The 57,671-nt window shown below is 57.0% G+C and carries 48 protein-coding genes (1 of these 48 running past the window's edge); 41 read left to right on the forward strand and 7 right to left on the reverse strand.

What is annotated here, in order from left to right:
• The first annotated feature begins 300 nt into the window (after positions 1-300).
• The 11 genes from M8010_RS10910 to M8010_RS10960 all read left to right on the forward strand — a co-directional run bounded on the left by M8010_RS10910 (position 301) and on the right by M8010_RS10960 (position 10,180).
• On the forward strand, positions 301-912 hold the full coding sequence (locus M8010_RS10910; protein ID WP_250091175.1) for a PEP-CTERM sorting domain-containing protein: 612 nt from the start codon (positions 301-303) through the stop codon (positions 910-912).
• Between the two features lie 317 nt (positions 913-1,229).
• On the forward strand, positions 1,230-2,963 hold the full coding sequence (gene dnaX / locus M8010_RS10915) for a DNA polymerase III subunit gamma/tau (protein WP_250091177.1): 1,734 nt from the start codon (positions 1,230-1,232) through the stop codon (positions 2,961-2,963).
• A 33-nt stretch (positions 2,964-2,996) separates the two neighbouring features.
• Positions 2,997-3,320, forward strand: a complete 324-nt coding sequence (locus M8010_RS10920; protein ID WP_250091179.1) for a YbaB/EbfC family nucleoid-associated protein — start codon at positions 2,997-2,999, stop codon at positions 3,318-3,320.
• A 12-nt stretch (positions 3,321-3,332) separates the two neighbouring features.
• On the forward strand, positions 3,333-3,935 hold the full coding sequence (recR, locus tag M8010_RS10925) for a recombination mediator RecR (RefSeq protein ID WP_250091181.1): 603 nt from the start codon (positions 3,333-3,335) through the stop codon (positions 3,933-3,935).
• Between the two features lie 19 nt (positions 3,936-3,954).
• A complete protein-coding gene (locus M8010_RS10930; RefSeq protein WP_250091183.1) occupies positions 3,955-5,103 on the forward strand; it encodes a ribonuclease D in 1,149 nt (382 codons plus the stop codon).
• Positions 5,100-5,393: a YcgL domain-containing protein gene (locus M8010_RS10935; protein WP_250091185.1), complete on the forward strand. Its 294-nt coding sequence runs from the start codon at positions 5,100-5,102 to the stop codon at positions 5,391-5,393. The genes M8010_RS10930 and M8010_RS10935 overlap by 4 nt, the downstream gene beginning before the upstream one ends.
• On the forward strand, positions 5,390-5,836 hold the full coding sequence (locus tag M8010_RS10940) for a YcgN family cysteine cluster protein (RefSeq protein WP_250091187.1): 447 nt from the start codon (positions 5,390-5,392) through the stop codon (positions 5,834-5,836). Before M8010_RS10935 ends, M8010_RS10940 begins: the two co-directional genes overlap by 4 nt.
• Entirely contained in the window at positions 5,836-6,180 is a 345-nt protein-coding gene (locus tag M8010_RS10945) for a hypothetical protein (RefSeq protein ID WP_250091189.1), read from the forward strand. Before M8010_RS10940 ends, M8010_RS10945 begins: the two co-directional genes overlap by 1 nt.
• A complete protein-coding gene (locus M8010_RS10950) occupies positions 6,180-8,045 on the forward strand; it encodes a vWA domain-containing protein (RefSeq protein ID WP_250091191.1) in 1,866 nt (621 codons plus the stop codon). The genes M8010_RS10945 and M8010_RS10950 overlap by 1 nt, the downstream gene beginning before the upstream one ends.
• A 91-nt stretch (positions 8,046-8,136) precedes the next feature.
• Positions 8,137-8,979 (forward strand): AAA family ATPase, encoded by an 843-nt coding sequence (locus tag M8010_RS10955; protein WP_250091193.1) that lies wholly within the window; start codon positions 8,137-8,139, stop codon positions 8,977-8,979.
• A gap of 22 nt (positions 8,980-9,001) precedes the next feature.
• The gene (locus tag M8010_RS10960; protein WP_250091194.1) at positions 9,002-10,180 is read left to right on the forward strand and encodes a vWA domain-containing protein; all 1,179 of its coding nucleotides are present in this window, start codon (positions 9,002-9,004) and stop codon (positions 10,178-10,180) included.
• A 320-nt stretch (positions 10,181-10,500) separates the two neighbouring features.
• Here M8010_RS10960 and M8010_RS10965 read toward each other — a convergent pair whose 3' ends face one another.
• Positions 10,501-10,986: a MaoC/PaaZ C-terminal domain-containing protein gene (locus M8010_RS10965; protein ID WP_250091196.1), complete on the reverse strand. Its 486-nt coding sequence runs from the start codon at positions 10,984-10,986 to the stop codon at positions 10,501-10,503.
• Positions 10,987-11,194: 208 nt separating this feature from the next.
• Here M8010_RS10965 and M8010_RS10970 point away from each other — a divergent pair, with 208 nt between their 5' ends.
• The 3 genes from M8010_RS10970 to M8010_RS10980 all read left to right on the forward strand — a co-directional run bounded on the left by M8010_RS10970 (position 11,195) and on the right by M8010_RS10980 (position 17,896).
• Positions 11,195-12,871: an AMP-binding protein gene (locus M8010_RS10970; RefSeq protein ID WP_250091197.1), complete on the forward strand. Its 1,677-nt coding sequence runs from the start codon at positions 11,195-11,197 to the stop codon at positions 12,869-12,871.
• A gap of 8 nt (positions 12,872-12,879) precedes the next feature.
• Positions 12,880-16,656 (forward strand): ATP-dependent RNA helicase HrpA, encoded by a 3,777-nt coding sequence (gene hrpA / locus M8010_RS10975; RefSeq protein WP_250091199.1) that lies wholly within the window; start codon positions 12,880-12,882, stop codon positions 16,654-16,656.
• Between the two features lie 118 nt (positions 16,657-16,774).
• Entirely contained in the window at positions 16,775-17,896 is a 1,122-nt protein-coding gene (locus M8010_RS10980) for a beta-ketoacyl-ACP synthase III (RefSeq protein ID WP_250091200.1), read from the forward strand.
• Between the two features lies 1 nt (position 17,897).
• On the opposite strand, the gene M8010_RS10985 is transcribed toward M8010_RS10980, so the two are convergent.
• Entirely contained in the window at positions 17,898-18,305 is a 408-nt protein-coding gene (locus M8010_RS10985) for an acyl-CoA thioesterase (protein ID WP_250091202.1), read from the reverse strand.
• 91 nt (positions 18,306-18,396) lie between these two features.
• Here M8010_RS10985 and M8010_RS10990 point away from each other — a divergent pair, with 91 nt between their 5' ends.
• The 5 genes from M8010_RS10990 (at position 18,397) to dinG (ending at position 25,347) form a co-directional block, all read left to right on the forward strand.
• On the forward strand, positions 18,397-19,191 hold the full coding sequence (locus M8010_RS10990) for an MlaA family lipoprotein (protein ID WP_250091203.1): 795 nt from the start codon (positions 18,397-18,399) through the stop codon (positions 19,189-19,191).
• A 10-nt stretch (positions 19,192-19,201) separates the two neighbouring features.
• Complete coding sequence (locus M8010_RS10995) at positions 19,202-20,689, forward strand: DUF3336 domain-containing protein (protein ID WP_250091204.1); 1,488 nt, start codon at positions 19,202-19,204, stop codon at positions 20,687-20,689.
• A gap of 98 nt (positions 20,690-20,787) precedes the next feature.
• The gene (locus M8010_RS11000) at positions 20,788-22,449 is read left to right on the forward strand and encodes an ExeA family protein (protein WP_250091820.1); all 1,662 of its coding nucleotides are present in this window, start codon (positions 20,788-20,790) and stop codon (positions 22,447-22,449) included.
• Position 22,450: 1 nt separating this feature from the next.
• On the forward strand, positions 22,451-23,158 hold the full coding sequence (locus M8010_RS11005; RefSeq protein ID WP_250091206.1) for a general secretion pathway protein GspB: 708 nt from the start codon (positions 22,451-22,453) through the stop codon (positions 23,156-23,158).
• Positions 23,158-25,347 carry an ATP-dependent DNA helicase DinG gene (gene dinG / locus M8010_RS11010; protein WP_250091208.1) on the forward strand — a complete coding sequence of 730 codons (2,190 nt, stop codon included), beginning with the start codon at positions 23,158-23,160 and terminating at the stop codon, positions 25,345-25,347. Before M8010_RS11005 ends, dinG begins: the two co-directional genes overlap by 1 nt.
• A gap of 235 nt (positions 25,348-25,582) precedes the next feature.
• Here dinG and M8010_RS11015 read toward each other — a convergent pair whose 3' ends face one another.
• Complete coding sequence (locus M8010_RS11015) at positions 25,583-28,273, reverse strand: winged helix-turn-helix domain-containing protein (RefSeq protein WP_250091210.1); 2,691 nt, start codon at positions 28,271-28,273, stop codon at positions 25,583-25,585.
• 291 nt (positions 28,274-28,564) lie between these two features.
• Between M8010_RS11015 and cysB the strand changes: the two genes are divergently transcribed.
• A complete protein-coding gene (gene cysB, locus M8010_RS11020) occupies positions 28,565-29,542 on the forward strand; it encodes an HTH-type transcriptional regulator CysB (RefSeq protein WP_250091212.1) in 978 nt (325 codons plus the stop codon).
• An 11-nt stretch (positions 29,543-29,553) separates the two neighbouring features.
• Here the strand turns inward: cysB and M8010_RS11025 are convergent, their stop codons facing one another.
• Positions 29,554-30,276 (reverse strand): phosphoadenylyl-sulfate reductase, encoded by a 723-nt coding sequence (locus M8010_RS11025; protein ID WP_250091214.1) that lies wholly within the window; start codon positions 30,274-30,276, stop codon positions 29,554-29,556.
• A 200-nt stretch (positions 30,277-30,476) separates the two neighbouring features.
• On the opposite strand from M8010_RS11025, the gene thrH reads away from it, so the two are divergent.
• Positions 30,477-31,088: a bifunctional phosphoserine phosphatase/homoserine phosphotransferase ThrH gene (thrH, locus tag M8010_RS11030; protein ID WP_250091215.1), complete on the forward strand. Its 612-nt coding sequence runs from the start codon at positions 30,477-30,479 to the stop codon at positions 31,086-31,088.
• 45 nt (positions 31,089-31,133) lie between these two features.
• On the opposite strand, the gene M8010_RS11035 is transcribed toward thrH, so the two are convergent.
• A complete protein-coding gene (locus tag M8010_RS11035) occupies positions 31,134-32,435 on the reverse strand; it encodes an anthranilate synthase component I family protein (protein WP_250091217.1) in 1,302 nt (433 codons plus the stop codon).
• A gap of 126 nt (positions 32,436-32,561) precedes the next feature.
• Between M8010_RS11035 and M8010_RS11040 the strand changes: the two genes are divergently transcribed.
• Positions 32,562-33,164, forward strand: a complete 603-nt coding sequence (locus M8010_RS11040) for a hypothetical protein (RefSeq protein ID WP_250091219.1) — start codon at positions 32,562-32,564, stop codon at positions 33,162-33,164.
• A gap of 174 nt (positions 33,165-33,338) precedes the next feature.
• Complete coding sequence (locus tag M8010_RS11045) at positions 33,339-34,274, forward strand: DUF6160 family protein (protein WP_250091221.1); 936 nt, start codon at positions 33,339-33,341, stop codon at positions 34,272-34,274.
• 143 nt (positions 34,275-34,417) lie between these two features.
• Here M8010_RS11045 and M8010_RS11050 read toward each other — a convergent pair whose 3' ends face one another.
• Complete coding sequence (locus M8010_RS11050) at positions 34,418-35,050, reverse strand: hypothetical protein (protein WP_250091223.1); 633 nt, start codon at positions 35,048-35,050, stop codon at positions 34,418-34,420.
• A gap of 223 nt (positions 35,051-35,273) precedes the next feature.
• Between M8010_RS11050 and M8010_RS11055 the strand changes: the two genes are divergently transcribed.
• The 10 genes from M8010_RS11055 (at position 35,274) to M8010_RS11100 (ending at position 46,342) form a co-directional block, all read left to right on the forward strand.
• Positions 35,274-36,311, forward strand: a complete 1,038-nt coding sequence (locus M8010_RS11055; protein WP_250091224.1) for a DUF58 domain-containing protein — start codon at positions 35,274-35,276, stop codon at positions 36,309-36,311.
• Positions 36,308-38,377 (forward strand): transglutaminase TgpA family protein, encoded by a 2,070-nt coding sequence (locus M8010_RS11060; protein WP_250091225.1) that lies wholly within the window; start codon positions 36,308-36,310, stop codon positions 38,375-38,377. Before M8010_RS11055 ends, M8010_RS11060 begins: the two co-directional genes overlap by 4 nt.
• Before the next feature lie 21 nt (positions 38,378-38,398).
• A complete protein-coding gene (gene holB / locus M8010_RS11065; protein WP_250091822.1) occupies positions 38,399-39,403 on the forward strand; it encodes a DNA polymerase III subunit delta' in 1,005 nt (334 codons plus the stop codon).
• A gap of 115 nt (positions 39,404-39,518) precedes the next feature.
• On the forward strand, positions 39,519-39,869 hold the full coding sequence (locus tag M8010_RS11070) for a PilZ domain-containing protein (RefSeq protein ID WP_008171779.1): 351 nt from the start codon (positions 39,519-39,521) through the stop codon (positions 39,867-39,869).
• 8 nt (positions 39,870-39,877) lie between these two features.
• Positions 39,878-40,795, forward strand: a complete 918-nt coding sequence (locus M8010_RS11075; RefSeq protein WP_250091227.1) for an alpha/beta fold hydrolase — start codon at positions 39,878-39,880, stop codon at positions 40,793-40,795.
• Entirely contained in the window at positions 40,785-41,687 is a 903-nt protein-coding gene (locus tag M8010_RS11080; RefSeq protein ID WP_250091228.1) for a DUF4892 domain-containing protein, read from the forward strand. Before M8010_RS11075 ends, M8010_RS11080 begins: the two co-directional genes overlap by 11 nt.
• 5 nt (positions 41,688-41,692) lie before the next feature.
• On the forward strand, positions 41,693-42,913 hold the full coding sequence (locus M8010_RS11085; RefSeq protein ID WP_250091230.1) for a patatin-like phospholipase family protein: 1,221 nt from the start codon (positions 41,693-41,695) through the stop codon (positions 42,911-42,913).
• 60 nt (positions 42,914-42,973) lie between these two features.
• Positions 42,974-43,858, forward strand: coding sequence for a 50S ribosomal protein L3 N(5)-glutamine methyltransferase (gene prmB, locus M8010_RS11090; RefSeq protein ID WP_250091231.1), 885 nt, complete (start codon positions 42,974-42,976; stop codon positions 43,856-43,858).
• 24 nt (positions 43,859-43,882) lie between these two features.
• Positions 43,883-44,977 (forward strand): chorismate synthase, encoded by a 1,095-nt coding sequence (gene aroC / locus M8010_RS11095; protein WP_250091233.1) that lies wholly within the window; start codon positions 43,883-43,885, stop codon positions 44,975-44,977.
• A 225-nt stretch (positions 44,978-45,202) separates the two neighbouring features.
• A complete protein-coding gene (locus M8010_RS11100) occupies positions 45,203-46,342 on the forward strand; it encodes an MFS transporter (RefSeq protein WP_349666109.1) in 1,140 nt (379 codons plus the stop codon).
• A 5-nt stretch (positions 46,343-46,347) separates the two neighbouring features.
• On the opposite strand, the gene M8010_RS11105 is transcribed toward M8010_RS11100, so the two are convergent.
• Positions 46,348-47,214, reverse strand: a complete 867-nt coding sequence (locus M8010_RS11105; protein WP_250091234.1) for a LysR family transcriptional regulator — start codon at positions 47,212-47,214, stop codon at positions 46,348-46,350.
• A gap of 475 nt (positions 47,215-47,689) precedes the next feature.
• On the opposite strand from M8010_RS11105, the gene leuC reads away from it, so the two are divergent.
• From leuC to trpB, 8 genes are all read left to right on the forward strand, one after another.
• Positions 47,690-49,108 (forward strand): 3-isopropylmalate dehydratase large subunit, encoded by a 1,419-nt coding sequence (gene leuC / locus M8010_RS11110; RefSeq protein ID WP_250091236.1) that lies wholly within the window; start codon positions 47,690-47,692, stop codon positions 49,106-49,108.
• Between the two features lie 17 nt (positions 49,109-49,125).
• The gene (leuD, locus tag M8010_RS11115) at positions 49,126-49,773 is read left to right on the forward strand and encodes a 3-isopropylmalate dehydratase small subunit (RefSeq protein WP_250091237.1); all 648 of its coding nucleotides are present in this window, start codon (positions 49,126-49,128) and stop codon (positions 49,771-49,773) included.
• Positions 49,774-49,837: 64 nt separating this feature from the next.
• Positions 49,838-50,911 carry a 3-isopropylmalate dehydrogenase gene (gene leuB / locus M8010_RS11120; RefSeq protein ID WP_250091239.1) on the forward strand — a complete coding sequence of 358 codons (1,074 nt, stop codon included), beginning with the start codon at positions 49,838-49,840 and terminating at the stop codon, positions 50,909-50,911.
• 118 nt (positions 50,912-51,029) lie between these two features.
• Positions 51,030-52,145, forward strand: coding sequence for an aspartate-semialdehyde dehydrogenase (gene asd, locus M8010_RS11125; protein WP_250091241.1), 1,116 nt, complete (start codon positions 51,030-51,032; stop codon positions 52,143-52,145).
• Between the two features lie 383 nt (positions 52,146-52,528).
• Entirely contained in the window at positions 52,529-55,606 is a 3,078-nt protein-coding gene (locus tag M8010_RS11130; protein WP_250091243.1) for a FimV/HubP family polar landmark protein, read from the forward strand.
• Between the two features lie 106 nt (positions 55,607-55,712).
• Positions 55,713-56,609 (forward strand): tRNA pseudouridine(38-40) synthase TruA, encoded by an 897-nt coding sequence (gene truA / locus M8010_RS11135; RefSeq protein ID WP_250091245.1) that lies wholly within the window; start codon positions 55,713-55,715, stop codon positions 56,607-56,609.
• Between the two features lie 7 nt (positions 56,610-56,616).
• The gene (locus tag M8010_RS11140; RefSeq protein WP_250091247.1) at positions 56,617-57,246 is read left to right on the forward strand and encodes a phosphoribosylanthranilate isomerase; all 630 of its coding nucleotides are present in this window, start codon (positions 56,617-56,619) and stop codon (positions 57,244-57,246) included.
• Positions 57,239-57,671, forward strand: partial view of a tryptophan synthase subunit beta gene (gene trpB / locus M8010_RS11145; RefSeq protein ID WP_250091827.1) — the beginning only. 776 nt of this gene lie beyond the right edge of the window; the window shows 433 of its 1,209 coding nt (coding positions 1-433); the start codon lies at positions 57,239-57,241; its stop codon lies beyond the right edge, outside the window. Before M8010_RS11140 ends, trpB begins: the two co-directional genes overlap by 8 nt.

Below are 57,671 nucleotides of genomic sequence, written 5' to 3' on the forward strand. Positions count from 1 at the left end.
TCCTCTTGGGTTGGTGGTTTTGGTTCGCGCTTAAAACATACCAGATCCAAGAGGATTTTTTTATGCCTGATCAATAATATTAACCAGAAATCAATGAATTATGAGTTTCTGGATGGGCACTAGTTAGAAGTTGGCCAATGCTGCTTAACACAGTGCCAGCAGGCAACTAAATAATGTCCATTTTCTTTACGCATTATATATCTGCCTATATAAAAATCCCTATTTTTCATATTGATAAAAATATGGCACATTAAATGCTTTATAAGAAAGTACCGATCAAATCTTGCAAGGATCAAGGATATGAAAATGAAGTACTTTGCAGCGCTAATCGCCAGTTCCCTGCTGACAGCCGGAGCTCACGCTACTCCAATTTTCGAAGATGATTTCGATTCTGAGGGCACTGCTGGCCAATCAGCCCTGAACTACAACGAGTTCACCAACTGGACGGTTTCTGACGGCACCGTTGACCTGATCTATAACACCAACCATTGGGGCATCAGCTGTCTTGGCGGAACAGGAAAGTGTGTGGATCTTGATGGTAGCACCGGCAATGCTGGTACTCTCACCAGCACCATGTTTACGCTGGCAGCAGGCAACTATTCGTTGGTCTTTGACATTTCCGGCAACCAGCGTAACGGCAGCAATGACATGATGCAGGTAATTCTAAACGGCATCCTGGGTGGTGAAACTTTTGATCTGGCTGGAAGCGCCCCCTGGCAAACTGTCACCCGTAACTTCACTGTGACGGAACTAACCAATAGTTACGTTAGCTTCGCCCACGATGGCGGAGACAACATCGGCATTATGCTCGATAACGTTGCGGTGAAAGCTGTACCAGAGCCAGGCACCTTGGCTCTACTGAGCTTGGGTCTTCTTGGTCTTGGAGCAGCTTACCGTCGCCGGTCTGTCTGAAAAAATACTTCAGATAGATTTTTTGAAGCCAGCCTTCGGGCTGGCTTTTCTGTTTTCTTTATATAAATTTCCGCTTGCCTTCTTCTATAATCTTGCCGCCTTTCACGCTGTTTTCGAGCGCCACGCTCGAATCCCAAAGTGATTTTAGGTATGTCGAAAATTTTTACACCTGATACTTTGAATCGTATCGGCATTGAGACACCTATCTAGCCAGGGTGAAGCCGAAGATTTCCCCTCTCTGATCAATCCGTATCGGCTTCTTCTCACACCATGACCGTGCTAAGGTTAAACCCATTTTTAACGGCAGTTGGCAGAACATGAGCTACCAGGTACTTGCCCGCAAGTGGCGCCCCCGTACATTCGAAGATATGGTCGGCCAGGAGCATGTGCTCCAGGCATTGATTCATGCCCTGGACAACCAGCGGCTGCATCATGCCTATCTGTTCACCGGCACCCGTGGCGTGGGCAAGACCACCATCGGGCGACTGCTTGCCCGCTGCCTGAATTGCGAAACCGGCGTTACCGCCACGCCTTGTGGTACCTGCTCCAGCTGTCAGGAAATCCAGGAAGGGCGTTTTGTCGATCTGATTGAAATCGACGCCGCCTCCCGTACTGGTGTGGATGATATGCGGGAGCTGACCGACAACGTTCAGTACTCGCCCTCCCGCGGGCGTTTCAAGGTGTACCTCATCGACGAGGTGCACATGCTGACCAACCAGTCGTTCAACGCATTCCTGAAAACCCTGGAAGAGCCGCCGGAACACGTCAAGTTCCTGCTGGCGACTACAGACCCTCAGAAACTCCCAGTCACCGTTCTGTCCCGCTGCCTGCAGTTCAACCTCAAACGGATGACACCAGAGCACATTGCCGGGCACTTGCGGTACGTGCTCACACAGGAAGGCATCCCTTTTGAAGAGCCGGCCCTGTGGCTGCTGGCCCGCGCCGCCGATGGCAGTATGCGGGATGCGCTGAGCCTGACCGACCAGGCCATTGCCTTTGGTAACCAGAAGCTTTCTGGCAGTGATGTCAGCAATATGCTGGGTACCATCGACCAGAGGGATATCGAAAAGCTGGTCAACGCACTGGTTGAGAATGACGGGCCGGCGCTGCTCTCTGAAATTGGCCGTGTTTCCGATTTCGCGCCGGATTACAGCGTGATCCTGGCGGACCTGCTGTCACTCTTCCATCGCGTGACCATGGAGCAGGTGGTCCCCGGCAGTGTCGACAATTCGTTGGGTGATGCTGCCCAGGTGGAATCCCTGGCGCGACGGCTGAGTGCGGAAGACGCGCAGCTGTTTTACCAGGCTGCTCTGATGGGCCGCAAAGACCTGTCAGTAACGCCGGATGCCCGCATGGGGTTCGAGATGACGCTGCTGCGCATGCTGGCCTTCCGGCCAGGCGCGGATCGCCGGGAGCCGCCGGCGGTTGCTTCCGGTGGTTCGTCGTCCGGTCAGGAGTCACGGGAGGACCCCGAGCCTGGCCCTGTGGCGCCGACAGCTCCGCCGGTGGAAGCCGTACCGGAGCCTGAGCCCGAATCAGGACCAGAACCGGAAGTAGAACCAGAGCCGGAAGTAGAGACAGAGCCACAGCTACAGCCAGAGCCAGAGCCAGAGCAGGTGGCTGAAGCCCCGCAGGCAGAACCGGTGGCGGAGCCTCCAGAAGAGCTACCGGACAATGGTGAATTTGTCTGGGAGCAGGATTTTCGCAGCCTTGGCATAGCCGGTATGCCGGGCAACCTGGCCAGCAACGCGGCCATGAGCCGTAATGGCGATGAAATCGTACTGACTATCGACGAAGGCCATGCCCGGTTACTGAACGCCCGCCACGAAGAAAAGATCGTTGAGGCATTGAGGAATCGGTTTGGTGACACCATAACCCTGCGTATAGAGCAGGGCGATGCTGGCGGAAAGACTCCGGCAGCCTGGGAAGAGCGCCGGCGCCTTGCGCGCCAGAAAGCGGCGGAAGAGGCTATTCGCAATGACCCGGCGGTGCAGTCCATCGTTGAACGATTCGAGGCGCGGGTAGTCGAAGACAGTATCCGCCCTGTTTGAGGCACTCTTGAGCCAATTCTGAAGAAGGTGAGCATGATGAATAATATGGGCGACCTGATGAAAAAGGCCCAGCAGATGCAGGAAGAGATGAAGAAGGCCCAGGAAGAGGCTGCCAAGGCCGAAATTACCGGCGAGTCTGGTGCCGGCCTTGTGAAGGTGACCATGAATGGTCGCCATGATGTACGGAAAGTCGACATTGATCCTTCCCTGCTGAGCGAAGAAAAAGAGGTTCTGGAGGATCTGCTGGCGGCGGCTATCAATGATGCCGTTCGCCGTGTGGAGGAAAACCAAAAAGACAAAATGTCCGGCATGATGTCTGGTATGGGTATGCCCCCTGGCTTCAAAATGCCGTTCTGATGAGGATTGTTGATGGCTTTTAGTCCGTTGGTGGACGAGCTGGTGGAGTCCCTCCGCTGTCTGCCTGGTGTCGGTCAGAAAACGGCCCAGCGAATGGCATTTCACCTGTTGGAACGGGGGCGCTCTGGCGGCTCCCGGCTTTCAGATGCGTTGGAAAGGGCGATGACGGGCGTGCGCCGCTGTGAAAGCTGCCAGAACTTTGCGGACACTCCCACCTGTAATATCTGTGACAACACGGAACGCCGCAACGGTACACTCTGCGTGGTGGAAAGTCCGTCGGATCTGCTGGCCATCGAGCAGGCGGGTGATTACCGTGGCAGCTATTTTGTGCTGATGGGGCATCTGTCACCGATTGATGGCGTTGGCCCCGAAGAGATCGGTATCGAGCGCCTGCTGCGGCGCATTCAGGATGAAGGCGTGACCGAACTGATCCTGGCCACCAACCCGACGGTAGAAGGTGAGGCCACGGCCCACTACATCGCTGACAGGCTGGATGGCAGCAATATCCTCATCACTCGCCTTGCCCATGGCATTCCGGTGGGCGGAGAACTGGGATACGTGGATGGATTCACCCTCACCCACGCCTTCCGTGGCCGCAAACCCCTGACTGAATAAACCTGACCTGGCTTTTACTATGGACGCTACCAACCCGGCCGCACTTGTTCCCGCGGCTCCCGAGACTGTTTCCTGGGTTCGGGAACCGGGCGAACTGGACCGCTGGATTGCCGAAGGCGGAAGTGAGCCGCTGGCACTGGATACCGAATTCGAGCGGGTGAATACCTTCTACCCGATTCCGGGACTGGTTCAACTGGGGCTGGGAGACAGGTTCTGCCTGGTGGATCCTTCGGTTGCCGAGGCCTCCGAGGGTTTCCGCAAGATTCTGACGGATCCGGATGTGCCCAAGCTGCTTTATGCCATGAGCGAGGACCTTGAACTCTTCCGCCATTGGCTACAGCTTGAGCCGGAAGGGCTCGTTGATCTGCAGATTGGCGCAGCCCTTGCCGGCGCCGGTTTCTCGGTGGGGTACGCCCGCCTGGTGGAAACCCTGTTCGGGGAAACCCTTGATAAGTCCGCTACCCGTTCGGACTGGGTCTCGCGCCCGCTTTCCGAAGCCCAGGAGCGTTATGCGCTGGACGATGTGCGTTTTCTGGTGCCGATGTACCACTGGGTAATGGCAAAGTTGCAGGAGCGCGGCCTTGAGGACGCCCTTGCAGAGGAGTCAACACGCTTCTCCCGGGAGCTGGCGGCCCAAGATGACCCGGACAACCATTATCTTAAACTGCGTGGTGGATGGACTCTGAGCCGGCAGCAACAGGGTGTGCTGCGGGATCTGGTGCGTTGGCGTGAACAGGAGTCCAGGCGCCGCGACCGCCCCAGAGGCCGTGTAGTAGCGGACCCACTGTTACTCGCCATCGCCGAGAAATTGCCGAAATCGGCGCGGGAGCTGTCATCGATCCAGGGTCTTCCGCCTGCGGTGGTACGTCGTTATGGTGATAAAATCATCGAACTCGTTGCCAATGCTGCCTCCGCGGACAACTCGGGTATTGAGGCTATAGCGGCGCCACTGAGCCGGGAACAGCAGATGTTTTACAAGCAGGTTAAACGCCACATGGTCCAGGCTGCTGAGGCCAGGGATATTCCCATTGAGTTGCTGGCCCCGCGCAAACGCCTTGAGGCAGTCGTCGACCAGAGAGACCTGTCTGCCGGGCTTTTTGACCAGGGCTGGCGCCGCGAAACCCTGGCGCCGATGCGTGAACAGATTGAGGAATTACTGAAATCATGACCGAAAAAACGTTTGTATCGGTGTTTCGCAGCAGCAAGAAAATCGATACCTATATCTATGTTCGCCGTGGCCAGGCCTGGGACGAATTACCGGACAACCTGCGGGAGATCTTTGGCAAGCCGGTACATGCCATGGACCTGGTCATGACACCGGAGCGTAAACTGGCGCGCACCACCGGCAAGCAGGTGCTGGACGCCATTGCGGACAAGGATTTCTTCCTGCAGATGTCGGAAGAGAGCAGCGGCTATGTAGTCGACTTCCGCCGCAAGCCGGAGCAGAGCAGGGAATGATTGCACAGATTCCCTTCTGGCAGCGCAAGCGACTGGACGAGATGACGCCTGCGGAATGGGAGTCCCTGTGCGATGGTTGCGGCAAGTGCTGTCTGGCCAAGCTGGAAGACGAAGACACCGGCGATGTTTACTATACCGAGCTTGCCTGTCGGTACATGGATCAGGACAGCTGCCAGTGCACGGTGTATTCCGAGCGTTTGCAGAAGGTGCCGGCCTGCACGGTACTGACACCGGAATCACTGGGCGATTACCACTGGCTGCCATTTACCTGTGCGTATCGTACACTGGCGGAAGGTCGCCCACTGGCGGACTGGCACCCGCTGCGTTCAGGAGACCCGCAAACGGTCCATGACGCCGGCGTGTCGGTTCGCGGCCGGGTAATGTCCGAAGCCGACGTAGCAGAAGAAGACTGGGAAGAACACATCATTCACTGGATCCTTTAATGATAGACGCTGAAACCAACCTCGCTTACGGAATATTCTGGGCCCTGTACGCGGTCGCCTTTGTGATTTTCTTCTACACGATGGGGCGGCTTTTCCGCATCATTCCAATATACGCAGTCCGCACACTGCTTCAGGCAGCCCTGATTGTTGTCTTCCTCACCCCGGTGGAATCCGCCGAGGTGGCCAACTGGTGGATACCGGCGTGGTTGCACGGTGGCTATGAAACCATTCTGGGTGACGCCAGTGAGGCTGGCCGTGCCTTCCTGAACTTTGGTATCGCCTCTGCGGCCATGCTGTTGGTGTGGATACTTGACCTGGTGAGATATCGGTTGGTCAAACGCTGATGCGAAGAGTTCTGAGCTGTCTGTTTTTTGTTTTTCTCAGCCTGCCTTTCGCAGTGTCTGCCCAGCAGGAACCTGTACTGGAACTGCCGGACGATGCCGATATCCGCATAATTGTGGATATTTCCGGCTCCATGGAAGCCAATGACCCCGACAATCTGCGCCAGCCTGCCGTCCGTCTGCTGGCGCGGATGCTGCCGGAAGACTCCAGCACCGGGGTGTGGACTTTCGGCCAGTACGTGAACATGCTGGTGCCTCACGCAAAAGTAACCGACGACTGGCGGCAGCAGGCCGTCGATCGCTCCGGGCAGATCAATTCCGTGGCCCTGCGCACCAATCTTGGAGAGGCCCTCCGCGTTGCCAGCGACCCTTACCTGTCAGGCAGTGATGAACTGAATAACACCGATTTTATCCTGCTGACCGATGGCAAAGTGGATATCGCCGATGATGCCGGCGCTAATGAACAGGAACGGCAGAAAATTCTCGGCCCCATGCTTGAGCAACTGAACAGCCGTGGCGCTACGATTCATACCGTTGCCTTGTCCGGTGAGGCAGATCTTGAACTGCTTGAAACCCTCGCTACGGAAACCGGTGGCAGTTACTCCCTGGCACCCTCGGCAGACGCGCTGACCCAAGCCTTTCTGAAAGCGCTAAACACAGCCGTGCCCCAGCAGCAGATTCCTATCGAAGGCGACGGATTTACTGTCGATGAAGGCGTCGAGGAATTCACCGCACTGATTTTCCGCGCGGACGAAGAGCCGGCCGCCACCCGCGAGCTTGGCCTGATCAGCCCGGCGGGCGAGGAAGCGACGGCCGGTTCAGTATCAGACGGCATGCGCTGGGCGCGGGAAACCGAGTATGACCTGATCACCGTGACCGACCCGGCAGCGGGCCGGTGGCAAATCAACGGCGAACTGGGCGAGGGCAGCCGGGTCACGGTTGTCAGTGACCTTCGCATGGTTGTAAGCCCGATACCACCCATGTTCACGGCGGATGAGCCCATTGAACTCCGCGTGGCGTTCTTCGAAGACGACCAGAAAATTGATAATCCGGATTTCCTCGGTGTGATTGATGTTCGGCTTACCCTGACGTCCAACGATGGCCGCAGTGGTACCAAAACCCTGTCGGGAGATTCACCCCCGGAAGATGGCGTGTATACCGACGATATCCCCCGCCTGCCGGATGAGGGCGAATACGAGATCGATATCGTCGCCGACGGCCAGACTTTTTCGCGGCGATTCAGTGCGGCGACCCGCTTCGTGGTGCCAGAGGGTCAGGAGGCACCCGTTGCAGCCGAGCCTGTCGAAGCGCTTCCTGAGCCGGAGCCAGAACCGGAACCAGAGGCAGAGCCGGAAGTGGCGGAGCAACCCGTTGCCGACGATGCGCCAATCGATATCAGCCAGGTTGAAGAACCGGATGCGGCGCCGGTTGCAGAAGAGTCAGGCCCCGCACAGCCTACCGAAAACCAGCAGGAGCCTGTCCAGGAATCAGCTGAGTCAGGCGGGATACCTTTGTGGGCAATGGCAGCCGCCGGTGGGTTGGGCCTTTTGGCTGCCGGTGGCGTAGTTTTCGTAGCCATTCGCCGGAAAAAGTCCGAAACCGGGGAAGAAGAGGAGGAGGGAGAGCCTCCTGTTATAGCGCCGGAAGAAGAAATTCCCATAGCCGAACCGGAGCCTGAAGAAGAAGTTCCTGAAGAGGAAATTCCCGTTGCCGACACGGAAGTGGAAGAGCCCGAACCGGAGGAGGAAGACGATGAATTTGGTCTGGAGGATTTCGATCTCTCCGAGTTTGATGATCTGCCCGATACCGATGATGAAAACGGGCTCCTTGATGACGGGGATGAGCCTGACGACGGCAAGAAAAAGTAACCGCCCCTTATCAGACGAGCTTCGGTTCTTTATACTTGAGCGCTTATTTCAAACAGCCGTTTAATCGTTAATTGAACAGGATACTGACAGCATGAAGTTTACCGGTACCGAGAAATACGTAGCCACTGACGACCTGCAAATGGCGGTAAATGCGGCCATCACGCTGCAACGGCCGTTACTGATCAAGGGTGAGCCCGGCACCGGTAAAACCCTGCTGGCGGAAGAAATGGCCTCTGCGCTGGGCATGCGCCTGATTCCCTGGCACATCAAGTCCACCACCAAGGCGCAGCAGGGTCTATATGAGTACGACGCGGTCTCGCGTCTGCGCGATTCCCAGTTGGGTGACGAAAAGGTCAAGGACATCGGCAACTACATCGTCAAGGGCAAGCTATGGGAGGCCTTTGAGTCCGAAGAGCGGGTGGTGCTGCTGATCGATGAGATTGACAAGGCCGACATCGAATTCCCCAATGACCTGTTGCTGGAACTCGACCGGATGGAATTCTTTGTGTACGAGACGCAACAGCATGTCCGTGCCAACCACCGTCCCATCATTGTGATCACCAGTAACAACGAGAAGGAGCTGCCGGATGCCTTCCTGCGCCGCTGTTTCTTCCACTACATCAGCTTCCCGGATCACAACACCATGCAGAATATCGTGGACGTGCACTTTCCGGGCTTGCAGCAGCAGGTGGTAAGGGATGCCCTGGAAGTTTTCTTTGACGTGCGCAAGGTACCCGGGCTGAAGAAAAAGCCTTCTACCTCGGAACTGATCGACTGGCTGAAACTGCTGATGGCGGATGAGTTGTCTGCCAAAATGTTGCAGGAGAAGGACACCAGTTCTGCCTTGCCACCGCTTTACGGTGCCCTGGTGAAGAACGAGCAGGATGTCCACCTGTTGCAGAAGCTGGCCTTTATGGCCCGTCGTCGCAGCTGAAATCCGGTAAGAGCAACACTGTATGTTGATTGATTTTTTTCTCGAAGTGCGGCGTGCCAAGGTGCCCGCCAGCCTGCGTGAATTCCTGGATCTGCTGGAAGCCCTGCAGAATCGGCTCGCGTTCGCCAATATGGAAGAGTTCTACTATCTGGCGCGGGTTTGTCTGGTCAAGGATGAACGCCATTTCGACAAATTTGACCGGGCGTTCCAGGCCTATTTCGAAGGTATCGAAAACCTCGACGACCTGATGGAAGCGCTGATTCCCGATGACTGGCTGCGGGCGGAATTTGAGAAGCAGCTGTCCGAGGAAGACAAGGCGAAGATCGATTCCCTGGGCGGCCTGGAAGAGCTGATTGAAACCTTCAAAAAGCGCATGGAAGAGCAGAAGGAACGGCACCAGGGCGGCAACAAGTGGATCGGTACCGGTGGCACCTCTCCGTTTGGCGCGAATGGTTATAACCCTGAAGGTTTCCGGATTGGCCAGAACAAGGGTCGCCATGGCCGTGCCGTTAAGGTGTGGGAAAAGCGCGAATTCAAGGACCTGGACGACAGCATTACCCTGGGCATCCGCAATATCAAGGTCGCCATGCGCCGCCTGCGGAAATTCGCCCGTCAGGGTGCCGCGGACCAGCTGGATATGGACGACACCATTCGTTCCACCGCCCGCAATGCCGGTTACCTGGATCTCAAAATGGTTCCGGAGCGGCACAACGCGGTCAAGGTGCTGATCTTCTTCGATGTGGGCGGCTCCATGGACCCCCACGTGCGGGTGTGCGAAGAGCTGTTTTCCGCCGCCCGGATGGAGTTCAAGCATATGGAGTACTTCTACTTCCATAACTTCGTCTACGAGAGTGTGTGGAAGAACAACATTCGCCGAATGAACGAAACCACCAGCACCTGGGACATCCTGCACAAGTACACGCCGGACTACAAAGTGATCTTTGTGGGGGATGCCACCATGGCGCCCTATGAAATTTCACACCCTGGCGGTTCCATCGAACACTGGAACGAGGAAGCAGGAGCGACATGGTTTCAGCGTATTAGCGAGCACTTCCGCAAAGTGGTGTGGATTAATCCGCTTCCGGAGAACTACTGGGGGCAGGGTGGTTCCCTGGGAATGACCCGGCAACTGGTGAATGACCACATGTACCCGCTGACCATTGAGGGCCTGGAATCGGCCATGAAGCAGCTGAGCAAATAAAAAAAGCCGACGCGGTTGAGGGCATCGGCTAAGCTCGGCATATCAAACGGGGTGCCTGTTTGAGCTCCCCGCCCTTCACAACGTGCAAGTCCAGGGCCACCTGACTATAAATATTCAAAATCAATCAATTAGCACGTTGCTACTGTAACTCACCGTGATCTGACACTCTCTTTTACATTGCCTCTGTCAAAAAAACCGACGCTTTCGATGGTTCAATTGGCGAGATACCGTTCTTGCCTGCCAGTCGGGCGTAAATTTGGAGTTACAGTGGCTACTAATGCGACATTACTCCTGGCCCTGCTTGTTCCTTAGCCAGGCCCTTACCGCTCGATGGTGATTTTGGGCAACCGGGGCTTGCTGAGTGACATTTTCTGGGTGGGGGCAATCACCTTTGCCTCGCCAGTAACCACCTGCTCATCATTCTGGTTACGCACATCGCACGCCAGAGTTACGCGGTTCCTCCGCCCCTTGGTCAGTACTTTGAGGTTTACTGTCAGAGTGTCGTCCAGCTTCACCGCCCGCCTGAATGTGAGGCTCTGTTCCAGGTAGACAGTGCCCGGGCCAGGCATTACTGTGGCCAGGGCTGCGGAAATCAGCGAGCCGCTCCACATGCCGTGGGCTATGCGTTCATGGAACGAGGAGTCTGCGGCAAAGGCGGAATCCAGATGCAACGGATTTACGTCGCCGGACACGGCGGCAAATAGCACCAGTTCGTCTTCCGTCAGTGTCTTCACATAGGTTGCCGAGTCGCCTTCCTGAAGTTCGTCGTAGGTAATGTTTTCAAGCGTCTCAAACGTCTCGCTCATATGGGCTCCGCGGTTATCCCGATGGGTATAATGCCAAATTGGGTAGTTGTTTATAGAAGCTACAGTTCTGCCCCGAAAACTACCTCATCGTTCACAAAACTGCTATTCTCTCCCGACTTTTCGAGGCTGATACTTTTGTCTGGTTGATTTTTTGATCAAACCGATATCGGTAAACATTACAAGCACAAGTGCCCAACAGGAGATGGTGATGGATTTTGAGCAGTTCTATCAGGACAAATACCCCGCCGGTGTACCCCACACAGTTGACCTTGAAAAATACTCCAGCATGGTGGATGTATTTGATCAGGCGGTAAAGAAGTACGCTGACCGACCTGCCTTCAGCGCTGTTGGCGCAACGCTCACCTATCGTGACCTGGATACCCAGAGCCGCAATTTTGCCGCGTGGCTGCAGAACAAGACCGACCTCAAACCGGGCGATCGCATTGCTGTTCAGATGCCCAACGTTTCCCAGTATCCCGTTGTTGTCTTTGGTGCCATGCGCGCGGGTCTGATTGTGGTGAATACCAACCCGTTGTATACCACCCGCGAGATGGAGCACCAGTTTAACGATTCCGGCGCCAAGGCCATAGTCGTATTGGCTAACATGGCCAACAACGTTGAGAAAGTGCTTCCCCATACCGGCATCGAGCACGTTATTGTCACCGAAATTGCCGATATGCATTCCCCGCTGAAGCGCACACTGATGAACGCGGCGGTAAAACACCTGAAGAAAATGGTGCCGGCCTATAATCTGCCACAGGCCCATAAATTGCCAGCGGTTCTCAGCGCCGGCAGCAAGGAAAAGTTCACACCGGTAGAATGCAAGAAGGACGACATTGCTGTATTGCAGTACACCGGCGGCACTACCGGTGTAGCCAAGGGTGCCATGCTGACTCACGGTAACCTGGTTGCGAACCTGCTGCAGGTTCGCCCGATGATGGAGGACACGGTGGAAGAGGGCAAGGAAGTGGTAATCGCACCGCTGCCTCTCTACCACATTTACTCGTTCACGCTGAACTGCGGCATCATGCTGGAAGCCGGTGCGCACAATGTGCTGATTCCGAACCCCAGAGATATTCCGGGCTTCGTCAAGGAACTCAAGAATCACAGGTTCACCGCGTTCCTTGGTCTCAACACGCTGTTCGTGGCGCTGTGCAATAATGAAGAATTCCAGGGTCTGGACTTCAGTGGCCTGAAGCTGACCTCCTCCGGCGGCATGGCGCTGACCAGCGACACCGCAAAGATGTGGCAGCGTGTCACCGGTTGTGAAATCGCTGAAGGCTATGGCATGACTGAAACATCGCCGGTTGTTACCTTCAACCCCAATAGCGCCATTCAACTGGGCACCATCGGCCTGCCGATTCCGGGTACCGAAGTCAAAACCATCGACGACGACGGCAAGGAAACGCCCATCGGCGTGCCGGGTGAATTGTGCGTGAAAGGTCCGCAGGTAATGCGTGGCTACTGGCAGCGTCCGGAAGACACACAGAAGTCGTTTACCGAGGACGGGTTCCTGCAAACCGGTGACATCGCGCTGATCCAGGAAGATGGGTATATCCGAATCGTGGACCGCAAGAAGGATATGATCATCGTGTCTGGCTTTAACGTGTTCCCGAACGAAATCGAGGATGTGGTGAGTGGCCATCCCAAAGTGGTTGAGTGTGCCGCAGTCGGCGTGGCCGATGCCAAGAGTGGCGAGGCGGTAAAGGTTTACCTGGTGCCCACTGCGGAAGGGGTGACAGAGAACGAACTGAAAGAGTTCTGTCGTGAGCGCCTGACTGCGTATAAGGTACCCAAGTCGTTCGAATTCCGCGACGACCTTCCGAAGACCAACGTTGGCAAGATTCTGCGCCGTGAACTTCGGGATGAAGCCAGCAACAAGTAAAGGGCCCGATGACGCAAGCTCCACCAGAAAAGCCTGAAAATAAGCACGACCGCAAGGCGGCCCTCAGGGCCGCCATGCATAAACCTGCCACGTTTCCTTCATCGCTGCCCGTCTCTGAACGGGTCGATGATATTAGCGAGGCCATCGAACAGAATCAGGTGGTGATTATTGCCGGCGAGACAGGTTCCGGTAAAACCACCCAGATTCCCAAGATCTGTATGAACATTGGCCGTGGTATCCGCGGCCTGATTGGCCATACCCAACCACGGCGGATTGCCGCCCGTACCGTGGCCGGGCGCATTGCCGAGGAACTGGGAGAGCAAACCGGTGGCCAGGTGGGGTATCAGGTGCGTTTTACCGACACCACCACTGACCAGTCCCGCCTGAAAGTGATGACCGATGGCATCCTGCTGTCGGAAATCCAGCACGACCGATTCCTCCACCGTTATGACACCCTGATTATCGATGAGGCCCACGAACGCAGCCTCAACATCGATTTTCTGATGGGTTACCTGCGCCGGCTCCTGCCCAAGCGCCCGGACCTGAAGGTAATCATTACCTCAGCGACCATTGAGGTGGATCGGTTCAGTCGGTTCTTCAACGACGCACCGGTGATTGAAGTCAGCGGGCGTACCTTTCCGGTGGATATCCGCTACCGCCCGCTGACCGGTGATGAAGACGACCGTGATCAGGGCTGGACCGATGGTGTGCTGCGGGCCATGGAGGAAATCGAACAGCACGAACGGGCGGAGAAACAACCGCCGGGCGATGTGCTGGTGTTCCTGCCCGGTGAGCGGGAGATACGGGCCCTGAGCAAGGTTCTGCGCCATGCGGAGCTGCGCCATACCGAGGTTCTGCCGCTCTATTCCCGCCTCAGCAACCAGGAGCAGAACCGGATATTCCAGAGCCATCGGGGCCGTCGCATGGTGCTATCCACCAATGTCGCGGAAACCTCCCTGACGGTGCCTGGTATACGCTACGTGATCGACACAGGCGTAGCGCGGATCAGCCGCTATAGCGTGCGCTCCAAGATCCAGCGCCTGCCGATCGAGCCGGTGTCCCAGGCCAGCGCCAACCAGCGCGCGGGACGATGTGGCCGGGTGGCGCCGGGGATCTGTTTCCGGCTCTATGATGAAACCGACTTTATCAACCGACCGGAGTTCACAGACCCGGAGATCCTTCGCACCAACCTGGCATCTGTTATTTTACAGATGACCACCTCCGGGCTCGGGGATATCCGGAATTTCCCGTTTCTGGAGCCGCCGGACCGCAGGCTGATTAACGACGGCTACAAACTGCTCGAAGAATTGGGTGCCGTAGATGACAAGCGACGGGTGACCGGCCTTGGTCGCACCATGGCGCGATTACCCCTGGACCCGCGGCTGGCGCGCATGCTGGTTACGTCCTCGGAACAGGGCAGCCTGGCGGAAACGCTCGTTATCATCGCCGGCCTCAGTGTTCAGGACCCAAGGGAGCGGCCGCAAGACAAACAGCAGGCTGCCGACCAGGCCCACGCTCCGTTTACCGACAAGGAGTCCGACTTCCTGACGTTCCTGAACATCTGGAACTTCTACGAGGAGCAACGCCAGGAACTGTCTCAGAACCAGCTCAAAAAGGTGTGCCAGAAAAGCTTCCTGTCATGGATGCGCATGCGGGAATGGCGGGATATCCATCGTCAGCTCACGCTCATCTGCCGCGAGCAGAAGCTCAGGCTCAACAAGGAAAAGGCCAGTTACGAATCGCTCCACAAGGCGATACTGGCCGGCCTGCTGGGGCAGGTGGCTGTCAAACTGGAAAAGAAGGAATACCTTGCCACGCGCAATCGCAAGGTGATGATCTTCCCCGGCTCCAAGGTGTCGAAGAGCGGCCCCAAATGGATCGTTGCCGCCGAGATTGTTGAAACCAGCCGTGTCTTCGCCCGGGTAGTGGCGAAGATTGTGCCGGAATGGATTGAACCTCTCGCTGGCCATGTGGTGAAGCATCACTACTTCGAGCCCCATTGGGAGCAGAAACGTGCCCAGGTGATGGGTTACGAGAAGGTGACGCTGTACGGCCTTGATATTATTGCCAAGCGGCGTATTCCCTACAGCAAGGTAGACCCGGCTGAGTGCCGAACCCTGTTTATCCGCCACGCGCTGGTGGAAGGGGAGTTCCGATCCAAAGCGCCATTCATCGCCCGCAACCGGGAATTGCTGGATACCGTCGAGAACCTAGAGCGCAAAACCCGGCGCCGGGATCTGCTGGTGGAGGATGAGGTGCTGGTGGAGTTTTACGATCAGCGCCTGCCGGCCGACATTGTCAGCGGCCGTCACTTCGAACACTGGTGGAAACAGCTCAGCGCCGACGAACTCCGCAACATGGAGCTGACAGAGTCTGACATTCTCCAGCGCCCGCTGGATGAGCAGGCGAGCGCTCTGTACCCGGATTATCTCGAGTGGGAAGGAGTGCGCTACCCGCTGAGTTACGAGTTCGAACCCACCAGTGAACGGGATGGTGTGACCCTGCAGGCGCCGGTGATGGCCCTGAAACAGTTACCGGCCAGGCGGCTGGAATGGTTGGTGCCCGGACTGCTGCGCGAGAAGTGCATCGCCCTGGTCAAGGGGTTACCAAAGGCCTTGAGGCGCAACTTCGTGCCGGTGCCTGATTTTGTCGAAGCGGCACTGGAAAACCTTCAGCCTTCCAATGAACCCTTGGCGTTGCAGTTGGGTGAGCAGCTCCGGCGGATGACCGGCGTGCGGATTGATCCGGACGCCTGGCCAGAAGCGGAGTTGCCGAAGCATCTGAGAATGAACCTGCGGGTAGTGGATGATGCTGGCAAACCCATCGCCGAGGGTCGGGAAACGGAGAAGCTTCAGAGTGAGCTCGAAGGCCGTGCGGAAGCGGCGTTATCGTTTGCTACCGAAAAACAGCCGGCAGGGGAGCCAGCCACGACATCGACCGGATGGGATTTCGGCGAACTGGCGCAATCCATCAGAACTGAAAAAGGCGGCATGGAGGTCACCGTGTATCCGGCCCTGGAAGACCAGGGAGACTCGGTGCTTCAAACCCGTTTCCTGGACCGGCTGACGGCAGACAATGCCACCCGCAAGGCCGTAGCGCGGCTTATCCTTATCCGTCTGGGCAGCAGGCTGGACGATATCGACCGTAAATTGCCCCACTTCAAAGCGTCCGCGCTGATGTTTGCTCCTGTTGGCAAGGCTCGTGTTTTGCTGGACGACCTGTTGCTGGCAACTGCCATGCAGCATTTTGTTCCCGATCAGGTGCCTCGCGACAGTGCAGCCTTTGAACAGGCGTTCGAGGCCGGTCGGGCTGAGTTTATTCCGGCCCTGGAGGAGGCAGACGCACGCCTGCACCAGGCCATGACCGGTTATCATGGCGTGATGAAGCAACTGAAGGGCAAGATCAGCCTGGCGCTTGCCAACAGTATGGCGGACCTGAAGTTCCAGCTTCAAAACCTTGTTTACCCGGGATTTCTGGTATCAACGCCACCCGAGTGGCTGGCCCATTTCGGGCGTTATTTCGAGGCCGCCAGTGTCCGCTATGAAAAAATGCCCAGGGAACTTGGCCGGGAGCGAGAGTTCCTGCACACCATGGAACCGCTGTGGTCCCGCTATGCCAACAAACGGGATGAGCAGCAGCGCCAGGGGGTAAGGGATCCCGAGCTGGTGTTGTACCGCTGGATGCTGGAAGAGTTCCGGGTGTCTTTCTTTGCGCAGCAACTGGGTACGGCGATGCCGGTATCGGTCAAGCGTCTGGACAGGCAGTGGGACAAAACCCGGGTCTAAGACGATGGTAGCCGCGGGCAAAACGTTCAGACTGTGTTAGTATTTGGGCAATATTGGTGCATTCATACCTATGTCGGATTACGCCTTCGGCCAATCCGACCTACTACGTGGGGTTAGCGTGATTAAAGCCGTTATCAGCGGAACCGGGTTGTACACACCGCCAGCAACTATTACCAACGACGAGCTGGTGGAGGCATTCAACGCATTCGTGGAACTCCACAATGCCCGTCATGCCGACGAAATTGCGAGCGGGGATGTCGAGCCACTTCAGCCTTCCTCTTCTGCGTTTATCGAAAAAGCGTCTGGCATCAAACGGCGCCATGTCATCGACAAGGAAGGTATTCTTGATCCGGAACGAATGTGCCCGAACATTCCGGACCGCGGTAATGACGTGCCGTCGGTACAGTGTGAAATGTCGGTTGCCGCCTGCAACGAGGCACTGAAACAGGCCGGCAAGACCGCTTCGGCCGTGGACGCGGTGATCGTGGCCTGTTCCAACATGCAGCGCCCGTACCCGGCCATCTCCGTTGAGGTTCAGGATGCCCTGGGGATTGAGGGCTTCGCGTATGACATGAATGTGGCCTGCAGCTCCGCCACCTTCGGCCTGCAAGCGGCAGTGAATGCCGTCGAGAACGGCACGGCGAGGGCGGTACTGGTCGTCAGCCCGGAAATCTGTTCCGGACACCTGAATTTTCGCGACCGCGACAGCCACTTTATTTTCGGTGATGCCTGCACGGCGATCCTGGTTGAGCGTGATGCCGATGTGGCTGAAGGTCAGGGCTTTGAAATCCTCGGAACCCGCCTTAAAACCCAGTACTCCAACAACATCCGCAATAACTTCGGTTTCCTGAACCGGGGCGATAAAGAAGGGATCAACAAGCCGGACAAACTGTTTGTTCAGCAGGGCCGGAAAGTGTTCAAGGAAGTATCGCCGCTGGTGGCGGAGACGATTCTCAAACAGCTTTCCAGCCTGTCGTTGTCACCAGGTGACCTGAAGCGCATGTGGCTTCACCAGGCCAACCTGAACATGAATCAGTTGATTGCCCGCAAGGTGCTGGGGCGGGACGCCGATACCAAAGAGGCGCCGGTGATTCTGGACGAGTATGCCAATACCAGTTCGGCAGGCTCCATCATTGCTTTCCACAAGCACAAGGATGATTTTACCGCTGGCGATCTGGGTGTGATTTGCTCATTTGGTGCTGGCTATTCCATCGGCAGCGTTGTGGTTCGCCGCCGATAGATCAGCCTGCCGCCAACTCCCTGAGTTTGTCCGGAAGTGACATGGAGGTGCGTTTCGTGCGGTCAAACCAGACAATCTTTGCGTAGCCTTCCGCGTAAAGCTCCCCGCTCTCGACATCCGTCAGGGTATGATAGGTGTCGAGACTGGAATTGCCCGCCTTGTCAGCGTATGTTCTTACCTCAACTGTAGCCGGATGGGAAAGCTCCTTCAGAAATGTGGCGCTGGTCTTTATAATTATCGGGCCGTCGGGATCGTTTTCCTTACCCAGTTCAAGGGAAGCCAGCCAGGTTATGCGGGCTTCTTCGAAAAAGCGGAAATAAACCGTATTGTTGGCGTGACCGTATGCGTCCATGTCGCCCCAACGAAGCGGCATCGAAATTGTGCTGACCAGATTCCCGGGTACTGACATCGGGTTCCTCCTGAATGGGGGTTAATAGTAAAAACTAAAGCGCTGTTATTTTCGACGAACCGAAACAGAATTAACAACCTCAGGTCTGATGATGAGACAATTTTTTTCCCGGCCCCTTTTGCTTGGTGGCCTGTTCGTTCTGTTCCTGTTTGCAGGTGGAGCAACCGCGCAAACCGTTCAGCCAGCTGACCCGGAAATGGCCGCGCAAAAACTCGATGCGCCAGCGAGTGAGGTCGATCCCTACGAGGACTGGAACCGCAAGGTCTACAGTTTCAACGAAACTATCGACAACTGGTTTCTGAGGCCGATTGCCCAAGGCTACCGTACCATTATGCCGGGTTTTGCCGACCGGGGGATATCCAACTTTTTCAACAACCTTACGGAACTTCGCAACTTCGCAAACAGTATCTTCCAGCTCAAGGGCGAATCGGCGGTGGTTGCCGCAGGGCGGTTTACCTACAATACCGTGTTTGGCCTGGGTGGATTTATCGATGTGGCCACCAGGTTTGATTTGCCCGAGCGCCCCGAGGATTTCGGTCAGACCCTCGGTTATTGGGGTTCGAAATCCGGACCTTACCTGATGCTTCCTTTCCTGGGCCCGTCGACTCCGCGGGATTTCGGTGGTTTCGTTACGGATAACCTGGCGTTGCCCTCTGCCTGGGATCTGGCGGAAAGCCCGGATGTCTATTATGCCAGGGCATTACAGATTGTGGACAGGCGTGCAGACCTGATTCCGGCAGAAGCCTTCATGTCTGGAGATGGCTACACGTTTGTCCGAAACGCCTACCTGCAGCGACGCGCTTACCTGATTAATGATGGCCGGACACTGAATGATCCCTTCGCCAGCGACGATGACGATGAAGATCTGATGCTCGAGGATTTCTGAGGATAAATTGATGGTCGATGACCGTATCCGCAAATTCCGCAAGATGCTGGCGGAGGCGCCGAATTACGAGGTGTGGAAGGCGGCCGCCCTGGAGCTGGATTTTCTGGAAGGCAACGTGGAGTGGAAGGAGGATTTTGCATCCGACCTGTATCACTACGAGCTGATCTATGACCGCCTCAGTCATCTCAGAAGTTACCGTCAGCAGAATGATTTCGAACGTCTGAAACGTGCTCTGAGGGAAGGCCTGCATCACGACCTGGGCAATATGGGAAATACCGCCCTGTATACCCGTTCCCGAGTGGGCACCAAGCACCTGATCGAGGAATACATTACCCAGGTGTGCGAATCCCTGGATTTCCTGTGCGACACCAGGGTGCCCGGGTTCCCGGTTGTCGACAAGCTCCAGTTCTTCCGCGATACCCTTACCAGTTACGGTCGGCCAGCGCTGTTGTTAAGCGGCGGCGCGACCCTCGGCATGTTTCATTTCGGGGTGATCAAGGCCCTGTGGGAAAAGGGCCTGTTGCCTCAGGTAATTGCAGGCTCCAGTAGCGGCGCCATCATTGCCGGAATACTGGGTGTTCACAGCGACGCCGAGGTCCCGGAAATGCTGGTGCCGGAAAACCACGACCTCAAGGCCTGGAAATGGCGTGGAATACTCAGCGCTTTACGGGGTGACGGCCTGATGGACCAGACGCAGCTGAAGAACTGTCTGCGGGCCAACATCGGGGAGTACAGCTTCGAGGAAGCGTTCCAGAAGAGCGGCCGTTCCATCAATGTGAGCGTGTCGCCGGTTCAGACTCATCAGAAGGCGCGTTTGCTTTGTGGTTACACGTCTCCCTATGTAACGGTCTGGAGTGCGGTACTGGCGAGTGCCGCCGTGCCGGGTATATTCCCACCGGTGCCGCTGATGAAGAAGGACATTCATGGCAACATCCTGCCTTACATGTCCCGTTTGAAGTTTGTTGACGGCTCCGTGGTCAGCGACCTGCCTATCGAGCGGCTGATGCACCTGTACGATGTCAATTTCACCATCGTCAGCCAGACCAATCCACATGTGGTGCCTTTTCTGAATCGACGGGGCCGGGACGAAAAGATCAACTTCGCCAACCTGCCGATGCATCTGCTGAAATCGGAAATCCAGTTTCACGGTGAGGGAATTTTCGATTACCTCCGCAAGCGGGTTCAGCCGGAAATTCTGCGCCAGATTTCAGGGCAGATGTATACCATCATGGGGCAGCGGTATTCCGGTGATGTAACCATCTCACCGTCCTACCGTCTAAGTGACTACCGCCGTATGCTGTCGAATCCCGACCCGGCATGGGTGCGGGAAATGATACTGCAGGGAGAGAGGGCTACCTGGCCGAAGATCTCCATGATCCGCTCCCATGCCCGTATCTCCAAAACCCTGGAGCGCTGTATTGGCCGGCTGAAAGCCGAGCAGCGCCGCTCGACCGCGGATTTGAGACTGGTAAGCAGTACGGATTCCGGCACATCATGAGATGACAGCCCCGGGAGCCGGGCGGTATGATACCGCGATAGCGAGGGAGCCAGATGGCGGTTCCCGTAAGCTCCGTCTGCGCACCTGACTGGACACTCATGTACTACGATTTCTTCGGTTTTCGGGAACCCCCGTTTTCGATTGCCCCCGATCCCCGCTACCTCTATCTCAGCGAACGCCACAAGGAAGCGCTGGCGCACCTGATGTATGGCGTACAGGGGCAGGGTGGCTTCATCGTGATTACCGGTGAAGTCGGTACCGGCAAAACGACGGTGAGCCGCTGCTTCATCGAGAATGTGCCGGATCATGTGGATATCGCGTTAATCCTGAACCCCAGGTTGTCTGCCCGCGAGTTGTTGTCCTCCATTTGTGACGAGCTTGAGATTGCGCACCCGGTGGGGTCTTCCATCAAGGAGCTGGTGGGGCTGATCAACGATGACCTGCTCAAGGCCCATGCCGCCGGCCGCCACAAGGTTCTGATGATCGACGAGGCTCAGAATCTTTCCGCCGAAGTGCTGGAGCAACTGCGCCTGCTTACCAACCTCGAAACCGCCGAGAAAAAGCTTCTGCAGATCGTGTTACTTGGACAGCCGGAGCTGCAGGGTATTCTCGAGTTGCCGGAGCTACGGCAACTGAACCAGCGAGTCACCGCGCGCTACCACCTGGAGGCTCTTGGGCGAGAAGAAATAGAAGCCTATCTGCGTTACCGCCTCAGTGTTGCCGGGCTTCGGGGCGAGATTTTCACCGACGGGGCTGTGCGGGCGCTGTACCGCTCGAGCCACGGTGTGCCCCGGCTGATCAACCTGATCAGTGATCGCGCTTTGTTGGGGGCCTATGCGGAAGGCGAGCATCAGATCAGCGCTTCCCATATCCGTACTGCGTCACGGGAAGTGAACGGCAACCGGCCCCGGCGCGGTTCCGGTGTTGTTTCCGGGAAGTCCCAGTTGGTACTGGTGGCAGCCAGCATTGTGATCGCCATTATCATGACCGCCTGGGCAATGGATCGTTTGCCGGGCGCTTCCTGGATGACTCCTGACGCCTCCGCCGGAGCCGACAACGAGGTTTTGTCCGGCACCATCGAACGTGTAGAGGTTCCGGTCGAACCATTACCAGAGCCCTTGACGGACGTTCTGCCAGACTTTGAATTCTCTGCCAATACGCTGCCCTTACCCGCGGCTTTCGAGGAACTGTTCAGCGTTTGGGGGCGGGAATTCAGTGTGTCCGAGAATCCGGTTGCCTGTCGTTATGCCGAGGAGCGGGGACTGCGTTGCCTGGAGAACCGGGGCTCGCGTCGGAGCCTGGAATACCTGAATCGGCCTGCCATTCTGCAACTTCGCAATGACGAAGGTAGCGTCCGCTATGCGGTATTGAGTGCTCTCGACAATAACCGCGCAACCATTGAGCTTCCGCAGGGCCAGCTGGACGTGAGCTTCCCCAGCCTGGAGCCCTATTGGTTCGGTGAGTTCACCGTTCTGTGGGAGACGCCTTCGCATATTGGGCAAGGCCTGGGCGAAGATGGCGGTGTGTCCGAGCAGGTCTGGATGGGTTCCCGGATGATGGAGCTGGCCAGCCGCTATTCTGCGTCCCGAGAAGAGGAAAACCGCGTGAATCGCTTGCCTACGGAGGAGCAGATTCGCTGGTACCAGGAGCAGAAAGGCCTGACGGTGGACGGTATTGCCGGTGCCATGACCATCATCCAGATGAACAATGATCTGGAATCCGACGGCCCCCGGCTCAGATCAGGGGGGATGGTTAACTGACATGTCCTATATTCTTGATGCCCTGAGAAAGTCTGAAACGGAGCGCCGTCAGGGCCGGGTTCCGGATCTTGGCCAACAGGTCCAGATGATCCACAAGCCAAAAAAGAGATCTATACCACTACTGGTGTGGGTTGCGCTTGCCCTGGTTCTGAACGCTGCGATTATTGTCTGGGTGTTCTGGCCCGGCTCTTCGGTCGAGCCTGTTGCGTCACTGGCTGAGACCAATCCCGATGTGCCCGAGCCAGAACCGGTTACTACCGGTGCGGAACCGGCACCCGGGTCTTCACCTGCGACGACATCGGACACGCTCGCCAACGCCATCGAGATTCCTGTACCCAGGGTAACCGAACCTGCGGTTGAGGAGGCGGATCGCGAGCGGCCTACTGTTATCGTGCCGACACCCCGGAAACCCAGCGCGGTGAATCCTTCCAGTGCAGCCGACGGCGATGCTACGGCCGAACGCACACCACACCTTGTAGAGCTTCCATTGTCATTCCAGAAAAGGGTACCCGACCTGATTTTTAACAGTCATATTTATGCGTCCGAGCCATCATCCAGACGGGTGATGATCAATGACAATTACCTGCGGCCCGGAGAGTCGTTCTCCGGCATCACTGTGGAGCGCATTACCGAGGAAGGTGTGGAGCTGAGCATGGATGGCCGTCGATTCCGCGTGGGCGTCGTCCGGAACTGGGTGAGCCCCCGATAATGGCACTTTCCGAGGACGTCAAACAGCAGATACAACAGACCTACCGCGATGTACTGGCAGGCAAGGACATCCGCGCCCGTTACGGCCAGCGCCTGATGATTGCCGAGATTGCCCGCTACATGGGCGATATCACCGAGAATGACGGCCAGCGTACGTCACCGGCGGGCGCCTGTGTCGTGGAGGCGGGTACCGGTACCGGCAAAACCCTGGCCTACCTGATTGCCGCCATTCCCGTAGCGAGGGCGCTGGGCAAGACCCTGGTGATTTCCACCGCCACTGTGGCTCTGCAGGATCAGATTGTGCATAAGGACCTGCCGGACCTGAAGAAGCACAGCAAACAGGATTTCACCTGGACACTGGCCAAGGGCCGTGGCCGTTACCTGTGCATGTCCCGGCTGGAAGCGCGCCTGCACGACGAGGGTAACGGCGACAGCGATACCATGCCGCTGTTCCTGCTTGATGGTCCCGGCAAGGAAGAACCGGGCACCCGGGCCTTCTTCGAGGATATGCTGGCCAGCTATGGTTCCCGCAAATGGGATGGAGATCGTGATCATTGGCCCGACCAGATTCCCGATGATGTCTGGCGCCAGGTCACCACCGACCATCGTCAGTGCACCAACCGCCACTGCAGTTATTTCGACAGTTGTGCCTTTTTTGATGCCCGCAAGGATCTGGACGACGCTGATATTGTGGTGGCAAACCACGATCTGGTGCTGGCCGACCTGGCCCTGGGAGGTGGCGCAATTCTGCCGGAACCGGAAAATGCGCTGTTCATTTTTGATGAAGCCCACCACCTGCCGGACAAGGCGCTGAATCACTTTGCTGCTTCGGTACCGCTGAACTCCACGCGGCAATGGCTCAAGCAACTGTCCCAGGCCCTGGGCAAGATGCAGCCGTTCCTGACGCCCGGCACCCAGGCTGCGAAAACCATCGACAGGATCAGTTCTGCTTCCCGGGAGGTGGATGTGACCCTGGCCAAGGTCTACGAGGAAGCCGAGCAGAACACCGGCTGGGAATTCAACGAAGAGCGCCGTTCCGCTCAGTGGCGCTATCCCGAAGGGGCATTACCGGAGGCATTGGCGGCGTTGGCGGTGGAAGCGCGGATCGCCACGGCAACACTGACGCGCCAGCTCGGCGTGATGGTGGACGAACTGCAGACAGCATTCGATGAACGCAAAGCCAGCGACGTCGACCGGGACACCGCGGAGTCCTGGTATCCGGTCATCGGTTCCTTCCACAGCCGGGCCGAGGATCAGTTGCGATTGTGGGCTGCCTGGAGTGACAACCCCGGCCAGCCAGCAGAAGATCCGGAGAAAAGCGAGGAGGATGCACCGGTTCAGAACAAGCGCTCGGGTCCTCCCGCGGCTCGCTGGGCGGTCCGGCAACGCTGGGAGCACGCGGAAGACATTACTCTCTACAGCAGCCCGGTGCTGGCGGATAATCTGTTGTATTCCAGGCTCTGGTCCCGTGCGTACGGCGCCGTTCTGACCAGCGCCACGTTGACGGCCCTGGGCCGGTTCGACCGACTCAAGGCCCGCGCGGGCCTGCCGGAAACCAGCCGGTTTGTGGTGGTTCCCAGTTCGTTCCGTTACGGCGAAATGGCGACCGTGGAAGTGCCCGCAATGACGGCGATGCCCACGGACGATGCCTTTACAGATGCGGTGATATCGAGGCTGCCGGATCTGTGGGCCGGCGAAAAGGCAACGCTGGTGCTGTTTACCTCCCGACGCCAGATGAAGCTGGTGAGGGACGCCCTGGCGCCGGAATACCCCGAACTGATCACCACCCAGGACGATATGGCAAAGGGAGAGGTGCTACGGCGACATTGCAGCCGAGTCGATGAGGGTCTGCCCAGCGTGCTGTTTGGCGTAGCCAGCTTCGCCGAGGGCATCGACCTGCCTGGCAAGTATCTCAGCCATGTGGTGATTACGCGCCTGCCGTTTTCAGTGCCGGATGACCCCATTGAAGCAAGCCTGGCGGAGTGGGTAACGCACCGGGGCGGTAACCCGTTCATGGAGATCACCGTACCCGATGCGTCCATCAAACTGGTGCAGGCGGTTGGCCGTCTGTTGCGGACCGAGTCCGATACTGGCCGGGTTACCATTCTGGACCGCCGTATCATTGCCCGCCGGTACGGTCAGTTGCTGCTGGATGCGCTGCCGCCTTTCCGGCGGATCATCGAGCCCTGAAAAAAAAGAAAGCATAAAAAAAGAGCCAACCCAGATGGGTGGCTCTTGAGAACAAGAAGTCTGAAGGCCTGAAGTTTCAGAATTCTCACCGAGGTTTCCCTCAGCGTTGGGAGAATCTTAACGGAGTAGGGGGCGTATCCGGATCGTCCAAAGGGCGTAGTGGGCGCACAAAAATCCAGCAAAACGTGACGCAGTTCACAAAAAACTCGGAGCCAGTGGTCCTGCAAATGCACCGCTAAGCCAGCAATCGCAGTTCCCGTGCCCTGGCCAGGGCTTCCGTGCGTGAGCCCACCGCCAGCTTGCCATAAAGATTACGGATATGGGCTTTCACCGTGGTGGGTGCTACGCCCATCCTGCTGGCAATGTCCTTGTTGGCCAGCCCCTGGTTGATCAGTTCCAGTACTTCCAGTTCCCGTTGGCTTAAAGGTTCTGCGAGTTCATCGTTACCGGAACCGGTTGAGGTTGTGTCCGCCGCCGCCGGCTCACTTAACATTCCCAGCACGTGGCTGTTCCAGCGCCCTGGCGCCTTTAGCAGGGGCAGTTCCAGGCACAGTTTTCGGATGGTGGGGCTTTCCTCAGCCAGCAGGCGCATAAAACCCGCATCCGCGGCCCGCTGTACCGCCTGGGCCAGCATCTTTTGCGCCTCCTGGGTCTTACCCTCGGCATAAAGCGCTTCACTGTATACCAGCTGAATTTCCACCAGGTGGCGGTAGTGCTGATCCTTCTCCGCACTCAGGCGCAGGGGCACCAGGGTTGCCATGGCGGATTCCGGGTGACCCAGTGCAACCTGCACCCGAGCGACGCTGATCTGGTTCTGCTCGCGATTGAGCGGATTGGTGAAATGGTCGTTGCTGACCTGCTGCATCCATTCTTCCGCTTGCTCCAGATGCCCTGTCGCCAGATAACAGCGGGCTAGCATGGCCGAGCAGGCCGGCGGCTCGAAGAGGATATGTTCACGCCTGCGACGTGCAACGCTGGCGGCGTCTTCCAGCGCTTCGATGGCATCCTGATGGCGCCCTTCGCTGAAGGCCAGGTGGCCCCGGACAAACTGGATTACCACGTGTTGGCCTGGCTCTGTTCCGTTGGTTACATGATCCAGCAGAGGTGCCAGATACGAGGCAGCCAGTTGGGGCTCGTTGCGTTCCCGGTAGATTTCGATCAGCGCACTGTTTTGCCAGCAGGAGATCAGCATTGGCTGGCGGGGATCGCTGTGATGCTGGTCTACCCACTGTCGCACACGGGTGCAGGTGTCCAGGGCTTCGTCAATATCGCCGCGATTGTACTGAATCCACGCCAGGAGCCCGCCGCTGGATAGCACGGTGCTGGGCTTGCGCTCCAGTTCACCGTATCGTACCGCGGACCTGAGGGCGTCTTCCGCTGCGGCCAGGTCTCCCTTGCCGTAATAGTCCAGCCCGATGCCATAATAGGTCACCGATTTGAGCGGAATGCGGGTGTGGTCGATGTCCCGCAACACCTGTTGGGTGAGGTCGCTGGCGCTTTTGTCATCATTTCTGGAGCGCGCCAGGTAGGAACGGATCAGCGAGATCTCGCTCTGCAGGCCCAGGGCACCCTCAGCGTCCGGGTGGGAGTCTGCTACCTGCTTGTCCAGCATGTCTTCCAGCTCACCCAGCAGTGGGTCCAGCACATCCACACGGTTGGCGAAGAACAGGGCCCAGACCCGTAACATCAATATCTGCGGGCTTTCCTGCAGAATATTGGCAGGCAGGGCATCGAGCCAGTTCAGAACCGGCAGGTGAAAACCCCCGTGAATCAGGTTATTGCCGTGCTCAGCGAGCACCCGGGCAAGCCAGGGCCAGTCTCGATGCTGAACGACCTGGGAAATTCCTTCCTGAACGTGGCCATGGGTTAACAGCCAGTTGACGGCCCGGTGCCAGTGCTTTTCAGTGTCTTCCGGTTTGAACTGTCGGGCTCGTTGCAGCAGGGCGTCCCGAAACAGATCGTGATAACGGAACCATTCGTTGCGGGTATCCAGTGGTATCAGAAACAGGTTTTCACGCAGAAGCTGCTCAAGCAATAACTGGCTGTTGGTAGTGCCTCGGACGGCATCACACAGGGATGCACACAGTCGCGGGCAACAGGCGGTATCGAGCAGAAAATCACGCACCGGCGCCGGCTGCTGCTCCAGCACTTCCGTCAGTACATAATCGCTGATTTTGCGCTCATCCAGGTCGATGCGCCGGTGAGGGGCTGAGGCGCTCTGGTCCGCGATGCTGCCACCGGACAGGGCAGACAGCTGCATGGCGGCCACCCAGCCTTCGGTTTTACGACAAATCCGGCGAACTTCCTGTTCAGAGAGCTCAAGCGCCATGGTGTCTCGGAAAAACCGTTGGCACTCTTCCTCGGAAAACGCCAGCAAGCCGGGATGAATGTCCTCTACCCAGCGCCTTACGCGCCAGCGGGACAGTGGCAGGGCCGGTTCGGTGCGGGAGGCGAGTGTAACCAGAACCCCCGGGGGCAGGTAGTCGATAAAATAGGAAACCTGACGCTGCAACTGGGGGTCACGGATAAAATGGTAGTCATCCAGAACCACTGACCAGGGGGCACCATCAGCGGCGAGCAGGTTAATCAGTCCGGTGATCGGGCCCTCCAGTTCCTGCAGGCTGCAATGGCTCAACTGTTGCCGGCACTCGTCCAGGCCCGCCAGGCCGTTTTGCTCAAAGGCACCGACCACGTACTGCCAGAATCGGCGAGGCTCATCGTCGTGTTCGTCGAGGGATAGCCAGGCGATGGTAGAAGGGGAGCGAGAACACCATTGGCTTACCAGTGTCGTCTTGCCGAAACCGGCCGGAGCCACCACCAGGTTCAATCGCTTTGCACCCTCTGGTTGCAGCAGGGCGATCAGGCGCTCCCGGTGCACCGAGCGGGGGTCGGCGGTTGGTCTGAGAAATTTGGTGGTTAGCAGCATTGTTTCCCTGAATGCTGGTGCATGAGTAGTGTCCGGGCTGGTTAACGAATTAACCAGACGGGGCACCAGTTAACGGATTGTGTGCTTTGTCACCGTTAAGTCAAGGGCCACAAAGATAAATGACAATGTCACTATGCGGCGTTCTCGATTATTTGGACTAAACTGTGGTGAAAGAGAATTTGTATACTCAATAAGAATGAAAAATCCCGTCTTTATGCGTATTCTTCTACAATAACACCAGCGTATACATGCCCCGGTTCTGACCGGGCCTTATGGGGAGCGACAGGGTAGATGAAATTACAACAGTTGCGCTATATCTGGGAAGTTGCGCACCATGATCTCAATGTATCCGCCACTGCCCAGAGCCTTTTTACATCACAACCGGGGATATCCAAGCAGATCCGCCTTCTGGAAGATGAACTGGGCCTGGAAGTATTCGCGCGCAGCGGCAAACACCTGACACGGATTACGCCGGGTGGTGAAATCATTATCCGTGAGGCCGGTGAAATTCTGCGCCGCGTTGAAGGGATCAAGAAGATCGCCCAGGAGTTCAGTAACCAGCGCAAGGGCGACCTGAGCATTGCGACAACCCATACCCAGGCCCGTTACGCGTTGCCGCCTATCATCAGTGGATTCATCGAGTCCTATCCGGACGTGTCCCTGCACATGCACCAAGGTACGCCGATGCAAATTTCGGAGATGGCGGCGAACGGCGCCGTGGACTTTGCCATTGCCACTGAAGCCATGGAACTGTTCAATGACCTGATCATGATGCCCTGCTACCGCTGGAACCGCAGTATCATTGTGCCCAGGGATCATCCCCTGGCCAAGAAGCCGGAGCTGACCTTACCGGATCTGGCGGAGTTCCCGCTGGTCACCTATGTGTTCGGTTTTACTGGCCGCTCAAAGCTCGATGAAGCGTTTCAGGCCCACGGGCTGATTCCGAAAGTGGTCTTTACGGCGGCGGATGCGGATGTCATCAAGACCTATGTGCGTCTCGGACTCGGGGTCGGCATCATCGCAAGCATGGCCTTTGACGAGAAGTCCGACCCGGATCTGGTGGCCCTGGACGCCAGCAAACTGTTCCGCCCCAGCGTCACCCGCATTGGCTTCCGCAAGGGAACCTTCCTGCGGGGGTACATGTACGACTTTATCCAACGGTTTGCACCGCACCTGACCCGCGAACGGGTCGACGAGGCGGTTGCCCATCAGGGTAGCAGGGCGGAAATCGAGGGGCTGTTCAACGACGTCGAGCTGCCGACCTACTGATGCAAGCCCGGTTATTCCCGGGCGATCAGGTTTCCGGCGTGCAGGCCACATTCCTTCTGTGTGGCTTCTTCCCACCACCAGCGGCCCTCGCGTTCATGTTGTCCGGGCAGGATGGCGCGGGTGCAGGGTTCGCAGCCGATGCTGACAAATCCTTTTTCATGCAGCTTGTTGTAGGGCGCCTCCGACATGCGGATGTAGTCCCAGACTTCCTTTGAGCTCCAGTTCGCCAAGGGGTTGAACTTCACCAGTTGCTTGTCTGCCGTAGAGAAGGCGTCGTCAATCTGCACCACGGGAACATCGTTGCGTGTGCCCGGGCTCTGGTCCTTGCGCTGGCCGGTGATCCAGGCGTCGACGGTGGCCAGTTTCCTGCGCAGTGGATTGACCTTGCGAATACCGCAGCATTCGCCGTGGCCGTCTTCATAGAAGCTGAACATGCCCTTGCGGGTGACCAGGTCCTGCACCTCGGCGGCATCGGGGAACATAACCTCGATCTTGATGCCGTAGTGCTCGCGGACCCTGTCGATAAACTCATAGGTTTCCGGGTGCAGCCGGGCGGTGTCGAGGGTAAAAACCTGCAGATTATCCGTCAGTTTATGGGCAAGCTCGATCAGCGCCACGTCTTCCGCACCGCTGAAGGAAATGGCGATATTGTCGTACTTCGCCAGTGCAGCCTTCAGGATGGCCCTGGGGCTCTGGCCATCGAGCTCGGCCTGTAGCTGTGAAATGTCCGTCATTGAAAGCATCACCTGGGGTGTAAATGTGTGATAAATCTACCATTAACAGGCAGCAGTCTGAAGGAATGCCGGAATATATCGATATAGCCGGACAGATCCACGATGCATTCCTGCGCGGTTTTTTTTATCATAGCGCCTGATTTTGACTCCCCGGCCTCTAGCAGCCGGGCTCACCAGCGTTCAAATACCAGGAGACCAATGTGGAACTCGCGTGCCTTGACCTTGAAGGAGTACTGATCCCGGAAATCTGGATCGCGTTTGCGGAAAAAACCGGCATTGAGGAACTCAAGGCGACCACCCGCGACATTCCCGACTATGATGTGCTGATGCAGCAACGGCTGCGGCTTCTTGATCAGCATGGCTTCGGCTTGCCTCAGATTCAGGAAGTAATCGGTGAGCTGGACCCGCTGCCTGGCGCGAAGGATTTTCTGAACTGGCTACGGGAGCGGTTCCAGGTAGTGATTCTGTCAGACACCTTCTACGAGTTTGCCATGCCGCTGATGGCCAAGCTGGGCTACCCGGCGCTGCTGTGCCACAAGCTGGAAGTTAATAGCGATGGACGAATTACCGACTACCTGCTGCGCCAGCGCGACCCCAAGCGGCAGTCCGTGCGTGCGTTCCAGTTGCTGAACTACCGGGTGATTGCCGCAGGTGACTCCTACAATGACACCACCATGCTGGGCCAGGCCGAGGCAGGCATCCTGTTCCATGCGCCGCAGAATGTGATTGAGGAGTTTCCGCAGTTTCCCGCCGTGCATACCTTCGATGAACTGAAAGAGGAATTCCTCAAGGCCAGCGCGATTCACAGCTGATGGCATCAGGGAGGCCGGGGCAGGGTGCTGCTCCGGCTTTCGTCGCTACAGGCTCTCCAGCACCTTCATCAGCTTCTGTACCTTGTCGACGGATTCCCGATACTCATCGTCCGGATCTGAATCCGCCACGATGCCACACCCCGCCCAGCAATGAATCTGTCCCTCTGAATCTGTCATCAGGGTACGAATGGCGATGTTGCTTTCCAGATTATTGGAGAAATCCCAACTGAATATCGATCCACAGTAGGGACCCCGGCTGTGGGCTTCCAGGCTGTCGATGATTTCCATCGCCCGGCGCTTGGGTGCCCCGGTAATGGAGCCGCCCGGGAACGCGGAAAGAAACGCCCGAAGGGGCGTGGTATCGGCCCGCAGTTTTCCTTCGACGGTACTGACCAATTGGTGAACGTTCTCGTAGCTCTCTATACGGAACAGCTGGGGGACCGAGACGGAGAAGGGTTCGCAGAACCGCGACAGGTCATTGCGGATCAGGTCCACAATCATCAGGTTTTCGGCACGGTCCTTGTCCGCTGTGGCCAGGGAGTTGGCAATTTTCTGGTCGTTTTCAGCAGAGCTCTGGTCCCTAGGGCGGGTGCCCTTGATGGGTTTGCTGACCACTTTCCGGCCCTGCTCGATACTCAGGAACAGTTCCGGGGAGATACTCAGTACCTGATAGGCGCCCGCGTTTACATAAGCCGCGTGGGGAACGGGCACGGCCCCGCATAGCGACTCGAACGCAATGTAGGGTTCGCCCTGGTAGCCACCGGTGTATTTGTTGGACAGATTGACCTGATAGCAGTCACCGGCGTGGATGTAGCGAAGTACCGCGGAAACACCCTCCCGGTAATGCTCCGCTGACCTTTCCGCGCGGAAGCTCTCGTTGATGCTAAAGGAGGCAGTTTGGTCGGAATGTTCGCTGGTAAGGCCCAGTACACAATCCCGGGTATCGTCGTCACATTCCGGATGGAATTCCAGTGTGGCTGGCAGGTTTCCGGAAGGATCAATGGTCAGTTGCCAGAGATAGAGACCAATGTAACCGTTGTCTTCGAAAGACGCTTTAGATTGGCTGTGGAAGCCCGGCACGGTGAAGTTACCGGCCTCATAAAACAGTGTGCCCAGGACGCCGCCGGCGGGTTGATCGGTTTCATCTGCAAATTTTCCCCAGGCCTGTTCCAGCTCCCGCGTTAATTCCGCAAACGCCAACGCATCCCGTGGTACCTGCCAGCTTTTCAGGGGTAAGGCCGTTACTATCCGGCGCTGACGATTGGCATCGGTAAAGTCGACAAACCCATGGCGCCTGCTGATCTGTGAAACGAGGCGTGCTGCCTCTTCCGCACTTAATGTTTTCACGATGTTACATACTTAACAAAATCTTGCATGGGTTCACGGTAGCCTTGCGGGAAGGCATCGGTTGTCGAGCCCGGAGAGGCTTTGGCCGGTGCATTCTAAACAATAATCCTGAGGGCAGTAACCAGTATGAAGACTTGTAACGGCATTGGTAAGCGTTTCGTCTCGGCGTTCATCATCGGTTGCGCGATTTCGACAGCGGCTTTTGCGCAGGATGCGATTGATAGGGAGGACCATGTGCTTGCCGACGGAAAGCTGGATGATAAGGACCTGGCGGCGGTGGTCGCAGTTGCCCAACAACATTTGAAGGAAATGACGGATGCCGCGGTGGTGAAGGCCGGTGATGAACTTGAGGAAGCGGGTATTTTTCGCCCCATGGCATTCATGGTGATGAAGTCTGACAGGGTTCAGCAGATGCGGTTGGCGGACGAAGCGGAGGAAGCGCCAGGACAGGTAAAGGTGCTGATGTATCGCGCGGGCCTGAAGTCCATAGCCCGTCGAGGCGAAATCCATGCAGCGATCATTGCGTATCCGGGAAGCGTTGAAAAAGATGGCGAGACAATTCGTGCGATGGCCCTCGAGCACGAGCACCGGTTGGGCGTGTCCGGCATCAAACTGATTCCAGTCAAGCTGCAAGAAGGGGAGGCCAGCTTTGGTGAGCCAATGTCCCAAGACAAACCGTTCCAGATTTTTTATGACGGAAAAGAAAATAGTGCAGGAAGCAGTAACTGATTGAAATCCACGCTATCCATTGAGTTTTTACGAAATGATTTGTTTTGTGACATTTTGTGAATGTATTCACGGAACCGGAGTGTAAAACAATCTTAAATGGAACGGTGAGGTTAAGCCTCACAACAAGACTAAAAGTTCAACTGGATAACAATAAGTTCAATCAAGGAGAACAATATGAAAGGCCTGAAGAAAATTGCACTGGCAACAGCCGTTGCCGCTGCGCCCTTCGCCGCTCAAGCAGAGCTGCAGGCGATGGACGACAGCATGATGGGTAACGTCACCGGCCAGGCCGGTGTGACGATCGAACTGGAAACCCAGGTAAGTATCGGTCAGTTCACCTATACGGACGAAGGTACCTTCGCAGTGAAGGACATTAATCTGGGCGGTGCTCTGACCAGTAGCTCACAGTCTGCTACCGACTATGCTGCAGCTACTGGCGCTGGCGCTCTGTTGGACCAGCTGAAGATTGATATTGACATCGCTGACGATGGCGACGCGATCATTCACGTTGGCTCTCTGCAGGAAGATGGTAGTGGCAACCCGGTTCCCATCGACTGGGGTTTTACCGCCGGCTCCATGGAGCTTGACGGTAACGGTGGCCAGAACACCGTTCTGGTTTCCGACATGGACGCTTGGGGTCTCCTCGGCGCGTTGGACATCGTTGTTGATACTGACGACGTAGATGGCCAGGCCGGTACCGGTACCCTGAACATCGACGCTGCGTTCACAGTGAACGAAATGAGCTTTGACGTTGAATTCCTGGGCATTGGTGTTCGTGGAATGACTATCAATAGCTCTGAAGCAGGTGGTGAAGTTCTGGGCGCAGCAGGCCTGGCTCAGATCTTTGGTGATGATCCTGCAAACCTGACCCCAGAAGAGCAGCGCAAGGTTGGTCTGGCACAAGCTGGCTTCGCGATCGTTGGTCTGGACGTCTACAAGGGCAGTGGCCTGGGCGCATCCACCGCAACCGACGTACTGCGTGTAGATGTTGATGACGTCCTGATGGACATCAACGTTGCCGAAACTGTAATCGGCGGTGCAAACATCGGTACCATCGGTATCGACAACCTGCACATCAGCAACACCAAGCTGGCTGTATACGGTCACTAAGCTGATCGCATAACACCTCTGGTGTGAACGCCCTGTCCTGCGGGGCGTTTTTTGTCTGAAAAATATGCGGGCAAAAAAAAGAGCGGCATCTTTAAAAGGTTGCCGCTTTTTTCGTTGCTTTTGATGTTCAGGCAAGAGGAGCCTTACCGGTCTGGCACCTCAATAGAAAGATCAAACCCGCCCCCCGGCCTTGGCGTCAGGGTAACAGGTCCATCGTTAATGCCATGGGGCACCTGGATGTTGTCTATACCTGGTGGGTTGCCGATGGAGAAGTTCAGGCTCTGGCCATCGTATCCGACACCTAACTGGTCGTTGAGGAATGTCTGGGTGAAGGGCTCGTCCGGTATTTCGGCCTGCTGCCCGAAGATGATAGGGGGAATGTTCGGAGTGAGGTCCCGCGGTGGCTGCGCCCGGGCCAGCTCTTCCTGAGGTAACAGCAGAGCCCGCCTGAGGAACTCCTCTTCCGTATTTGCCAGTGCGTCCGCCTTGCCTTCACGCTGGTAGCGTTCAAGGGCTTCGCGATAGGCTTCCTCTTCCGCTTCTGTCAGCACCGGTTCACCCGGTGATATGGTCAGGGAGCGAATAATCCGGCGTCGGTCCGCTTCCGTTTTCCGGCGCTCTTTCGGAACCACGATCACGGCGGAATCCTTCACGTAGGTCTCAACCATTTCGTCGGATGACAGGGTTTGTACGCCTGCCAGCAGCGGAGACGCAAACGATGCGGCCAGGCCAGCAGTGCCAGCCAGGGCGGTGTAAAGGGGTGTGCGGCGTATCATGACGTAGCCTCTTGCCGTGTCCAAACGCGAAATTGAGGCGCTGCTGAATAGTGACTGCAGTCAGTAGGCTCCTTATCACGAGTATTCTGCTGCAGTGGCCTTATTTCAAGACGTTTCTGTGGCATTTGTGATCAGAATCGGAGTATTTGCAGTATTCTTCTGCGAAGGCTGGAAAACATGTTTATAGTCGGGCCTGTTCCAACCGTTTTTTTACAGGGCATTTATGTTCAAGGTAATTCGCAACCGCTGGCAGCATTGGGTTAATAAGCGGATTCCCCGCTCAGACCAGCGGTCTTTCGGGCAGCGCAATATCTTTATCCTGCCCACTGGCGCCGGTGTGGTGTTCGGTGTGCTGTTACTGATCATGCTGATCACCGGCATCAACTACCAGAACAGCCTGATTTACCTGCTGACCTTTTTGCTGAGCGCCGTTGTGGTTGCGGCCATGCACCAGACCCATCGCAACCTGTCTGGCCTGGAACTTACTTTGATTCAGGCCGGCGAGGGCTTCGCCGGAGATGTCATTCCGTTCCGCCTGCGCGCGGTGTCTCCCCGCCACGATACCCTGGCACTGTCCCTGGCCTGCGATGATGTGGTTCTGAACCAGCAGCATATTCCCGCCGGCCAGCAGGCAGATCTGAACCTTTCCGTTCCCTCGCAACATCGTGGTTACCTGCAACCGGATCGTATCCTTGTGGAAACGCGCTTTCCCTTCGGTCTGTTCCGTGCCTGGTCCTGGTTGCGACCTGTTACCTCCGGCATCGTTTATCCCAATCCTGTGCCGGCACCGGATGTCACGAGTACGGTGCAAGACGGTGAAGAGCAGTCAAAATCCCGCTCGATTGATGGCAACGACCATGCGGATATCCGGCCCTGGCGCGAAGGCGATATGAGCCAGCGGGTGCAATGGAAACGCTACGCCCGCACCGGTGAGATGGTGATTGCAGACTGGGAAGGTGAGCAGGGCAGTCCCCACTGGCTCGATTACGAGGCCTTTTCCGGCCTGGACCGGGAGCTGCGCCTGGGATACCTGGCCCACCAGGTGCTTGAGCGGTCGCGGAACAACAGCCGTTTCGGCCTGAACCTGCCGGGGCAGGTGATTGAACCGGATACGGGCGCGGCACACGCTAATCGTTGCCTTAAGGCGTTGGCAGTGTTTGGGCTTGAGCAACCAAGAGAGGGCGGGCCATTACCCCATGGTACCCGCACCGGTGAGGGTGCTGGACATGCAATTCCTGCCAGCGGGAGGGGGGCGGCATGATAAATCGGTTGCGAAAACGGGGCCGTTCCGTCGAATCCTTGGAGACCAACGAGCTGGTGTCAGGCAGGGCGTTGATCTGGCTGATTGCCAGTTTTGCCCTGCTGTTGGTGCCGCAATGGGATCGTTTGCCGGTATGGCTGATGGCCAGCTGCGCAGTGCTTGCGGGCTGGCGCTGGCTGGCCCAGTCCGGGCGTCTCAGGCTACCGGGCAAGTGGTTGCGAAGCGGCATAATGCTGACGCTGGTGGCGATCTACATAGCCACGGTGCAGGGGCGTTTCACGGTGGAGACGGCATCGTCCTTCTTTGTGTTGGCGGTGGGTCTGAAGTGGCTGGAAACCCGCTCGGTGCGGGATTTCTACGTGCTGTTTTTCATCCTGGTGTATCTGGCGACGGTCAACTTTCTGTTTCATCAGGAAATTCACTGGAGTGTGATCAACCTGGTGGGCGTTGCTCTGCTGTTGGTGGGCCTGCAGGTGGTGAATGCACCGGATATCCCCGGGGCGATGAAATCCGGGTGGCGGCGCCTGGGTATGATGCTGGTGAAAACCCTGCCGATTGTGGTGCTGCTGTTCGTGTTCTTTCCCCGAATGGCGCCGTTATGGAGCGTGCCGTTGGTATCCGGGGAAGCGCGCACCGGCATCAGCGATTCCATGACACCTGGTGATATCTCCAGCCTGGCCCAGAGCAGTGAACGGGCATTCCGGGTTACCTTTGGCGGAGAAACGCCACCTTACCGGGACCGGTATTGGCGCGGGCTGATTCTGGATCGGCTGGATGGCGAAACCTGGCAGCAGGGCTTCGGGCAACAGTTCCGAAGGCCGGGGCGCGTCTCCGTAGACGGCGGCGTAGGCGAACTGGCATCGAACCAGTACGATGTGCTGATGGAGCCCACCGACCAGACCTGGGCTTTCGCGCTGGAAGATTCCAGGGCGGTTTCCAACAACGTCAAACCCGATGATCAGGGGCTTTTCCGCTTTGACCGACCGGCGGACAGCTCTGTCAGATACCGAATGGCGATTGTCGATGATGGTTCCTCCGGTCAATTCGGTGCAGTACCCGACAACGCTCAGCGCTACCTGCAGTTGCCCCGCTCAGGCAACCCCAGGGCCAGGGAATTTGCGGAGGACCTGGCCGCAGAGTACGACAACCCGGGCGCCATTGTTCAACATCTGCTGGACCGCTTTCGCCAGCAGGAATACTTTTACACCCTGCGCCCACCTGCCATGCCGGAAGATGGAATCGATGCCCTGCTGTTTGATGAAAAGCGGGGATTCTGTGCCCATTACGCCGGTGCCGCCACGTTTGTGCTCCGTGCCGCGGGCATTCCGGCCCGGGTAGTGGTGGGATACCAGGGTGGCGATTCCGGTGCCGATGACGAATATCTGATTGTCCGTCAGTACGACGCCCACGCCTGGGTCGAGGCCTGGCTGCCGGGTCAGGGCTGGGTGCGGATGGACCCGACGGCCGCTATTGCCCCCCAGAGGATTGAATCGGGCCTGCGGGACGCGATGGCGGAGGAGGGCTCCTTTCTGGAGAACGACTGGACCTCGCCTCAACGTTACGGTGACATGGCGATGCTTCAGTGGGCATCGTTGCAGCTGGACCGGATGAATTACCACTGGCAGCGTTGGGTTGTAGGCTACCAGGGCCAATCCCAGATGGATCTGATGTCACGGTTGCCCGGCGGTCTCGGCATGCGGGAACTTGGTTATATCACCGCTGGTATCGTAGGTGTTGGTCTGCTGTTGGCCGGGCTGGTGAACGCCTGGCAATACCGGCGCTTTGAAAGTCGCGATCCATTCAGCCGTATTGTCACGCGCTGGCACCGCCTGTGTGACCGTGCCGGCGTCCCCGTGCGACACGGGGAGACTCCGTCGCAACTTGCATTTAGGCTATCCCGGGCAAAACCCGCTGCGGCAGGAACGGCAACCGCTTTTGCCCGTATGATCAACAAACATTACTATGGCCGGGAATTCGAAACCGGAAATTCGGCAGAGCTGGGCAGGATGAAACGTCTGCTGGCTACAATGAAACGACAGGCAGACCGGAAACAACAGGGTGAATGAGTGAACACGTCGATAGCAACAATGGCCTGGCTGCAGGATAGCTGGAACAGGCTTATGCAGCGAATGGTCGGGGGCAGGCTGCCCCATGCGTTGCTGGTCACCGGCGAAAACGGCGTTGGCAAGCGTCTGTTTGCCGATGCCCTGGCAGGGCTGCTGGTCTGTGAGCGGCCGGACCGGGAGGGCGGTGCCCCCTGTGGCAGTTGCAAGCAGTGTGAACTGGTGTCTGCCGGTACCCACCCGGATATCCGTGTTTACACCCCTGAAAAGTCCCGGATGATAAAAATTGACCAGATCCGCGCACTGTCTTCGTTTGCCGTGGGTTCGCCGCAGGTAGCATCACGCAAGGTGGCGATTGTCGACCGGGCTGATCAACTTAATATCAACTCGGCCAATGCGCTGCTGAAGACTCTGGAGGAGCCGGCGGACGATGTCACACTGGTGTTGCTCCAGGAGAGCGGACGGCCGGTGCTGCCCACGATTCGTTCCCGTTGCCAGAGCTTGCTTATCAAGACACCCGGCAGAGATCAGGCCGCTCATTGGCTGGCAGGTGCGGTTGAGGATATCGACGAAGGCAGCCGTCCAACCCCGGAGCAATGCGAGAAGGCGCTGGGCCTTGCAGCCAATGCGCCACGCCTTGCTCTTGAGTACGCCACTGGTGATTTTATTACCGTCCGCGATGAAGCACTCGAGAACTTCCGGCGTTTCATGAAAGGCCAGCTTTCTGTTGCCGAGGCTGCAAAGCCCTTCAAAGCCATGGGGCTTGAAAGCGCGCTATGGCTTTTTGAAGGTTGGGCCGCCGACCTGGCGCGCATTGGCGCCGGAATCCAGCCGCGGGACGAGGACGCGGGGGAAATGCTGATGTTCCTTGCCAGTCATAATCCGCCCTGGCGTGCCCATGAAATTCTGGATGCGATACATGAATCCCGGTCCGCCGGCGTTTACAACGTCAATCCGGAGTTTGAGGCCGGGCGGTTGCTGATCGCCTGGCAAAAACTGATGCCGGTGCGTCGCCCGGCAGCGGGGTGATTTACACGGGCAGATGCCTGGCGGGATAGGGCAGTTTTGAATAACTACTGCTATGATTGCGAAATATCAGGAGTTTCCGGACTCCGGTCATCAAATAAAGAGATAGGTGTTTACTATGGGGCCTGGTTTTGGCGCACGCAGTGGCATTCTTACCCTGACCATCAAGGACAAGGCGGTGCTTTATGCCGCCTATATGCCTTACATCCGGCAGGGTGGCCTGTTCATTCCCACGCAGAAACAATATCAGCTGGGTGACGAGGTTTTCCTGTTGCTCAATCTCATGGATGAACCGGAAAAGATTCCGGTGGCCGGTAAGGTTATCTGGATTACCCCCAAGGGGGCCCAGGGCAATCGCGCCGCTGGTATTGGTGTTCAGTTCAACGGTGATGACGAAACCGCTCGCACCAAGATCGAATCCTATCTGGCGGGTTCACTGAGCTCGGACCGACCCACCCACACCATGTAAGCGCTTCAATGAATGAGACTGCTTTGGATACCCTGCGCGATACCAGGGATTCGCACCGGGAAATAAACTGGTCACTGAATCACATCACCCTCGCAGGCCTGCATTGGCCTGCTGAACGAACGAACAACAATCCCCCTGTACTATTGATTCACGGCTGGTTGGATAATGCGTTGTCTTTTGCCCGGCTTGCACCGGAACTGGCCGGACGAAGGGATGTCTATGCACTGGATATGGCGGGCCACGGCCATTCCGGACATCGGCCGCCGGGACAGGGCTATCAGTTGATGGATTATGTAGGCGACCTGGCGGAATTGGTCGAGACTCATTTTGGCAATGCGCCCGGTGGACGTGTTGATCTTGTTGGTCATTCCCTCGGCGGGATTGTCAATGTGCTTTATGCGGCGGCATTTCCTGAACGGGTACGCAGGCTGGTATTGATCGATAGTCTGGGACCTATCAGCCGCAAACCGGAGGAACTGATTGGCCAGCTCCGCAAGGCCATTAACAAGCGAATGACAGGTTCTGGGAAACCGGTCGTATACCCAGATATCGCGGCAGCCGCCAAGGCCCGGGAGGGCGGTATGATTCCCCTGTCCCCGCAGGCGGCGACAATGCTGGTTGCCCGGAGTATGAAACCATCAGGGGAGGGTTTCGTGTGGCGGGCAGATCCCCGTTTACGTCATCCTTCTATGTTGATGATGGATGAAGCACAGGTAATGGCCTGCCTGGAGAAAGTTGTTACCCCCACACGTTTCTTGCGTGCAGAGAAAGGGCTGCTTGCGAGTCGCCCTGAACTGGTTTCACGAACGAATGCCATTGCAGAGCTTGACCTGATAACCGTACCGGGTGGCCATCATTGCCACCTGGATGGAGATATCGGGCCGGTTGTCGATGCAGTCAGAGGTTTTTTAGACGATGCAGAATAAACGCTTGTCGCAGTTATTAATGTTGTTTGCCGCTTTTTTCATGGGCGGCTCGGCCATGGTATCGGCACAAATGCCTCCACCCGAGGCGTTTCCGGATTCGCGGCTGGAGCGCGAGGTGGCCATTTCGTCGCCCGGGCACCTGGTGCTATTCAGCCCTGTCAGGGAGGTGAATAACGAAATCCGCTCCGCGTCGATGGCGCGGCTCCCGGTCAAGGGTGTCGGTCAGTTGTACGAAGTCCAGGGTGGTGCAAATCGTGAAGAAGCCCGTGATCATTATTTAAGAGAGCTTCAGACCCGTGGTGCCCAGGTCCTGTTCGAATGTACCGGTCGGAACTGCGGGCGTAGCAATGTCTGGGCCAACCAGATCTTTGGCCAGTCGAGCCTTTATGGGCGCGACAACAACCAGGATTACCTGGTGGCGGGGTCGGTCGACGAGAACGGCAAGCCCTGGCTGACGCTTGTTTACACGGTTACCCGCGCCAACCAGCGCCAGTATGTCTGGGTTGAGCACCTGGTCGCTCCCCAGGGCACCGAAGTCCCCGGCCTGGGTAATGAAAGCGCCCGAATCAAGGGGCCGATTATTGTACCCTGGCAGGGTGGCATTACGTTCCGTTTTGAGTGGAGTGGTGCAGACCGCCGCGTTATTAATGATTGGGCCGGCGACGAGAGCGCCAGGGTAATACTGACTGCCTATTCGGAATTGAAAGAAGACGAGAGTTTTGAAGAGTCTGTTGCACGCGCCGAGGAAGCGGCGAAATCATTGGCCCAGGTGCTTGCCAAAAGCGGTATTTCAGAAAGCCAGCAGACCATTATTACGGTTGGTCCCGCGGTTGTTATACCCAACCCCGACCGCCAGGGTGACCGGGTTGAAGTAATGGTGATTACAAGGTGAAGGGGATGAACAAGCCGACTGATTCCACCTCTCAGGACGAGGATCAGAAGCCCAAAGACGATATTTCGAAAATAGTGACCAGCACGGGCATTTCTGCCGCGCAGTCCGCCAGGAGCAAAGAAAGTCCTGCTTCGGTTAAACCCGGTAGGGGTAAAACCGTTGCATTGGCGCTGGGAAGTGGCGGGGCCAGAGGTTATGCCCACATCGGTGCCATCGAGATACTCCATGAGCGCGGGTATGAGATTATCGCCATCTCCGGCTGCTCCATGGGCGCGTTGATTGGTGGTGTGTACGCTGCCGGGAAAATGAAAGACTACAAGGACTGGGTGACAGGTCTGGGCCAGTTTGATGTGCTGAAACTGCTGGATGTGACCTTCAATTCCGTGGGCGCCATTCGCGGTGAGAAGATTTTTTCCGTTGTCCGGGAAATGATTGGTGATATCCGGATCGAAGACCTGCCGCTGGCTTATACGGCTGTCGCCACGGATCTTCTGGCTCACAAGGAAATCTGGTTCCAGGAGGGCCCGCTTGACCAGGCTATTCGTGCCTCCGTGGCCATTCCGAGTGTTGTGACACCGCTGGTGTTGAATGGCCGCGTATTGGTGGATGGCGCTTTACTGAATCCCTTACCGATTATTCCGACAATTTCCTCCCATGCGGATATGGTGGTTGCGGTGAATCTCAGTGGTGAAGATGACCGTAAACGTCGTCTTCCCGATGCTATGTTCGAAAACACCGGTGAGGGCGGTGTTGATATGGATGAGTGGGTGGACAAGGTCCGGGACAAGGCCTCCCGCTGGTTCGACTGGGATGCCATCAAGACCTTCGCGGCCAGCGCGGCGAAAAAAGAGCCCGGTGTGCCGGATTCACCGGAAGAAAAAATCAGCAAGGCCGTTGAAAAAAATGAATCCGGGAAAGGATCACCTGCCGTTAAACCCGAGCCGGCGAAGCAGAAGGATGACCACGAAACCATCGACTGGGACAAGCTGGGAATAGGCAAGTTCGATGTTATGAACCTGACCATTGAAACCATGCAGAGCGCCCTGGTGCAGTACAAGATTGCCGGGTATCCGCCGGATTTGCTGGTCAACATTCCCAAGAATGCTGGCCGCAGTTACGATTATCACAAGGCACCAGAGCTGATTCAGTTGGGACGCGAGCGCATGGCAGCAGCCCTGGACCGTTATGAAGAAAACCTCAGCAGCTCCGGCCCGCTGGCACTGTAATCATGTCGGCAGGCGGGTATAATTCCGCTCCTTGACCATTTCCGGACAGGAAGAGAGCTTGTGACCAGCCCGATCGATGATCTGTATACCGTCAGGGACTACCTGCGGTACGTGTCCTCACGTTTTGCCGATTCGTCTCTGTTTTTTGGCCATGGGACCGACAATGTCTGGGACGAATCGGTCCAGCTGGTTATGCGCAGCCTTCACCTGCCGCTGGAAAACAACACCGTGTTTCTGGATGCCCGGTTGACCCGGGAGGAAAGGCAATTGATTGTCGACCGCATGGAGCGCCGCATTAGCGAGCGGGTACCGCTGGCCTACCTGCTGGGTGAAGCCTGGTTTATGGGGCTTCCGTTCCACGTGGATGAGCGTGTGCTGGTGCCCCGGTCCCCGCTGGGTGAACTGCTTGAGAGCGGTTTGCAGCCCTGGCTGGGGGAGCATCCGGTGGGCAGGGTGCTGGACCTGTGTACCGGTAGCGGTTGCATTGGTATTGCGGCGGCCACGGTGTTTGATGACGCGGACGTGGATCTTTCGGATATCTCGTCCGGTGCCCTGGAGGTTGCGGAGGCAAACATCGAGTATCATGACGTTGGTGACCGCGTCAGAACCGTTCGTTCGGATGTGTTTGACGGCATCGATGGCCGTTACGATGTCATCCTCAGCAATCCTCCCTACGTAGACGCTGAGGACATGGCGGACATGCCGGCAGAATACCGCCATGAGCCGGAACTTGGGTTGTCTGCCGGTGGTGACGGGCTGGATATCGCGCACCGGATAATTGCGGGGGCCTCGAAGCACCTTAACCCGGGCGGTCTGCTGATCGTTGAGGTGGGCAACAGCTGGGTGGCGCTGCAGGAAGCCTATCCGGACCTGCCCTTTACCTGGCTGGAATTCGCGAACGGTGGTGACGGAGTGTTCCTGTTGACTGCTGAAGACCTACATTAATACCTATGGATAAGATACTGAATCATGTCGGGAAATAGCTTCGGAAAACTGTTTACGGTCACCAGCTTTGGTGAAAGCCACGGTGCTGCGCTCGGGTGCATCATTGATGGCTGTCCGCCGGGACTGGAGCTGTCCTCAGAGGATATGCAGCGTGATCTTGATCGCCGTAAACCCGGCACATCGCGCCACACAACCCAGCGCCGGGAAGCCGATGAAGTAAAGATTCTTTCGGGAGTGTTCGAGGGCAAAACTACAGGTACGCCGATCGGCCTGGTTATTGAGAATACTGACCAGCGCTCCAAGGACTATTCCAAAATTTCGGAACAGTTCCGTCCCGCTCACGCCGATTACACCTACATGCACAAGTACGGCGTACGGGATTATCGGGGTGGAGGCCGTTCCTCAGCGCGGGAGACGGCCATGCGGGTAGCCGCGGGCGCGGTCGCGCGAAAGTTTCTGGAGCAACGGCTGGGTATAAAGATCCGGGGTTACCTGTCGCAACTGGGTCCTATAAAGATCGAAAAGCTGGACTGGGAACAGGTCGACCAGAATCCGTTCTTCTGTCCGGATGCCGATAAGGTGGCGGAGATGGAGGCTTACATGGATGCGCTGCGTAAAGAGGGTAACTCTATTGGCGCTCGTATCAATGTGGTCGCGGAAGGTGTTCCTCCAGGTCTGGGAGAGCCTGTTTTTGATCGCCTGGATGCAGACCTGGCCCATGCGCTGATGAGCATTAATGCGGTGAAGGGCGTTGAAATTGGCGCCGGCTTTGGCTGTATTGACCAGAAGGGAACGGAGCACCGGGATGAGCTGACGCCTGAGGGATTCCTGTCCAACCATGCCGGCGGTGTTCTGGGTGGTATCTCTTCCGGTCAGCCGATTCTGGCGAGTATGGCGCTGAAGCCTACGTCCAGCCTGCGGTTGCCGGGGCGGAGCATTGATGTGCATGGCAATCCGGTGGAGGTGATCACAACCGGGCGGCATGATCCCTGTGTGGGTATTCGGGCCACGCCGATTGCGGAGGCGATGATGGCGATTGTGTTGATGGACCACTATCTGCGCCACCGCGGGCAGAACGGAGACGTTTCAGTTTCCACCCCGGATATAGGCCAACGCTAATACCAGCGAATCCACCCGTAGGTCGGATTAGCCAACGGCGTAATCCGACAACAGATAGGCCGTCTAAACTCGCGAATAGGCTCCGGCGACAAACAGGGTTCAAAAAACGCCCGTAAATACGTCCCTGTAGGGCTCGGTCGCGCCATCCTTGGCGCTCCACGTTTTTGAACCCTGTTTCCCGCCGAAGCCGCCAGATTTTTCTGATATCTCGAACGAGGTTTTATTATCTACTGGCGCCTCTCAAACCTCTACTTCTGGTTTTTCGCTCTGCTGGGCGGTCTTCTGCCGTATTGGTCCCTGTACCTGGAAGGCCGGGGGGTTTCCTATCTTGAAATCGCCACGCTCATGGCGACCATTCAACTGACCAAAATCATCGCTCCGAATGTCTGGGGCTGGCTCGGGGACCGGACCGGGCAGCGGGTTTGGCTGGTTCGGTTCGGGGCGATTACCGGGTCGTTGTTCTTTGCCGGTGTGTTTATGGAGCCTGGGTTTTACGGGCTTTTGCTGGTTATGCTGGCGTTCACCTTTTTCTGGAATGCGATTCTTCCGCTTTATGAAGTGATCACCCTGCGGTCCTTGGGAACCCAGAGGGACCGGTATGGCAAGGTTCGGCTCTGGGGTTCTGTAGGGTTTATCGGTGCGGTGGCACTGGTGGGCGGGATTCTGGAGTTGGTTCCGATCAATCTGTTGCCATGGTTGCTGTTGCCGGTGTTTGCGGGGATTGCGGTGTCGGCGTTCCTGTTGCCGTCGGAGCAGGGGGAGCGTAAGCCGCCAGCGCCGAAGGGCAGCCTGAAGGCGATTGTGACGCACCCGGCGGTGGTGGCGTTCTTCCTGATGAATTTCCTGCTGCAGGTGTCACACGGGGCCTATTACACGTTTTTCAGTATTCACTTGGAGCAGCACGGGTACGGCAAGCTTTCGATCGGGTTGTTGTGGTCATTGGGAGTGTTGGCGGAAATCGGTTTGTTCCTGGTAATGCACCGGCTGACGCGAAGTTTTACGGTCCGCCAGATTGCCATTGCGGCGCTGACACTAACCATGATCCGTTGGGTGTTGATTGCCGAGGTGACGGACGTGGTTTCCGTGCTGATTTTTGCACAGCTGCTGCACGCTGCCTCTTATGGAGCGCTGCATGCGATTTCCGTGCAGTATATTCAGGGATTCTTCGGTCAACACCATCACGGCCAGGGGCAGGCGTTGTACAGCGGCCTGACCTTCGGCGCTGGCGGTGCGATCGGGGCCTGGATGTCGGGCTTTCTGGTGGACGGTTTCAGTACCTCAGCGGCATTCTGGGGTGGAGCGATTGCAATGGCTATCGCAATCGTTATCACTTGGCGGGGCCTGCGACCACCACCTGAGCAGTAATCGGGCTATTGCAGCTCGGCGGCGATCTCCAGAAGCGCCCTGGCTTGCGGGCTCAGCTCCCGGCCTTTTAGCCCCACGGCGCCAAGAATTCGGCTGACGGTATGGGGTACCGGCAATACCGTCAGGGATTCGTCGACCATGCTCACCGGCAATACGCTCCAGCCCAGCCCCACGCTCGCCATCACTTTGATGGTTTCCAGGTAATTGGTAGGCATCTGGATTTTCAGGGGTAACCCCGCATCCAGGAACAACCGGCTGATGGAGCGGTATGTGGCAGTACCGGCCTCGGGCAGCAGGGCATCGTAGCGGGACAGGTCCTCAAGAGCAGGCTTATCCAAAGAGGCCAGCGGATGCTCAGGCGAGACCACAAACGCCATGGCGTCCTCCCAGCGCACATGCACTTCAAAGGCCTGATCCATGCTTTCACTCAGCGTCACAAATGCCAGCTCGGCTGTCCGTTTGCGCATCTGGCCGAAGGCGCTTTCCGAGTCCATGAACTGCAGTTCCAGTGATACGTCGGGGTAATCCCGGTTGAGCCGACGTAGCCACGCTGGCAGATGATGCAGCCCGATATGGTGGCTGGCAATTACAGACAACGGCCCGGATATTGTCCCTTCCCGGTCCGACAGCGCCTGCCGGGCATTATGAACCTCATCCAGAATACGCCGCGCATGGGGCAGCAACCGCGCGCCGGCATCGGTCAGCCGTATCTGGCGGTTACTCCGGTCAATCAGCTTGGTCCCTAACTGGTTCTCCAGTGCGGCAAGCCGTTTGCTGATAGCCGGCTGTGTCAGGTGCAGCAGCTCGGCGGCTTCCGAGAAGGATTCCTGGTCGACTATTGTCAGGAACGCTTTCAGTGAGTTTGCGTCCATATTGTTGGCCTCCTTGACTGCTAGTTCAGAGGAGGTCGTATGCCGGCAAGCCCCCCGAAGCTGTGAGTCATGTAGGTCGGATTAGACGAAGTCGTAATCCGACAGGATTTAGCTGTTAACTCGATGTCGGATTTCGCTTCGCTCTATCCGACCTACGGTCAAAGCCATATTCTGTGCAGGCCCGATAAAGGTTCAAGAAGCGTGGTGGTCAGGGCCTCCCAAAACCGTGGAGCGCCATGGATGGCGCGACCGAGCCCCCATGGATGGGTTCACGGCGTGTTTTGGGAGGCCCTGACCACCAGGCGACAAGCACGAAACAATTAGGCCCGGTTTTAAGGAAGGCCAGTACCGAAAGCCTAATATGCCCCAAAGGAATGCACAACATAAAAAACATGAATTGAGGTTATTCAGGAGTAAGCGTTAAAATAGAACCATAGTTTTAAAACCAGAAACCCCCAGAGAGTGAGAGAGAACCATGGCGGGCAAGACCTTATACGACAAATTGTGGGACGACCATCTCGTCAAACAGCGGGATGACGGCTCCGCGTTGATCTACATCGACCGACACCTGCTTCACGAAGTGACGTCGCCACAAGCCTTCGAGGGGCTTCGCCTGGCCGGGCGCAAACCCTGGCGGCTGGATGCCAACCTGGCTACCCCGGACCATAACGTGCCCACCACCGACCGCGAGCGCGGCGTGGAAGGCATTGTCGACCCGGTATCGCGGATCCAGGTGGAAACGCTCGACAAGAACTGCGACGAGTTCGGTATTCTCGAGTTCAAGATCAAGGACCAGCGCCAGGGCATTGTGCATGTGATCGGGCCGGAGCAGGGCGCGACGCTGCCGGGCATGAGCATCGTGTGTGGTGACTCCCACACCTCCACCCACGGCGCCTTTGGCTGCCTGGCCCACGGCATTGGCACGTCTGAGGTTGAGCACGTGCTGGCCACCCAGTGCCTGGTTCAGCAGAAGATGAAGAACATGCTGGTGAAGGTAAACGGCAAGCTGGGGCCGGGTGTGACGGGCAAGGATGTGGTGCTGGCCATTATCGGCAAGATTGGCACGGCCGGCGGTACTGGCTGCGCGATAGAGTTCGGCGGCGAAGCGATTCGTGACCTTTCCATGGAAGCCCGCATGACCATCTGCAACATGTCCATTGAGGCCGGTGCTCGTGTCGGCATGGTGGCAGTGGACCAGACCACGATCGATTACGTGAAAGACCGCCCGTTCGCACCCAAAGGTGAGATGCGGGACCGGGCCATCGAATACTGGAAAACCCTGCACAGCGACGATGACGCGGTATTCGATAAGGTTGTGGAGCTGGAAGGCTCTGAAATCATGCCGCAGGTAAGCTGGGGCACGTCACCGGAGATGGTGGCCGGTGTCGGCGGTAATGTCCCCGATCCCGAAACAGAAGCAGATCCAATCAAGCGTGAGGGTATTGTCCGGGCCCTGAAATACATGGGCCTCAAGCCCAATATGCCGATCACCGAGATCAAGTTGGACCGGGTGTTTATCGGTTCCTGCACCAACAGCCGCATTGAAGATCTGCGCGAGGCAGCAGCCGTAGTGAAAGGCCACAAGGTGTCACCGCTTCTGAAGCAGGCCATGGTGGTTCCCGGTTCCGGGCTGGTGAAAGTGCAGGCGGAGCAGGAAGGGCTGGACAAGATCTTTATCGAGGCGGGTCTTGAATGGCGTGATCCCGGTTGCTCCATGTGCCTGGCGATGAACGCTGACAAGCTGGGGCAGGGAGAGCATTGCGCCTCCACCTCCAATCGTAACTTCGAGGGCCGGCAGGGTTTTGGTGGGCGAACCCACTTGGTGAGCCCGGCCATGGCGGCAGCAGCCGCAATCAATGGCCACTTCGTTGATGTCCGCGAGATGATGAACTGATCCACAGGAGAGACACCATGCGAGCGTTAAAGCAACACCAGGGCATTGTTGCCCCCATGGACCGGTCCAATGTGGATACGGACATGATTATTCCCAAGCAGTTTCTGAAGTCCATCAAGCGCACCGGCTTCGGCCCGAACCTGTTTGATGAATTGCGTTACATGGACGAGGGCAAGCCGGATCAGGATTGTTCACAGCGGCCCATCAATCCGGATTTCGTGCTCAACCAGGATCGCTACAAAAATGCCAGTGTATTGCTGGCCCGGCGGAACTTCGGCTGCGGCTCCAGCCGTGAGCACGCTCCCTGGGCACTGGAAGATTTCGGTTTCCGCGTTATCATAGCACCCAGTTTTGCCGATATCTTCTACAATAACTGCTTTAAGAATGGTCTGTTACCCATTGTTTTAAATGAAGAAATAGTCGGCCAATTGTTCCGTGAAACAGAAGCGGAAGAGGGTTATCACCTGTCCGTCGATCTCGAAGCGAAAACAGTCACGACGCCCTCCGGTGAGTTCTTCAGTTTTGAGGTCGATGACTTCCGCCGCCATTGTTTGCTGAATGGCCTGGATGATATCGGTGTGACGCTTGAAGATGCCGGTGCGATCAGGGCTTATGAAGAGTCGCGGCGGAAGACGGCGCCCTGGTTGTTTGGTGCCGGTGGTTGATTCGATGTTGTCGGATTACGGCTTCGCCTAATCCGACAATGTATTAAAATTTAAAGGAAACACTATGTCCCGAAATATCCTGATGCTTCCGGGCGACGGCATTGGCCCGGAAATTGTCGCTGAAGCGGAAAAGATCCTGCACAAGATTAACGATAATTTTAGCCTCGACCTCAAGTTCGAATCTGCCCTGGTCGGCGGCGCTGCAATTGACGAAACCGATACGCCACTTCCGGACGAAACCCTGGACAAGGCCCGCAAGGCAGACGCCATTCTGCTGGGCGCCGTCGGTGGACCGAAATGGGACAGCCGTCCAATGGCCAGTCGTCCGGAAAAGGGATTGCTGGGGTTGCGCTCCAACCTGGAGCTGTTCGCGAACCTGCGACCGGCAATCCTCTATCCCCAGCTGGCATCCGCCTCTTCCCTCAAGCCTGAAGTGGTATCTGGCCTGGATATCATGATTGTCCGTGAGCTGACTGGCGGCATCTACTTTGGCCAGCCCCGCGGTGTACGTGAGCTGGAAAACGGGGAGCGCCAGGGTTACAACACTTACGCATACACCGAATCGGAAATTCGTCGTATCGGCCGGGTAGCATTCGAGGCAGCCCAGCAGCGTGGCAAAAAGCTGTGTTCGGTGGACAAGGCCAACGTGCTGGAAGTGACTGTTCTGTGGCGGGAAATCATGGAGGACCTGAAGCGGGAGTATCCCGACGTGGAGCTGTCCCATATGTATGTCGACAACGCCGCCATGCAGCTGGTTCGGGCGCCAAAACAGTTCGATGTGATTGTGACTGGCAACATGTTTGGTGATATTCTTTCCGACGAAGCGGCAATGCTGACAGGCTCCATCGGTATGCTGCCGTCTGCGTCCCTGAACTCCGAGAAGCAGGGTATGTATGAGCCCTGTCACGGCTCCGCACCCGATATTGCGGGACAGGGCATTGCCAATCCGCTGGCCACGATTCTCAGTGTTGCCATGATGTTGCGGTATAGTCTTGGCGAGGAAAAGGCAGCCGAGGCCATCGAAGCGGCGGTCAGCAAGGTACTGGATCAGGGGCTCAGAACGGCGGATATCATGTCTGCCGAGGGCCGGAAAGTATCTACCCGTGAGATGGGCGATGCAGTTCTGGCGGCACTCTGAGGCCGGCAAATTTTAAGACCTGACGACAACGCGATGCTGTTGACGCGGGATCATTCATCCTGTCCCTGCCAGCGATAACGGCAGAGGGCGGGCATAAAACGAGGTTCAAAGGTCGCACATGAAGCGAGTTGGACTTATTGGCTGGCGCGGTATGGTGGGCTCTGTCCTCATGCAGCGCATGCGTGAAGAAAACGATTTTGCGGATATCGAACCCATCTTTTTTACTACCTCCCAGGCTGGCAAGCCGGCACCGGACGTAGGTAAAGAGGGTGTGCCTCCTTTGCAGGACGCCTTCGATATCGACACCCTTAAAACTCTGGACGTTGTGGTTACCTGTCAGGGCGGCGATTACACCGGCCCGGTCTACCAGAAACTCCGTGATGCCGGATGGCAGGGTTACTGGATTGACGCGGCTTCCACGCTAAGAATGGTCGACCATTCCGTGATCGTGCTTGACCCGGTCAATCGCAAGGTCATTGATGACGCATTGGCCAAGGGCGTTAAAGATTTTGTTGGTGGCAACTGCACAGTCAGCCTGATGATGCTGGCGCTCGGTGGTCTGCTTGAGCAGGATCTGATCGAGTGGGTATCGCCCATGACCTATCAGGCTGCCTCGGGCTCGGGTGCACAGAACATGCGCGAACTTCTCAATCAGATGGGTGAGCTTAACAGCGCGGTGGGTAGCGAGTTGGCTGATCCTTCATCTGCCATCCTCGAGATTGATCGCAAGGTCACCGACACCATGCGTTCTGACGGTTTCCCGACTGAGCACTTCGAGGTGCCTCTGGCTGGTAGCCTGATTCCGTTTATCGACAAGCAGCTCGATAACGGCATGAGCAAGGAAGAATGGAAAGCCGGTGTCGAGACCAACAAGATTCTTGGTCGCAGCGACAACCCCATTCCTATCGACGGTATTTGCGTCCGCATCGGCGCCATGCGCTCTCATAGTCAGGCGCTGACTATCAAGTTGAAGAAAGACCTGCCGATATCCGAAATAGAATCGATTCTGGCGAAGGCCAATGACTGGGTAAAGGTGGTTCCAAACGAGCGCGATGCCACCATTCAGGAACTGACGCCTGCGAAGGTGACCGGAACGTTGAGTGTTCCCATTGGTCGCATCCGCAAACTTGCCATGGGCCCGGAGTACATTTCAGCGTTTACGGTCGGTGACCAGTTATTGTGGGGTGCGGCTGAGCCGCTGCGGCGGATGCTGCGCATCCTTCAGGAGAAGTAACGCGGCTGCGCAAAAGGGTAATATTTTGCCAACTGTGTCCGGTTTCAGAAAGCCGGTCAGGGGCGGAGGTGTATTACAGCCTCCGCCCCTGTTATTTTCAGAGGCGTTTTTGAGCGTGCTCCCGTTCTGGTACCCAGGCTCTCGCCGATTGAAGAGACGGGATCATCGTTGTGTAACAATATGTTCCAAACTGTTTATGAAAAAATGGTGCAAGGATTGCGGCTGATTGATTGATAAAAGAGGTATTATCAACAATACTTGCCCGGTCAAATATTAAAAACATTACATAATAACGATAGTAATCAAGACGGAAGTCATCCAACCTCGTCCGATATCTGTTCCAAGGAACAGTAACGAATAACGGAGACTGGTAAGGAAAAAGCATGAAGGTACGCAAGCTTGCGGTTGCTCTGGCTCTGGCGGGAGGGCTCGGTTCCGGCGTCGCACAGGCCCTGGGTCTGGGAGAGATTGAATTACAGTCCTATCTGAATGAGCCTCTGAACGCGGATATCAATCTGCGTAAAAGCGAGGGAGTTGACCCCGGCGATGTGTTTGTCAACATCGCTCCAGATTCAGCCTACGAAAGGGTTGGTATCGACCGGAACTATTTCCTTACCAAACTTGATTTCCAGGTAACGACGGCCAGAGATGGCAGTCTGGTGATCAACGTATCGTCCAGGGAACCCTTACGGGAGCCCTACCTGAACTTTCTCGTGGAAGTTACCTGGCCAAACGGCCGACTGATGCGTGAATACGCCGTATTGGTTGATCCTCCGGTTTACGCTGAGGAATCCGGAGTCGAGGAACAGATTTCCGCGCCCGCCACTCGCCAGGCATCGCAGCAATCATCGCAACAGCAATCACAGCCCGGTACCCAGGCACGGTCGCAGGAGCCCCAGCGCGCCGCAACACAGCGTGCGCGAACTCTCGGCCCCACCGGTTCGTCGGACACCCTATGGAACATCGCTGCCAGCGTTCGGCCGGACAGCAGCGTATCCACGCAGCAAGTGATGCTGGCACTGCAGGATCTTAATCCGGATGCCTTTATTGGCGGCAACATCAACCGCCTCAAACGCGGTGAGGTACTGCGCGTACCTGATATCCAGGATATCCGCAGCCGTTCCCGCGATGAGGCTGTCAGGCAGGTTGCGGCTCAGAACGAGTCATTTTCACGTCCCGAGCGCACGGTTGATGCTACCGATGCCCAGGTTGCTTCCGGCCAGGCCGCGCAGGGGGGCAATGGCGGCGACGAATTGAGATTGCTGGCCAGTGATGACAGCGGCTCGCGCGATTCTGACGAAGGTGGTTCGGCAGGTGGAGACGGCGACACCGCCGGTGGTGTGGACGCGGGCTCCGCCGTTGCCATGGAAGAACTTGAAAGCGCCCGTCGTGAGAACGAAGAGCTCACAGGGCGTGTTGATGACCTGCAGGAGCAGGTAGAGACCCTCCAACGTCTGCTGGAACTCAAGAACACGCAGCTTGCTGAGATTCAACAGGCGGAAGGCGAGGGTGTAGATGAACAACCCGTCGATGCGCCTGATGAAGAAACACTTGCAGAGCAGGCAGCAGAGGAAGACGTTGAGGCCGGTTCAGAAACAGAACTTGCCGAAGCGGAAATGGATGATTCCGATGCCGCTGAATCCGATGCTGCAACCGATGCCGATGCTGCGGACGAATCTGCTGAAGAACAGGTAGCTGGTGCCGGGGAGGAAGTTGCGGATGCATCGGGCGAAGGTCAGGAAACCGCGATGGCAGATGAAGATACTGCTATCGAGGAATCGGCATCCGAAATGCCCGCAGCTGATGACGAGCAGGAGGAAGAGGCACAGGTTGCAGCAGCATCACCCGAGCAGCCAAGCCAGGAGCCTGCCACTCCCCCGGCGCAGCCAGACAAGGGTTTCCCGGAGAATGTTATCAGTGCTATTACCAACAACACCATGTACCAGGTGGCGTTGGGCGGTGGCCTGATCGTTCTGTTACTGCTGTTGCTGCTGCTGGCCCGTCGCAACGCCAATCGCGAAAAGGCGTTCTACGACCAGCTCAACGGCGACGCCGAAAGCGACACTGACACCTTCGACCTGACGCTGGATGACGAAGAAGGCATGGAGCATCCGGAAGACGATCCGTTGGCTGAAGCGGACGCCTACATTGCCTATGGTCGTATGGATCAGGCTGCTCAGTCGCTCGAGACCGCTATTTCACGCGAACCCAGCCGCACAGATCTCAGGTTGAAGCTTTTGGGCGTGTACGCGGACACACAAGACCGAGCATCATTCGAGAAACAGCTGGGTGAGGTCGAGGCGCTGGATGACGACGACGCCATCGCTGAGGCCCATGATCTGCGGTCGCGCCTGGAAGAAGCCGAGTCAATGCCGAGCATTGACGACCTTGAGTCGCAACTCAGGTCGGATTCCTTCGATACGAGCACCGATGATCTCTCTGATGAGCTTGCCTCTGATCGCTACGAGTCCCGTCCCGGTGAGGAGGAAGAAGACGAGTTTGGCAGCCTGGAAACGGATTTCTCCGAGCTGGATCTTGATGAACAGCATGAAGCCGGCGCAGACAAAGAGCCTGGTCCGGATGACCTGATCGAATACGATCTGTCGGGTATTCACTCTTCTGAAGACGATGGTGGCGAAATTACCGAGGAAGATACCAGCGAGTCAGAAACTGATGACCTGGCAGACGACGCCTTTGATTTCACCCTGGAGGACGAATCCACCAGCGAGTCGCTGGAAGATGGCGATGAGGAAGATCTGAGCCTTGAGCTTGATGAAGAGGACCTGGAAACCTCCGAGCCTGAGCTTACTGAAACGGCTGAAACTCCGTCAGCTGAGGCTGAAGAGGAAGACTTCCAGGAAGGCGACCTCGATTCGCTGGATGAATCGTTCCTTGACGAGCTGGATGCCGAACTGGACAAGGTAGCCGGCGATGAGGAAACACCCTCCGAAAGTGATGAAAATGAGCTGGATGATCTGGAGCTGGATGTTTCTGACGAGGACCTTGCATTAATGGAAGAGTTTGCAGATTCCGGTGATACCGCAGGCACCGACATGGAAGAAGACACTGCACCACTTGACGAGGAGCTCGGTCTTGAAGACGCGCTGACCGGCGAAGAGCCCGCAGATCCCGAAGAAACCGTTGCTGGTGCCGAAGCCGTTGAAGATGAACTGCCGGAACTGAGTGACAACGCGGAAGAAGAGCCTCCGGTTGCCTCCGATGCTTCCTCTGCTTCAGCCGCATCAAGGTCGACGGACATCGATGAATCCGATCTGGGAGACGAGGATGACTTTGACTTCCTGTCAGGTACCGATGAGGCGTCAACCAAGCTGGACCTGGCCAGGGCCTATGTAGAAATGGGTGATGCGGATGGCGCCCGTGATATTCTGGAGGAAGTTGCTCTGGAGGGAGATGAGGAGCAGAAAGCGGAAGCGCAGGACCTCCTGAAAAACCTGTCCTGATTCGATATAATCAGGCCTGAAAGCGCAAAACGCCGGCTACCGGGTCACGCCCGGACCAAATGCCGGCGTTTTGTTTTGTTATCAGCATCTCAAACCGGACAGCTCATTGTTTCTTTCACCGCAACCACTGACCACCGATAGCTCCATCGGGGCGGGGCGTGTGGCGCTCGCCTTCGAGTACGACGGCCGGGGATTTCACGGCTGGCAGTATCAGAAGTCCGGTGTCCGCTCTGTGCAGGGAGAGTTGACCCGTGCCGTATCAAAAGTGGCGGACCATCCGGTTGATCTGGTGTGTGCCGGCCGGACGGATGCAGGTGTTCATGCCAGTTACCAGATTGCCCATTTTGAAACCCCCTCGGTACGCAATCCGCGCTCCTGGGTAATGGGCATCAATACTTCGTTGCCGTCGGATATTGCAGTTCACTGGGCCGGCAATGGCGTCGATGATTTTCATGCCCGCTTTTCCGCAACCTACCGGCGCTACCGGTACGTGATTTACAATCATCCGGTGCGGCCCGGCATTCTCAGTGGGCAGGTCAGCTGGACCTTTCGTCCACTGGATGCGGAGTTGATGAGCCAGGCGGCCCAGTTTCTGAGGGGCGAACACGACTTTTCGTCTTTCCGGGCCGCGGGTTGCCAATCCAGATCGCCCATCCGTTTTCTTGAGGCAATCAGCGTAACCCGAAAGGGAGAATTCGTCGTAATTGATGTGCAGGCCAATGCTTTTCTACACCACATGGTCCGTAATATTGCCGGCGCACTGATGGCCGTTGGAGCCGGGAAGCAGCGTCCCGAATGGATTCGTGAGATACTTGAATGCAGGGACAGAACCGCCGCCGGAGTCACGGCTCCGCCCCATGGGTTGTACCTGGTGGATGTGGGGTATCCAGCCGAGTTCTCGGTACCGGTGGCGCAATGCGGCCCGGGGTTCGTGGCGCCCTGGTTCAGCACCGCTGACAACAGGCCGCGGCCCCCGACGCACATACATCGAAAACAGCGATAATCACCTTATGAGAACCCGAGTCAAAATCTGTGGGGTTACCCGTAAACAGGACGCTGTTGCCGCAGCCAGCGCGGGAGCAGATGCCATAGGGTTTGTGTTTTATGAGCCCAGCCCCAGGTACGTTACCGCAGAAGTGGCTCGCGAACTGGTTAGCGCCTTGCCGCCATTCGTATCTGCAACAGGGCTGTTCGTTAATCCGGACGCAGAATTCGTGAGACAGATTCTGTCCGAGGTTCCCCTGGACCTGCTGCAGTTTCACGGTGACGAATCTCCGGAGTTCTGCAACAGTTTTGGTATGCGCTGGATCAAGGCGGTGCGGGTTCGCCAAAGCCAGGATATCGAGAATGCGTTTCGGGATTACGCAAAGGCCAGCGGGTTGCTGGTGGACGCCTGGGATCCGGACAAGTATGGCGGAACAGGGCAGGCCTTCAATTGGTCGCTGATTCCGGAAACCCGTCCGATGCCACTGATATTGGCCGGCGGACTGGCTTCTGATAACGTATTCCGCGCTGTTGCGGAGGTTCGGCCCTGGGCGGTTGATGTCAGTGGTGGTGTAGAGAGTAGCAAAGGCATCAAAGACGACGTAAAAATCACTGATTTTATAAATGAGGTTCACCGTGTCGATGAAACTGACTGAAGAAATGCTCAAGGCGCTTCCTGATGCACGGGGCCATTTCGGTGCCTATGGTGGAAGATTTGTCTCCGAAACGCTGTTCGATTCGCTGTTGACCCTTGAGCGCGAGTACAAACGGTTAAAGGATGATCCGGAGTTTCAGGCCGAATTCGACAGGGACCTGGCGCACTACGTGGGTCGCCCCAGCCCTTTGTATTTCGCCGAACGGCTGAGCCGGGAAACTGGTGGTGCGCAGATCTGGCTCAAACGGGAAGATCTCAATCACACCGGCGCCCACAAGGTAAACAACACCATCGGGCAGGCACTGCTGGCGCGATTCCTTGGCAAGAAGCGTGTTATCGCCGAAACCGGTGCCGGCCAACATGGTGTGGCTACCGCTACCGTCTGTGCCCGCCTGGGGCTTGAATGCCACGTCTTCATGGGCGAGG

The organism is Marinobacter sp. ATCH36 (genome assembly GCF_023555055.1).
Taxonomy (GTDB): domain Bacteria; phylum Pseudomonadota; class Gammaproteobacteria; order Pseudomonadales; family Oleiphilaceae; genus Marinobacter.

What these genes read in the sequence shown, in the direction of transcription:
- M8010_RS10910 (WP_250091175.1), top strand. Translation starts at nt 301, where the DNA reads ATGAAAATGAAGTACTTTGCAGCGCTAATCGCCAGTTCCCTGCTGACA.
- dnaX (WP_250091177.1), top strand. Translation starts at nt 1,230, where the DNA reads ATGAGCTACCAGGTACTTGCCCGCAAGTGGCGCCCCCGTACATTCGAA.
- M8010_RS10920 (WP_250091179.1), top strand. Translation starts at nt 2,997, where the DNA reads ATGATGAATAATATGGGCGACCTGATGAAAAAGGCCCAGCAGATGCAG.
- recR (WP_250091181.1), top strand. Translation starts at nt 3,333, where the DNA reads ATGGCTTTTAGTCCGTTGGTGGACGAGCTGGTGGAGTCCCTCCGCTGT.
- M8010_RS10930 (WP_250091183.1), top strand. Translation starts at nt 3,955, where the DNA reads ATGGACGCTACCAACCCGGCCGCACTTGTTCCCGCGGCTCCCGAGACT.
- M8010_RS10935 (WP_250091185.1), top strand. Translation starts at nt 5,100, where the DNA reads ATGACCGAAAAAACGTTTGTATCGGTGTTTCGCAGCAGCAAGAAAATC.
- M8010_RS10940 (WP_250091187.1), top strand. Translation starts at nt 5,390, where the DNA reads ATGATTGCACAGATTCCCTTCTGGCAGCGCAAGCGACTGGACGAGATG.
- M8010_RS10945 (WP_250091189.1), top strand. Translation starts at nt 5,836, where the DNA reads ATGATAGACGCTGAAACCAACCTCGCTTACGGAATATTCTGGGCCCTG.
- M8010_RS10950 (WP_250091191.1), top strand. Translation starts at nt 6,180, where the DNA reads ATGCGAAGAGTTCTGAGCTGTCTGTTTTTTGTTTTTCTCAGCCTGCCT.
- M8010_RS10955 (WP_250091193.1), top strand. Translation starts at nt 8,137, where the DNA reads ATGAAGTTTACCGGTACCGAGAAATACGTAGCCACTGACGACCTGCAA.
- M8010_RS10960 (WP_250091194.1), top strand. Translation starts at nt 9,002, where the DNA reads ATGTTGATTGATTTTTTTCTCGAAGTGCGGCGTGCCAAGGTGCCCGCC.
- M8010_RS10965 (WP_250091196.1), bottom strand. Translation starts at nt 10,986, where the DNA reads ATGAGCGAGACGTTTGAGACGCTTGAAAACATTACCTACGACGAACTT.
- M8010_RS10970 (WP_250091197.1), top strand. Translation starts at nt 11,195, where the DNA reads ATGGATTTTGAGCAGTTCTATCAGGACAAATACCCCGCCGGTGTACCC.
- hrpA (WP_250091199.1), top strand. Translation starts at nt 12,880, where the DNA reads ATGACGCAAGCTCCACCAGAAAAGCCTGAAAATAAGCACGACCGCAAG.
- M8010_RS10985 (WP_250091202.1), bottom strand. Translation starts at nt 18,305, where the DNA reads ATGTCAGTACCCGGGAATCTGGTCAGCACAATTTCGATGCCGCTTCGT.
- M8010_RS10990 (WP_250091203.1), top strand. Translation starts at nt 18,397, where the DNA reads ATGAGACAATTTTTTTCCCGGCCCCTTTTGCTTGGTGGCCTGTTCGTT.
- M8010_RS10995 (WP_250091204.1), top strand. Translation starts at nt 19,202, where the DNA reads ATGGTCGATGACCGTATCCGCAAATTCCGCAAGATGCTGGCGGAGGCG.
- M8010_RS11000 (WP_250091820.1), top strand. Translation starts at nt 20,788, where the DNA reads ATGTACTACGATTTCTTCGGTTTTCGGGAACCCCCGTTTTCGATTGCC.
- M8010_RS11005 (WP_250091206.1), top strand. Translation starts at nt 22,451, where the DNA reads ATGTCCTATATTCTTGATGCCCTGAGAAAGTCTGAAACGGAGCGCCGT.
- dinG (WP_250091208.1), top strand. Translation starts at nt 23,158, where the DNA reads ATGGCACTTTCCGAGGACGTCAAACAGCAGATACAACAGACCTACCGC.
- M8010_RS11015 (WP_250091210.1), bottom strand. Translation starts at nt 28,273, where the DNA reads ATGCTGCTAACCACCAAATTTCTCAGACCAACCGCCGACCCCCGCTCG.
- cysB (WP_250091212.1), top strand. Translation starts at nt 28,565, where the DNA reads ATGAAATTACAACAGTTGCGCTATATCTGGGAAGTTGCGCACCATGAT.
- M8010_RS11025 (WP_250091214.1), bottom strand. Translation starts at nt 30,276, where the DNA reads ATGACGGACATTTCACAGCTACAGGCCGAGCTCGATGGCCAGAGCCCC.
- M8010_RS11040 (WP_250091219.1), top strand. Translation starts at nt 32,562, where the DNA reads ATGAAGACTTGTAACGGCATTGGTAAGCGTTTCGTCTCGGCGTTCATC.
- M8010_RS11045 (WP_250091221.1), top strand. Translation starts at nt 33,339, where the DNA reads ATGAAAGGCCTGAAGAAAATTGCACTGGCAACAGCCGTTGCCGCTGCG.
- M8010_RS11050 (WP_250091223.1), bottom strand. Translation starts at nt 35,050, where the DNA reads ATGATACGCCGCACACCCCTTTACACCGCCCTGGCTGGCACTGCTGGC.
- M8010_RS11055 (WP_250091224.1), top strand. Translation starts at nt 35,274, where the DNA reads ATGTTCAAGGTAATTCGCAACCGCTGGCAGCATTGGGTTAATAAGCGG.
- M8010_RS11060 (WP_250091225.1), top strand. Translation starts at nt 36,308, where the DNA reads ATGATAAATCGGTTGCGAAAACGGGGCCGTTCCGTCGAATCCTTGGAG.
- holB (WP_250091822.1), top strand. Translation starts at nt 38,399, where the DNA reads ATGGCCTGGCTGCAGGATAGCTGGAACAGGCTTATGCAGCGAATGGTC.
- M8010_RS11070 (WP_008171779.1), top strand. Translation starts at nt 39,519, where the DNA reads ATGGGGCCTGGTTTTGGCGCACGCAGTGGCATTCTTACCCTGACCATC.
- M8010_RS11075 (WP_250091227.1), top strand. Translation starts at nt 39,878, where the DNA reads ATGAATGAGACTGCTTTGGATACCCTGCGCGATACCAGGGATTCGCAC.
- M8010_RS11080 (WP_250091228.1), top strand. Translation starts at nt 40,785, where the DNA reads ATGCAGAATAAACGCTTGTCGCAGTTATTAATGTTGTTTGCCGCTTTT.
- M8010_RS11085 (WP_250091230.1), top strand. Translation starts at nt 41,693, where the DNA reads ATGAACAAGCCGACTGATTCCACCTCTCAGGACGAGGATCAGAAGCCC.
- aroC (WP_250091233.1), top strand. Translation starts at nt 43,883, where the DNA reads ATGTCGGGAAATAGCTTCGGAAAACTGTTTACGGTCACCAGCTTTGGT.
- M8010_RS11105 (WP_250091234.1), bottom strand. Translation starts at nt 47,214, where the DNA reads ATGGACGCAAACTCACTGAAAGCGTTCCTGACAATAGTCGACCAGGAA.
- leuC (WP_250091236.1), top strand. Translation starts at nt 47,690, where the DNA reads ATGGCGGGCAAGACCTTATACGACAAATTGTGGGACGACCATCTCGTC.
- leuD (WP_250091237.1), top strand. Translation starts at nt 49,126, where the DNA reads ATGCGAGCGTTAAAGCAACACCAGGGCATTGTTGCCCCCATGGACCGG.
- leuB (WP_250091239.1), top strand. Translation starts at nt 49,838, where the DNA reads ATGTCCCGAAATATCCTGATGCTTCCGGGCGACGGCATTGGCCCGGAA.
- asd (WP_250091241.1), top strand. Translation starts at nt 51,030, where the DNA reads ATGAAGCGAGTTGGACTTATTGGCTGGCGCGGTATGGTGGGCTCTGTC.
- M8010_RS11130 (WP_250091243.1), top strand. Translation starts at nt 52,529, where the DNA reads ATGAAGGTACGCAAGCTTGCGGTTGCTCTGGCTCTGGCGGGAGGGCTC.
- M8010_RS11140 (WP_250091247.1), top strand. Translation starts at nt 56,617, where the DNA reads ATGAGAACCCGAGTCAAAATCTGTGGGGTTACCCGTAAACAGGACGCT.